This is a genomic window from Luteibacter sp. TLI7-4A (assembly GCF_056754745.1).
Genome location: NZ_JBPGWO010000001.1, coordinates 3,585,898 through 3,642,087, shown reverse-complemented (window position 1 = coordinate 3,642,087; position 56,190 = coordinate 3,585,898). Strand labels below are relative to the sequence as shown.

Annotated in this window: 53 protein-coding genes (1 of these 53 only partly in view); 25 read left to right on the top strand and 28 right to left on the bottom strand. The window is 64.5% G+C overall.

From position 1 onward, the window contains the following. The 4 genes from ACR9Y6_RS15975 to ACR9Y6_RS15960 all read left to right on the top strand — a co-directional run. A protein-coding gene (locus ACR9Y6_RS15975; protein WP_481282180.1) for a TonB-dependent receptor crosses the window boundary here: on the top strand, nt 1-2,550 show its 3' portion. It extends 447 nt beyond the left edge of the window; 2,550 of the gene's 2,997 nt are visible here — the last part of the coding sequence; its start codon lies off the left edge, out of view; the stop codon is at nt 2,548-2,550. 237 nt (nt 2,551-2,787) lie between these two features. Further along, complete coding sequence (locus ACR9Y6_RS15970; RefSeq protein ID WP_481282179.1) at nt 2,788-3,888, top strand: sensor histidine kinase; 1,101 nt, start codon at nt 2,788-2,790, stop codon at nt 3,886-3,888. Beyond that, a complete protein-coding gene (locus ACR9Y6_RS15965; protein ID WP_481282178.1) occupies nt 3,885-4,625 on the top strand; it encodes a LytR/AlgR family response regulator transcription factor in 741 nt (246 codons plus the stop codon). Before ACR9Y6_RS15970 ends, ACR9Y6_RS15965 begins: the two co-directional genes overlap by 4 nt. A 106-nt stretch (nt 4,626-4,731) precedes the next feature. Continuing rightward, the gene (locus ACR9Y6_RS15960; protein WP_481282177.1) at nt 4,732-5,889 is read left to right on the top strand and encodes an acyltransferase family protein; all 1,158 of its coding nucleotides are present in this window, start codon (nt 4,732-4,734) and stop codon (nt 5,887-5,889) included. On the opposite strand, the gene ACR9Y6_RS15955 is transcribed toward ACR9Y6_RS15960, so the two are convergent. Then, nucleotides 5,870-6,217: a YciI family protein gene (locus tag ACR9Y6_RS15955; RefSeq protein WP_481282176.1), complete on the bottom strand. Its 348-nt coding sequence runs from the start codon at nt 6,215-6,217 to the stop codon at nt 5,870-5,872. The two genes, ACR9Y6_RS15960 and ACR9Y6_RS15955, sit on opposite strands and share 20 nt — an antisense overlap. A 107-nt stretch (nt 6,218-6,324) precedes the next feature. After that, the gene (locus ACR9Y6_RS15950) at nt 6,325-6,882 is read right to left on the bottom strand and encodes a TetR/AcrR family transcriptional regulator (RefSeq protein ID WP_481282175.1); all 558 of its coding nucleotides are present in this window, start codon (nt 6,880-6,882) and stop codon (nt 6,325-6,327) included. A 112-nt stretch (nt 6,883-6,994) separates the two neighbouring features. Between ACR9Y6_RS15950 and ACR9Y6_RS15945 the strand changes: the two genes are divergently transcribed. The 3 genes from ACR9Y6_RS15945 to ACR9Y6_RS15935 all read left to right on the top strand — a co-directional run bounded on the left by ACR9Y6_RS15945 (nt 6,995) and on the right by ACR9Y6_RS15935 (nt 9,743). Beyond that, a complete protein-coding gene (locus tag ACR9Y6_RS15945; protein ID WP_481282174.1) occupies nt 6,995-8,404 on the top strand; it encodes an amidase in 1,410 nt (469 codons plus the stop codon). 78 nt (nt 8,405-8,482) lie between these two features. Continuing rightward, nucleotides 8,483-9,331 carry a tetratricopeptide repeat protein gene (locus tag ACR9Y6_RS15940; RefSeq protein ID WP_481282173.1) on the top strand — a complete coding sequence of 283 codons (849 nt, stop codon included), beginning with the start codon at nt 8,483-8,485 and terminating at the stop codon, nt 9,329-9,331. 121 nt (nt 9,332-9,452) lie between these two features. Then, nucleotides 9,453-9,743 carry a hypothetical protein gene (locus ACR9Y6_RS15935; RefSeq protein WP_481282172.1) on the top strand — a complete coding sequence of 97 codons (291 nt, stop codon included), beginning with the start codon at nt 9,453-9,455 and terminating at the stop codon, nt 9,741-9,743. A 75-nt stretch (nt 9,744-9,818) separates the two neighbouring features. Here ACR9Y6_RS15935 and ACR9Y6_RS15930 read toward each other — a convergent pair whose 3' ends face one another. Then, nucleotides 9,819-10,568, bottom strand: a complete 750-nt coding sequence (locus ACR9Y6_RS15930; RefSeq protein WP_481282171.1) for a 3-oxoacyl-ACP reductase family protein — start codon at nt 10,566-10,568, stop codon at nt 9,819-9,821. 114 nt (nt 10,569-10,682) lie between these two features. Here ACR9Y6_RS15930 and ACR9Y6_RS15925 point away from each other — a divergent pair, with 114 nt between their 5' ends. Further along, the gene (locus ACR9Y6_RS15925; protein ID WP_481282170.1) at nt 10,683-11,651 is read left to right on the top strand and encodes a LysR family transcriptional regulator; all 969 of its coding nucleotides are present in this window, start codon (nt 10,683-10,685) and stop codon (nt 11,649-11,651) included. On the opposite strand, the gene ACR9Y6_RS15920 is transcribed toward ACR9Y6_RS15925, so the two are convergent. Beyond that, nucleotides 11,620-12,360 (bottom strand): hypothetical protein, encoded by a 741-nt coding sequence (locus ACR9Y6_RS15920; RefSeq protein WP_481282169.1) that lies wholly within the window; start codon nt 12,358-12,360, stop codon nt 11,620-11,622. The genes ACR9Y6_RS15925 and ACR9Y6_RS15920 overlap by 32 nt on opposite strands. Before the next feature lie 74 nt (nt 12,361-12,434). On the opposite strand from ACR9Y6_RS15920, the gene ACR9Y6_RS15915 reads away from it, so the two are divergent. Beyond that, nucleotides 12,435-13,307 carry a LysR family transcriptional regulator gene (locus ACR9Y6_RS15915; RefSeq protein WP_481282168.1) on the top strand — a complete coding sequence of 291 codons (873 nt, stop codon included), beginning with the start codon at nt 12,435-12,437 and terminating at the stop codon, nt 13,305-13,307. Between the two features lie 36 nt (nt 13,308-13,343). Here ACR9Y6_RS15915 and ACR9Y6_RS15910 read toward each other — a convergent pair whose 3' ends face one another. Beyond that, complete coding sequence (locus ACR9Y6_RS15910) at nt 13,344-13,883, bottom strand: hypothetical protein (RefSeq protein WP_481282167.1); 540 nt, start codon at nt 13,881-13,883, stop codon at nt 13,344-13,346. Nucleotides 13,884-14,023: 140 nt separating this feature from the next. On the opposite strand from ACR9Y6_RS15910, the gene ACR9Y6_RS15905 reads away from it, so the two are divergent. Together ACR9Y6_RS15905 and arr are read left to right on the top strand one after the other, a co-directional pair. Continuing rightward, nucleotides 14,024-14,602, top strand: coding sequence for a TetR/AcrR family transcriptional regulator (locus ACR9Y6_RS15905; protein WP_481282166.1), 579 nt, complete (start codon nt 14,024-14,026; stop codon nt 14,600-14,602). A 119-nt stretch (nt 14,603-14,721) separates the two neighbouring features. After that, a complete protein-coding gene (gene arr, locus ACR9Y6_RS15900; protein WP_481282165.1) occupies nt 14,722-15,123 on the top strand; it encodes an NAD(+)--rifampin ADP-ribosyltransferase in 402 nt (133 codons plus the stop codon). 61 nt (nt 15,124-15,184) lie between these two features. Here the strand turns inward: arr and ACR9Y6_RS15895 are convergent, their stop codons facing one another. The 3 genes from ACR9Y6_RS15895 to ACR9Y6_RS15885 all read right to left on the bottom strand — a co-directional run bounded on the left by ACR9Y6_RS15895 (nt 15,185) and on the right by ACR9Y6_RS15885 (nt 19,619). Next, complete coding sequence (locus ACR9Y6_RS15895) at nt 15,185-16,114, bottom strand: hypothetical protein (protein WP_481282164.1); 930 nt, start codon at nt 16,112-16,114, stop codon at nt 15,185-15,187. Between the two features lie 24 nt (nt 16,115-16,138). Beyond that, on the bottom strand, nt 16,139-17,722 hold the full coding sequence (locus ACR9Y6_RS15890; protein WP_481282163.1) for an RHS repeat-associated core domain-containing protein: 1,584 nt from the start codon (nt 17,720-17,722) through the stop codon (nt 16,139-16,141). A gap of 556 nt (nt 17,723-18,278) precedes the next feature. Further along, complete coding sequence (locus ACR9Y6_RS15885; protein ID WP_481282162.1) at nt 18,279-19,619, bottom strand: epoxide hydrolase family protein; 1,341 nt, start codon at nt 19,617-19,619, stop codon at nt 18,279-18,281. Between the two features lie 265 nt (nt 19,620-19,884). Here ACR9Y6_RS15885 and ACR9Y6_RS15880 point away from each other — a divergent pair, with 265 nt between their 5' ends. Both ACR9Y6_RS15880 and ACR9Y6_RS15875 read left to right on the top strand, forming a co-directional pair. After that, complete coding sequence (locus ACR9Y6_RS15880; RefSeq protein WP_481282161.1) at nt 19,885-20,766, top strand: hypothetical protein; 882 nt, start codon at nt 19,885-19,887, stop codon at nt 20,764-20,766. Continuing rightward, a complete protein-coding gene (locus ACR9Y6_RS15875) occupies nt 20,763-21,533 on the top strand; it encodes an SDR family oxidoreductase (RefSeq protein WP_481282160.1) in 771 nt (256 codons plus the stop codon). Before ACR9Y6_RS15880 ends, ACR9Y6_RS15875 begins: the two co-directional genes overlap by 4 nt. Nucleotides 21,534-21,553: 20 nt before the next feature. On the opposite strand, the gene kdpC is transcribed toward ACR9Y6_RS15875, so the two are convergent. The 7 genes from kdpC to ACR9Y6_RS15840 form a co-directional block, all read right to left on the bottom strand. Then, the gene (kdpC, locus tag ACR9Y6_RS15870; RefSeq protein ID WP_481282159.1) at nt 21,554-22,129 is read right to left on the bottom strand and encodes a potassium-transporting ATPase subunit KdpC; all 576 of its coding nucleotides are present in this window, start codon (nt 22,127-22,129) and stop codon (nt 21,554-21,556) included. Nucleotides 22,130-22,141: 12 nt separating this feature from the next. Then, nucleotides 22,142-22,948 (bottom strand): TorF family putative porin, encoded by an 807-nt coding sequence (locus ACR9Y6_RS15865; protein WP_481282158.1) that lies wholly within the window; start codon nt 22,946-22,948, stop codon nt 22,142-22,144. Nucleotides 22,949-22,976: 28 nt separating this feature from the next. Beyond that, a complete protein-coding gene (locus ACR9Y6_RS15860; protein ID WP_481282157.1) occupies nt 22,977-23,162 on the bottom strand; it encodes a hypothetical protein in 186 nt (61 codons plus the stop codon). A 13-nt stretch (nt 23,163-23,175) separates the two neighbouring features. Then, complete coding sequence (kdpB, locus tag ACR9Y6_RS15855; protein ID WP_481282156.1) at nt 23,176-25,248, bottom strand: potassium-transporting ATPase subunit KdpB; 2,073 nt, start codon at nt 25,246-25,248, stop codon at nt 23,176-23,178. Between the two features lie 3 nt (nt 25,249-25,251). Beyond that, entirely contained in the window at nt 25,252-27,060 is a 1,809-nt protein-coding gene (kdpA, locus tag ACR9Y6_RS15850; protein WP_481282155.1) for a potassium-transporting ATPase subunit KdpA, read from the bottom strand. After that, nucleotides 27,057-27,149, bottom strand: a complete 93-nt coding sequence (kdpF, locus tag ACR9Y6_RS15845) for a K(+)-transporting ATPase subunit F (protein WP_481282154.1) — start codon at nt 27,147-27,149, stop codon at nt 27,057-27,059. The genes kdpA and kdpF overlap by 4 nt, the downstream gene beginning before the upstream one ends. A gap of 522 nt (nt 27,150-27,671) precedes the next feature. Then, nucleotides 27,672-29,282, bottom strand: a complete 1,611-nt coding sequence (locus tag ACR9Y6_RS15840; protein ID WP_481282153.1) for a S53 family peptidase — start codon at nt 29,280-29,282, stop codon at nt 27,672-27,674. A 319-nt stretch (nt 29,283-29,601) separates the two neighbouring features. On the opposite strand from ACR9Y6_RS15840, the gene ACR9Y6_RS15835 reads away from it, so the two are divergent. Further along, a complete protein-coding gene (locus tag ACR9Y6_RS15835) occupies nt 29,602-30,504 on the top strand; it encodes a LysR substrate-binding domain-containing protein (RefSeq protein WP_481282152.1) in 903 nt (300 codons plus the stop codon). Nucleotides 30,505-30,515: 11 nt separating this feature from the next. On the opposite strand, the gene ACR9Y6_RS15830 is transcribed toward ACR9Y6_RS15835, so the two are convergent. After that, a complete protein-coding gene (locus tag ACR9Y6_RS15830; protein WP_481282151.1) occupies nt 30,516-31,547 on the bottom strand; it encodes a L,D-transpeptidase in 1,032 nt (343 codons plus the stop codon). Between the two features lie 29 nt (nt 31,548-31,576). After that, nucleotides 31,577-32,806, bottom strand: coding sequence for an FAD-dependent oxidoreductase (locus ACR9Y6_RS15825; RefSeq protein ID WP_481282150.1), 1,230 nt, complete (start codon nt 32,804-32,806; stop codon nt 31,577-31,579). Between the two features lie 99 nt (nt 32,807-32,905). On the opposite strand from ACR9Y6_RS15825, the gene ACR9Y6_RS15820 reads away from it, so the two are divergent. From ACR9Y6_RS15820 to ACR9Y6_RS15810, 3 genes are read left to right on the top strand one after another with little or no spacing between them, the layout of a single operon-like run. Beyond that, the gene (locus tag ACR9Y6_RS15820) at nt 32,906-33,565 is read left to right on the top strand and encodes a glutathione S-transferase family protein (RefSeq protein ID WP_481282149.1); all 660 of its coding nucleotides are present in this window, start codon (nt 32,906-32,908) and stop codon (nt 33,563-33,565) included. 15 nt (nt 33,566-33,580) lie between these two features. Beyond that, a complete protein-coding gene (locus ACR9Y6_RS15815) occupies nt 33,581-34,288 on the top strand; it encodes a DUF899 family protein (protein ID WP_481282148.1) in 708 nt (235 codons plus the stop codon). A 55-nt stretch (nt 34,289-34,343) separates the two neighbouring features. Then, nucleotides 34,344-34,961: a helix-turn-helix transcriptional regulator gene (locus tag ACR9Y6_RS15810; protein WP_481282147.1), complete on the top strand. Its 618-nt coding sequence runs from the start codon at nt 34,344-34,346 to the stop codon at nt 34,959-34,961. Between the two features lie 10 nt (nt 34,962-34,971). Here ACR9Y6_RS15810 and ACR9Y6_RS15805 read toward each other — a convergent pair whose 3' ends face one another. From ACR9Y6_RS15805 to ACR9Y6_RS15795, 3 genes are all read right to left on the bottom strand, one after another. After that, entirely contained in the window at nt 34,972-35,238 is a 267-nt protein-coding gene (locus ACR9Y6_RS15805) for a DksA/TraR family C4-type zinc finger protein (protein ID WP_306848771.1), read from the bottom strand. A gap of 95 nt (nt 35,239-35,333) precedes the next feature. Continuing rightward, a complete protein-coding gene (locus tag ACR9Y6_RS15800) occupies nt 35,334-36,686 on the bottom strand; it encodes an alpha-L-fucosidase (protein ID WP_481282146.1) in 1,353 nt (450 codons plus the stop codon). 209 nt (nt 36,687-36,895) lie between these two features. Next, complete coding sequence (locus tag ACR9Y6_RS15795; protein WP_481282145.1) at nt 36,896-37,375, bottom strand: VOC family protein; 480 nt, start codon at nt 37,373-37,375, stop codon at nt 36,896-36,898. Between the two features lie 143 nt (nt 37,376-37,518). Between ACR9Y6_RS15795 and ACR9Y6_RS15790 the strand changes: the two genes are divergently transcribed. Next, nucleotides 37,519-39,096 carry a DHA2 family efflux MFS transporter permease subunit gene (locus ACR9Y6_RS15790; RefSeq protein ID WP_481282144.1) on the top strand — a complete coding sequence of 526 codons (1,578 nt, stop codon included), beginning with the start codon at nt 37,519-37,521 and terminating at the stop codon, nt 39,094-39,096. On the opposite strand, the gene ACR9Y6_RS15785 is transcribed toward ACR9Y6_RS15790, so the two are convergent. Then, entirely contained in the window at nt 39,087-40,031 is a 945-nt protein-coding gene (locus ACR9Y6_RS15785) for a fimbrial protein (protein WP_481282143.1), read from the bottom strand. The genes ACR9Y6_RS15790 and ACR9Y6_RS15785 overlap by 10 nt on opposite strands. Nucleotides 40,032-40,173: 142 nt before the next feature. Between ACR9Y6_RS15785 and ligD the strand changes: the two genes are divergently transcribed. Both ligD and ACR9Y6_RS15775 read left to right on the top strand, forming a co-directional pair. Next, nucleotides 40,174-42,720 carry a DNA ligase D gene (ligD, locus tag ACR9Y6_RS15780; RefSeq protein ID WP_481282744.1) on the top strand — a complete coding sequence of 849 codons (2,547 nt, stop codon included), beginning with the start codon at nt 40,174-40,176 and terminating at the stop codon, nt 42,718-42,720. Nucleotides 42,721-42,767: 47 nt separating this feature from the next. After that, complete coding sequence (locus tag ACR9Y6_RS15775) at nt 42,768-43,664, top strand: acyltransferase (protein ID WP_481282142.1); 897 nt, start codon at nt 42,768-42,770, stop codon at nt 43,662-43,664. A 6-nt stretch (nt 43,665-43,670) separates the two neighbouring features. Here the strand turns inward: ACR9Y6_RS15775 and bla are convergent, their stop codons facing one another. From bla to ACR9Y6_RS15755, 4 genes are all read right to left on the bottom strand, one after another. Further along, complete coding sequence (gene bla / locus ACR9Y6_RS15770) at nt 43,671-44,483, bottom strand: subclass B3 metallo-beta-lactamase (RefSeq protein ID WP_481282141.1); 813 nt, start codon at nt 44,481-44,483, stop codon at nt 43,671-43,673. A 200-nt stretch (nt 44,484-44,683) separates the two neighbouring features. Next, nucleotides 44,684-45,769: a PepSY-associated TM helix domain-containing protein gene (locus ACR9Y6_RS15765; RefSeq protein WP_481282140.1), complete on the bottom strand. Its 1,086-nt coding sequence runs from the start codon at nt 45,767-45,769 to the stop codon at nt 44,684-44,686. Between the two features lies 1 nt (nt 45,770). Then, on the bottom strand, nt 45,771-47,987 hold the full coding sequence (locus ACR9Y6_RS15760) for a TonB-dependent receptor family protein (protein WP_481282139.1): 2,217 nt from the start codon (nt 47,985-47,987) through the stop codon (nt 45,771-45,773). A 67-nt stretch (nt 47,988-48,054) separates the two neighbouring features. Next, nucleotides 48,055-48,693 (bottom strand): HD domain-containing protein, encoded by a 639-nt coding sequence (locus tag ACR9Y6_RS15755; protein ID WP_481282138.1) that lies wholly within the window; start codon nt 48,691-48,693, stop codon nt 48,055-48,057. Between the two features lie 94 nt (nt 48,694-48,787). On the opposite strand from ACR9Y6_RS15755, the gene ACR9Y6_RS15750 reads away from it, so the two are divergent. Next, complete coding sequence (locus tag ACR9Y6_RS15750) at nt 48,788-49,762, top strand: GlxA family transcriptional regulator (RefSeq protein WP_481282137.1); 975 nt, start codon at nt 48,788-48,790, stop codon at nt 49,760-49,762. A gap of 74 nt (nt 49,763-49,836) precedes the next feature. Here the strand turns inward: ACR9Y6_RS15750 and ACR9Y6_RS15745 are convergent, their stop codons facing one another. Then, nucleotides 49,837-50,457, bottom strand: coding sequence for a response regulator (locus tag ACR9Y6_RS15745; protein WP_481282136.1), 621 nt, complete (start codon nt 50,455-50,457; stop codon nt 49,837-49,839). Nucleotides 50,458-50,560: 103 nt separating this feature from the next. Between ACR9Y6_RS15745 and ACR9Y6_RS15740 the strand changes: the two genes are divergently transcribed. Beyond that, nucleotides 50,561-51,391, top strand: a complete 831-nt coding sequence (locus tag ACR9Y6_RS15740; protein ID WP_481282135.1) for a DUF72 domain-containing protein — start codon at nt 50,561-50,563, stop codon at nt 51,389-51,391. A gap of 26 nt (nt 51,392-51,417) precedes the next feature. Continuing rightward, nucleotides 51,418-52,065 (top strand): DUF6348 family protein, encoded by a 648-nt coding sequence (locus ACR9Y6_RS15735; RefSeq protein ID WP_481282134.1) that lies wholly within the window; start codon nt 51,418-51,420, stop codon nt 52,063-52,065. Here ACR9Y6_RS15735 and ACR9Y6_RS15730 read toward each other — a convergent pair. Beyond that, nucleotides 52,040-52,474, bottom strand: coding sequence for a putative toxin-antitoxin system toxin component, PIN family (locus ACR9Y6_RS15730; protein WP_481282133.1), 435 nt, complete (start codon nt 52,472-52,474; stop codon nt 52,040-52,042). The two genes, ACR9Y6_RS15735 and ACR9Y6_RS15730, sit on opposite strands and share 26 nt — an antisense overlap. A gap of 10 nt (nt 52,475-52,484) precedes the next feature. After that, nucleotides 52,485-53,492, bottom strand: a complete 1,008-nt coding sequence (locus ACR9Y6_RS15725; RefSeq protein ID WP_481282132.1) for an LLM class flavin-dependent oxidoreductase — start codon at nt 53,490-53,492, stop codon at nt 52,485-52,487. Nucleotides 53,493-53,688: 196 nt separating this feature from the next. Between ACR9Y6_RS15725 and ACR9Y6_RS15720 the strand changes: the two genes are divergently transcribed. Both ACR9Y6_RS15720 and ACR9Y6_RS15715 read left to right on the top strand, forming a co-directional pair. Beyond that, nucleotides 53,689-54,390 (top strand): pirin family protein, encoded by a 702-nt coding sequence (locus ACR9Y6_RS15720; RefSeq protein ID WP_481282131.1) that lies wholly within the window; start codon nt 53,689-53,691, stop codon nt 54,388-54,390. 25 nt (nt 54,391-54,415) lie between these two features. Beyond that, the gene (locus ACR9Y6_RS15715) at nt 54,416-55,852 is read left to right on the top strand and encodes a nicotinate phosphoribosyltransferase (protein WP_481282130.1); all 1,437 of its coding nucleotides are present in this window, start codon (nt 54,416-54,418) and stop codon (nt 55,850-55,852) included. The last annotated feature ends 338 nt before the right edge of the window (nt 55,853-56,190 follow it).

Below are 56,190 nucleotides of genomic sequence, written 5' to 3'. Positions count from 1 at the left end.
GCGGATGAAATCGCCCGGCTCGCCCCGGGCGTCGTGTCGAACAGTGGTGGATTCAAGGGCCCGACCGGGTCGTCGCTGAACAGTTTCGGCGGCTCGGCGGCCAGCGAGAACGCTTACTACATCAACGGCTACAACGTGACCGACCCACAGCGCGGCATGGGTGGTATCTCCCTGCCCTACGGTGCCATCGACCAGCAGGAAGTCTATACGGGCGGTTACAGCGCGCAGTACGGGCGCTCCGATGGCGGCGTCATCAACCAGGTCGGCAAACGCGGCAGCAACGAGTGGCACTTCGGTGGGCAGGTGCTCTGGGAGCCCGCCTTCGCGCGCGCCGGGTCGGCCAATACGTATTACACCAACGGCCTGCCCGCCTCGCCCGTCGCGGGCGACCTCTACCAGCCCAATCGCGAGGATCGCAGCTGGGTGACCACGGTGAGCAGTTACGTCGGCGGTCCACTGATCGAAGACAAGCTGTTCTTCTTCCTGGCTGGCGAGTTCGAGCGGCAGGAAGGCTCGACACACAACAACGTGGACGACACGAGTCCGGACGTGCAGTACCGGTATGGCTCGCCGCGCTGGTACGGCAAGCTGGACTGGAACATCGCGGACAACCATATCCTCGAGGTCACCAGCGCCTCCAGTAAACGCGAGACACAGGGCACGATCTACGATTACGACTACAACGCCCTGCGTCGCGGCGAGCGGATCGGTTCGGATGACGACACCAAGACCGGCGGCGACGTGTGGTCGGCCAAGTACACCGGCTACATCACGGACAACCTGACCGTGTCTGCGCTGTACGGCAAGATGAAGCTGGACCAGTACGACCAGCCGGGCTCGTATAACGGTGACCTGACCTACGTCAACGGGCTCACCAACCAGAATCCCGCACTCAACGGTGGTTCGCCGTTCGGCAACAACCAGACGGTGCAGACGTTGACCAATCCGGGCCGCAGCACGCGCAGCACCAACACGCGCTTCGACGTGACCTACGTGCTCGGCGACCACACGATCAGCGCCGGCATCGACAACCAGGTCACGCGCGCGCTCGACCAGGGCTCACAGGCCTCGGGCGATGGCTATTACTGGACCTACGGCAAGGCCGACCCGAATACGCCGATCTCCACGGGGCTAGGGGTCCCCGCCACCGGCGGCATCGTCAACGGCGAGCAGGGCTACTACGTGGTCCGGCATGTGGTCAGTTCGCTGGCCAGCGTGCGCGCGAGCCAGAAGGCCCAGTACATCGAGGACAAATGGCAGGTTGGCGATCGCTGGCTGCTCTCGCTGGGCCTGCGCAACGACCAGTTCGAGAACTACAACCGTGACGGCGATGCCTATGTCACGCAGCATCGGCCACAGTGGGCGCCGCGCCTCGGTTTCAGCTGGGACGTGAACGGTGACGCCAGCTTCAAGGTCTATGGCAACGCCGGACGCTACTATCTCGGCCTGCCGCTCAATCCCGGCCTCAACGCCGCTGGCGCGTCGCTCAGCACGTCGCAGTACTTCACCTATGGCGGCATCGACGCGCAAGGCTTGCCAACGGGCCTCACGGCTTTTTCGCAGCCGGTCTCGTCGAACAACTATTACGGCGTACTGCCCGATCCGCGCACGGTCACGGCCAGCAACCTCAAGTCGGAATACCAGGATGAGTTCATCCTCGGCTTCACCAAGACGCTGGGCCAGGATTGGGTCTACGGGGCGAAGGCTACCCAGCGCATCCTGCGCAGCGCGATCGACGACTACTGCGACACCGATCGGATCATCGCCAAGGCGGCGGCGCTCGGTTACGACGTGACCACGACCAACAGCTGCTATCTGTTCAACCCGGGCCGGGCGAACACGTTCAACGTGATCGATACCTCCGGCAACCTGGTCGCCGTGCCGCTGAGCAACAGCGAGCTGGGCTTTCAAAGCCTGAAGCGCCGCTACTACTCGCTGGAAGGATTCCTGGAACACCCGTTCGACGGCCGCTGGTACGGCAAGGTCGACTATGTGTTCTCGCGCAGCTACGGCAACACCGAAGGCCAGCTCCGTTCGGACCTCCAGCAGACCGCGGCCTCGACCAGCGAGGATTGGGACAACAGCTACATCATGGAGAACACCAATGGCCCGACCAACAACGACCACACCCATCAGCTGAAACTGTTCGGTTACTACCAGCTGACGCCGGAATGGCTGGTCTCGGCCAACCTCAGCCTGACCTCCGGTTCGCCGAAGATCTGCCTGGGCTACTACGGCCCCGATTTCTCGGACCCTGGCAAGTACGGTGGCTCGTACCACTACTGCGACGGCGTCGCGTCGCCGCCGGGCAAGCAGGGCCGGCTACCCTGGATCCGCCAGCTCGACCTGGGCACGACGTATCGCCCGGCCTTCGCCGACGGCAAGCTGTCCTTCACCGCCAGCGTCTTCAATGTGTTCAACGAACAGCGTCCGTTGAACCGGTACCCCTATTCGCAAACGGATCCCGGTGTGCCCGATCCGCAGTACGGGCAGGCGGTGGTTCGCCAGGTGCCGCGTTACGTGCGGCTTGGGGTGAGTTACGACTACTGAGTGTGGCAAGTACGAAGCCGGACAACTACTGTCCGGCTTCGTACGCTTGGAAAACCCGCACCCCCGCTGGAATGCGGGTTCGGGCGTTGGCGACCGTGCAGTGAGATTGGCATGGACATCGCCAAACCCTCAGCCCCTCTGTTTCGCCAGGGAGCCTCACGCCCGCTTCACCCCCCGAAAGTCACCGCTCGCCACATAGGCAATGCGCTTCCCGAAGGGCGCGGATAAACTCGGCCTATGAACCAGGGACCTAGCGCGGCTACGACGAGTGTCCGCACCGGAACGATTGCTCCTGCCAAGATACTGGCGGCGTTGTGGACGGGGTTCTGGTTATTGATGATTTGCGCATCCCTCCAGGACGCACTCCGCAACCCGCTGATCCGCTGGTGGGAGCCAGTGCTCTGGGAAGGAAGTTCCGGACTGATTGCGACGGGGTGGATGTTGGTCGCGGTCCGCTTTCGGGGGGCCCATGCGCTGTACCTGGACAGGCCCATAGCCTGGTTTGGCCGCTACCTGCGATGGTTGCCCGTGGTGGTTATCACGTTCATTGCAGCCGTATACGCGCTACGCCACGGGATATACGCCATCCTGGGCCACCACTACGAACATCCTGGCTGGCCTTTCATCTTTGCCTACGAGACCGTCAAGCTCACGCTGTTTGCCGGGCTGTGGCTCGGCATCCTGTTCGGAATGGATTCCTATGGTCAATGGCAGGTTCAACGTCACCGTTTGCTGAAAACTCAGGCGGCACTGGCCGAAGCACGGCTGGCACAACTTCAGGGGCAGTTGCGGCCACATTTCCTGTTCAACGCGCTTAATACCGTTTCAGCCCTGATGCATACCGACGTGCCGCGCGCAGACCGTCTGGTCGCCGCGCTCGGCGACTTGCTTCGCATCAGTCTCCGGACAAGCGAGCACGAGATGACGCCACTCGCCGAAGAACTTCGCACGCTGGAGCTGTATACGACCGTCATGCGGGAGCGATTTCGGGATCGTGTGGCGCTTAGCTGGGAGGTCGATAGGAATCTGCTTCAGGCCCCCGTTCCCGCGCTGTTGCTGCAACCACTCATCGAGAACGTCTTCAAACACGGTGTCGAGCGCACGGTAACGCCCGTATGCATCGTCATCCGTGTCCGACGCGTGCTTGAGTCACTGGAGATCGCTGTGAGCAACTCCGGCCTCTCCATGGCGCACGGCATCCGCTATGGTGTCGGCCTACGCAGCTGCCGCGAACGGCTCGGCATCATCTACGGTGGCACGGCATCCCTGGAGGTGCGGAATGAAACCGATGGCGTCGTCGCGAACATCTCGATACCCCTGACAGGGACCACTCCATGATCCGTGCCGTGATAGCCGATGACGAAGCACCGGCCCTGGAGAAGCTAGATCACTGGCTAACGGAACAGCCCGATTTCATCGTTGTGGGATCGGCCGCCGACGGGTTATCTGCCGCGCACCACATCGAGAAAAACCGTCCGGACGTTGTCTTTCTCGATGTACATATGCCGACCTTGTCCGGCCTCGAAGTCGCAGCGCAGCTCGAGCCATCCTGCGCGCCGCTGATTGTATTCGTGACAGCGTTCGATGAGCACGCAGTGAAAGCTTTCGAGTTCAATGCAATCGACTACCTTCTAAAACCATACGACCGGGATCGCCTCGCACGCACCTTGGGACGCGTCCGTGAGCGATTGAGTTCGCACGAGCCCGGTGCGACCGCGGTCGCGATCGGACGCGCAAGGACAGCGCATCGTAGACGCCTGATCGTGCCGGATGGAGAACAATTGCGATTGATCGATATCGCATCTATCGAATGGCTGGAAGCCGACGATAATTATGTGCACGTACATACGACAACACACCGCTACATGCTGCGCAGGACGCTTCAGGATCTTTTGAACCAGCTGGGCGAAGATCATTTCATCCGCATCCATAGGTCGACGGCCGTGAATATCGACTCGATCGGTTCACTCACGCCACTCTTCAAGGGCGATCACGAACTCCATCTTCGCAACGGGCGGATTCTTCGCCTCAGCCGGAGATATCGCGACGCACTGTTCGCACGTCTCGACCGCTAGCATCCGACCCACCCCGCACACGCCTCCACTCGCCACATAGTCGCCGCGCTTCGGGTGACGATGCAGGAGACTCACTCCCAGCATAGAGCCGAGAGCGGGTTTGATAATGCTTGCAGATGAGATACAGGAGCGCTACGACTTCCTGGATTGGCTACGTGTCATTGCCATCTTCGTGCTGTTCTTTTTTCATACTGGAATGATTTTCGTTGGATGGGGATGGCATATCGTCAACAACCAGACCCTGCCTATACTCCAGTGGCCCATGGATATCGCGCATCGCCTTCGGATGCCATTGCTGTTCGTTATCGCTGGTGCCGGTATGTGGTTCGCACTGAGGCGACGCAGCAAGGGTCAATTTCTACGTGAACGAACGAAGAAGCTCCTGCTGCCCCTGATCGTAGGCATGTTCTTGGTCGTGCCGCCACAAATATATTTTGAACGCCTTCTGCGTGACCAGTGGAGTGGCGGGTATGCAAGTTTCTATATGGATCGCGTGCTGGAGTTCCGCCCATATCCTTCCGGCGACTTCAGCTGGCATCACCTGTGGTTTGTTCTATATCTTTACGCGTACATTCTATTGCTACTTCCCATCGTGTTCTGGTGGAAGCGATCTTCTGCACGCATGGCGCCGGGCGCATGGATTTTCTTGCTGGGGATCCCCCTCGGCATCAATGAAATGTTTCTCAAGCCCCTATACCCGGAAACGCATAACCTTGTCAGCGATTGGTACACTTTCAATCATTACTTACTTCTGACGACTTATGGATACTTCCTCGCTTCCACGCCGGGAGTTTGGGGATGGCTGTCTGACTTTCGCAGGTGGTCCCTGATCATGGGAATCGGCGTGTTCGTCCTGTTGATTACCCTGCTCGGCACGGGCGTCGCCCGCCATGACTCCATCGTCGATAGCATGGGAGCAAATATATTTACCTGGTTGTGGGTAATGGTGTTCCTTGGATACGGCTATCGATACTTGTCATTTGCAGATCCCCTGCTTATATGGGCCAGGGAAGCAAGTTATCCCATTTACATAATGCATCAGACGGTGATCGTCGCCGTCGGCTACTACGTAGTCCGGTGTCCGTGGACGCCTTGGATGAAGTACTTCGTCATCCTGTTCAGCAGTCTAGGACTGTGCCTCGTCATCTACGAAGGATGCATCCGCAGGTTCGGGATAACACGCGTGGCATTTGGAATGACGGCCCATTGCCCCTCGCAAGTCCGGACGTATCGCCGCTCACCCACTATTCCGGAGCCGGACTGAAGAAAATCTCCCGCACCTCGACCTGCCCCCGAGTGGCCGCGGCGCCCTTGCGCGCCCATGCCAGCGCCTCGTCCATATCGGCGCATTCCAGTATCCAGAAACCGCCGATATGCTCCTTGGTTTCAAGATACGGGCCATCGGTGACGAAGACGTCGCCGCTGGCTTGCGTGCGCAGCGACTTGGCGGCGCCGAGCCCACAGGCGAATTTCCTGACGCCAGCGTCGATCATTTCCTTGTTCAGCGCGTGGATGTCACGGCCGACGGATTCATCCATCTGGGACGGATCGAAATCGTCGGGGAGGTAACCAGCAACCAGATACTGCGGCATCGTCTTCTCCTTGAGTGGCTTTCAGTCGGGCCAATGCCCGCCTTACTGATACGTCGAACGAAGGGTACGAAATTCGACAGCCTCTCCCCGAATAACGCCTGGCCTGCTTAAGCAGGCAACAGGCCGGCCTGACGATAACTCTCGATCAACGTGTCGAACAACGAGATGTCCGAACGGCTTCTCGCCATCAGTTGCGCACCGGCAACCGCGGCGAAGATGGCTCGCGCGCGCGCTTCGCTTTCTTCTGCCGTGACCACGCCGGCCGCTTTCAACATCTTGCCGATCCAGGCCACATTCACATCGGCGAAGGCCTGGACTTCCTTCTTCACCGGCGCCGGAAGATCGTCGTATTCGGCGGACATGAAACTCCCCAGGCAGAGCCGGTTCTCGTTTTCGAGAGACCGCCGGAAAATCTGCGGATACTTGCGCAGGGCGTCCCGGGGTTCTGGCGTTTCCTGGGACATCGCCTCCAGGTCGGCCGCCGTGTCTTCCCAATAGCGCTTCGCCACCGCCGCGCCGAGTTCGGCCTTGCTCGGGAAGTGGTGATAGATGCTGGCCGCCTTGATCCCGACCTCCCCGGCCAGATCGCGAATGTTCAAGCCGCCGTACCCGTGCGCCTGGGCGCTGCGCCGCGCGGCGGAAAGAATGGCTTCGTTCGTACTCATGCCCGGCTCCGGTGGTTACCGCGGCAAGCATCCTACCATGTGTTAGTTAGGCCTTGACGGGCGTCGTAGATGGCGCTCATTATTTACCTACCAAATGTTAGGTAGTCTCGATATGAACAACGATATCGTCTTTTCCGACGCGACGAAGCTGGCGGAACTGGTCCGCACCAAGGAAATCTCCCCGGTGGAAATCATGCAGGCCCACCTCGGCCGGATCGCCACCGTCGACCCCAGGATCAATGCGATCGTCACGGTGGCGGATGGCGCCCTCGATGCCGCCAAGGCCGCCGAGCAAGCCGTCATGTCGGGCGACGCGCTAGGCCCGTTGCACGGTGTCCCCTTCACGGTGAAGGACTCGATCGACACGGCGGGCGTCCTCACCCAGCGTGGCTCCCCGATCTTCCAAGGCCGCGTGCCCGACACCGATGCCACGAGCGTCGCGCGCATGAAAGCGGCCGGTGGCATCCTGCTGGCGAAGACCAACCTCCCCGAATTTTCATATTGGATCGAGAGCGACAACCTGCTCTCCGGCCGTTCGAACAACCCCTGGGACCTGACACGTACACCGGGTGGATCGAGTGGCGGTGAATCGGCGGCGATCGCCGCGGGCATGTCGCCGATCGGACTCGGCACCGACCTCGCGATCTCCGTGCGTGGCCCCGCGGCGCAAACCGGCATCACGTCGATGAAGGCCACCCACGGTCGCGTACCGATGACCGGCATCTGGCCACGTGCACCACGTCGCTTCTGGCATGTGGGACCGATGGCACGTTCGGTGCGCGACATCGCCCTCGCCTTCTCCCTGCTCGCTGGACCCGATGGCCAGGATGCTTTCGCGACCGGCACCACTCCCTTCGATGCAGGCATCGGCCGCCAGCCCTATCGACAGCTGCGCGTGGGCTGGATGGTCGGACCGGGATTCGGACCGGTCGATCCCGAGGTGGTGGCCACCGTGAAGGCGGCGGCCGATGCCTTGAAGCAATGGGGGGTGTTCGTCGAGCAGGTAGGCATTCCCGCGCTCGAACGCGATTTCGCGCTCGACGTATTCAATCGGCTGCATGTCATGGAGATGAAACCCGCCTTCCGGCAAGCCACGACGGGGCGCCGTCCCGACGAACTCTACAAGATGGCGAAAACCATGCTCTCACTGCCCGACACGTCGATGGACGACTTCATCGACGCCGAACAGGCCGTGGAACGGTTGCGCGATGGTTACGCCGATTACTTCTCGCGCTACGACGCCCTGATCACCCACGTGTTGCCGATCCCCGCCCACAAGCATGGCGTCGAGGAGTTCACCATCGATGGGCAGACCGTCGATGCCACCTACCTCCAGGGCGCGACCGTGCCACTGAACCTCACGGGTTTGCCGGGTCTGGCGATGCGGTTCGGCACGAGCAAGGAGGGCCTTCCGATCAGCGTGCAGATTGTCGGCAAATGGCAAGCCGAGTCGACCATCCTGCATGTCGCTTCCTTACTCGAAGCCGTCAGCCCCGTGCGGGGTCTGCGTCCGGTGCTTTGATCCTCCATCGGAAAGCTTGATGAAAATCGAGGGAGAGTAGGCTGCCGAAAGCCACCATCCCGGGCACTGAAGAACCTCATGCAAAAGCTGATTCTCTTTCTTGCGTTGTTGCTCCTCGCGCCACTGGCGGGCGCCGCCGACTCGCCCAAGGACGTGCAGGCTCTTATCTCTCGCGGTGATTACGCGGGGGCCGAAACGATGCTTCGCGACGCCATCGCGGAACATCCGCAAAGCGCGAAGGCCCATTACGTGCTGGCCGAGGTGCTGGCTCACGAAGGCAACATCGGCGAGGCGAAGGCCGAGGCGTCCAAGGCGGCGACGCTCGATCCGGGTACACACTTCACCGATCCCGCGAAATTCCAGGCTTTCCAGCGGAAGCTGAACGAGGCGCTGGCTCCTGAGGCCAACGTTCGGACCACGGCGACTCCTGCGCGCTACGGCGAGGCCGGACAGCTGTCCGGCCGTGAAGACGGCGGATCGTCGAACCTCCTCCGGATCCTGGCGATCGGAGCCGGTATCGCGCTGATCGCGTTCCTCTGGATGCGCCGGAAGCGCGCAGCGGATGGCCCGTCCATCGGCTACCCCGCCGCGCCGCCCCCCGGCGGAACGGCTCCTTATGGCGGCTATCCGGGTAACGGCCCCTATGCTCCGCCGCCGCCTCCGCAAGGACATTCAGGCGTGGGCACGGCGGTAGCGGCAGGACTCGGCGGCGTGGCCGCTGGCATGTTGCTCGACGAAGCGCTTCGCTCCCACGGCGGTGGCCAGGTGTTGCCGGACACAGGCTCCACTGTTCGCGACGATCGCGATCCTTCGGCACAGGCCTATGACGATCTTCGTAGCGATCCGATCGACATGGGCAACGACGATAGTTCGTGGGACGACAGTTCGTCGGGTGATAGCGGGTCTTCCGACGATGACTCCTGGTAATTCGCAAAGCTGAACGTTGGCAGCTACGGCCGCCTACCCCAGTTCATCCTGCCGCAAGGAAATCCAAGGCAGACTCGCGCTGGCAGTATCCCGGCCTCGTGCCTCGTACGGAGATAGACCCATGCGCAACTCCACCCTGCTGCTGGCCGCTTCGCTCGGCCTCGTCCTTGCCTCGCACGCCGTCGCTTCCGACCGTCCCGATCCGGGCAAGCTGACCACCCGCTGCCTCGATGCCGCCGCGGACAAATTCGACGTGAAGAACGATTACATCCAGTTGCAGCCGATCCAGGCTGCAGACGCCGGTTACACCATCGCCGGTACCGCCGACGCCGGCATGGATGGCAAGAAGAACTTCACCTGCCAGTTCGACAAGAAGGGCAAGCTTGCCAACCTCGTTCCCGAGGGCAAGTAAACAAAAGGATGGGCCGCGCGCAGGGCACGGCCCATCCCATTTCCTCACGGCCTGAAAGTACGCTGTGGACGATGCTTACGCGGCAAATCCACCATCGACCAAGAGGCCCGCGCCCGTGATGTTGGCTGCCTCGGGCCCCGCCAGGTAGGCGACAAGACTGGCGACCTCGTCAGCGCGACCATAGCGGCCAACCGCAAGCATGGGGATGAGGCCTGCGGCCATCGGACCATCCGCGGGATTCATGTCGGTATCGATGGGTCCCGGCTGCACCACGTTCACGGTGATCCCCTTCGGTCCGAGATCGCGCGCAAGGCCCTGTGTCAGGCCTTGCAGCGCCGACTTGCTCATCGCGTAAACGGCCCCGCCGGCGAATGGCATGCGCTCCGCATTGGTGCTGCCGATGTGGATGATGCGGCCGCCCTTGCCCATGACGCGTGCGGCGGCGCGGCTGGCGATGACGGCCGCGCGAATGTTCACCGCGATCGTGCGGTCGATGTCTTCCGTCGTGAACTCCTCGATCGGGGCGATGGCGAGGACGCCCGCGTTGTTCACCAGGATGTCGAAGCCACCGAAGGACTCCTTCGTCTTGTTCACCGCATCCTCGATCGCCGCATCGTTCGCGCTATCCGCCTGGATGGCGACGGCGCGTCCGCCGGCCTTGGTGATGTCGTCGACGACGGCATGGGCGGCGGAAGCGCCTTGCACATAAGTGATCGCGACGGAGGCACCGCCAGCGGCCAGCCGACGCGCTATCGCAGCACCGATGCCGCGTGAACCGCCGAGCACGAGGGCGCTCTTGCCTTGGATGGAATTGAGGTCGTTCATGGTGAGACTCCGGTAGGTGGTGTTCGATTCCCGAGCAAATCTAGGCCCCTGGGCCCTCAACCACTAGCGACCTGCTGGTAGTTTCATTCGATCCATCTGGTTTAGAGTCGCGCCATGGACACCCTCAACGGCATTGCTTGCTTCGTACGCAGCGCGGAACTGGGCAATTTTGCCGCCGCCGCACGGATACTCGGGCTCACGCCCGCCGCCGTGGGCAAGAATGTGGCACGCCTGGAAGCCGAATTGGGGGTTCGCCTTTTCCAACGAACCACACGGCGGCTCTCACTCACCGAAGCGGGCGAAGCATTCCGGCTGGAAGTCCAGGGCAGCCTGGACCAGCTCCACGGCGCCATGGCCAATGCGCGGGCGCGCACCACCGGTCCTGCCGGATCGCTGAGGGTCGCGCTTCCGTATGCGTTCGGCAGGGAATACATCGTGCCGATGCTTGCCTCGTTCCTGGAAGCGTTTCCCGCCGTGAGGCCTGACTGGCGTTTCGACAACCGCCCAGTCGATCTCATCGCCGAAGGCTTCGACGTCGCCATCGGTGGAGGCTTCGACATGCGGCCGGGCGTCGTCGCGCGTGCGCTCGCACCGGCTCACCGCATCCTGGTGGCATCACCGGAATTCCTCGCGAACGGACCCGTGATCGCCACGCCTGCGGATCTCGCGGGCCGCGAAGGCATCCTCATTCGTTCACCGCAAACCGGCCGCGTGAGGGATTGGGTGCTATCCGACCGACACGGTGCGGAAGCGGCCGTGGAGTTGGATCGCCGCATCCTGTTCGACGATCCCGACGCGGCCGGTCACGCCGCCGCACTCGGCATGGGCATCGCGCTGCTTGCGGTGCAATCCGCCCTGCCCTGGATGGAGCGCGGGCGGATCGTGCGCGTCTTGCCGGACTGGTGGGTCGAAGGTGGCCACCTGTCGCTTTACTACCCGGCGCAACGCCTGCTGCCGCAGAAGACCAGGCTGTTCATCGATCACATCGTGGAATGCTTTCGCGAACAGGACTTGCCGGCACGGTTTTCCGCGGTCGATGCGACACCCGGGATCACTCGCGGCCCTGGTGCTTCGCGTCGCTGACGAGCATCAACCGGATCTTCGGTTGCCACGTTTCGGCTTCCGTTCCGATAACTGTCTCCGCCAATGTCGCGCGCCACGCATCGCGCGCATTCCCCAACGCATCGATACGTGATTCAAGATCGATGGAAGGCAGTTCATCCGTGCCATCCTTCATCGATACCATCAACACCCGCCTGTTGAGCGCCGTGCCGCTGACCGGCGCGAACCACGCCATGGGCTGCGGCGGCGGTGCCACGCGTGCCACGTCGGCCACCAGAGCATCGAACCGCGCCGCCATTCCAGGCTTCAACGTATAGATGACGATGCGCAGTGGACGTTCGGGGTGGGTGAGCGGCGAGGCGCTTGCCGGGCTGACACGTCGCCAGGTCTCGCGCAGCGACGGCGGGCCGTGGGGAAGAAACGTGCGCTGCGCATCCGCCGCATCGCCCACCGGATCGGGCCGTTTGTCCAGGCCGTCCAGAGGAATGTCGAACGTGCCATCGATGAACAGTCCGGCACGCGGCCCGTCCGCAACGGTCCATGCATACCAGGGCAATGGATCGCGGTGGGCGCGATGCCAGCCGAGGTGTTCGAGGTAGCCGTCCTCGAAGCGCTGCGCCTGGCCCGGCGCCGGCCGGTATCCGAACAGATGGGCCATCGGCCCGTCCGAGGCGATGGCCGCCGGTGGACAGGCGAGCAACAGGGCAAGGAAGATGTGGCGGTACGTCATGATCGGCCTCCGGTCATGGTTCGCAGCCTAACCGGGTAACCGTGCCCGCCACCATTCGCTTTTTCTCGCCCTCCATGTCGAAAAGACGAACGATCGACCAGATCGACCTGCGCCGCCTGGCGGTGTTTCGCGCCGTGGTGGAAGCTGGCGGAGTTACCGCAGCCGCGGCGCTCCTGCATCGTTCGCCCTCGGCGATCAGTGACGACCTGGCCGTCCTTCAACGGCATCTCGGCACGCCGCTGTTCGAGAAAGTGGGGCGCCACCTGCAACCCACGACGAAGGGTAAGGCGCTGGCCCGTTCGGTCGAGCGTGCTTACCTGGATATTCGGGAAGCATGGGAAGCCGCCGCGACCGACGATGCCAATGAACCCCTTCGCATCGCCACGGTCACCGGCTTTGGCCGTTACCGGCTGTTGCCTGTGCTTCTCCCGGCCATGCCGGCAAGCCGGCGCCTGGAAGTGCGTTTTTGCACCGCTGACGAAACAGGCGACCTCCTCACCCGAGGCCGTGTCGACATGGGTGTTTCCTATCGGCCGCTCATGGGCCCTGGCATCGCGTCGCAAGCCGTGGCCAGTGAAGACATCGTGCTGGTCGGACCACCCGGCTCCGCCACGCCCGATGACCCGACGCTTCTGCGCTTCGTCACGTACGACGAATACGAATACGTGTTCCTTCACTGGTTCAATCATCACGGCGTCCCACTACCGCAACCGTGGTGGCGATCCGATCATTTCGAAGAACTGGAAGAAACCCTGGAAGCAGTGGCGAACGGACGTGGATGGTCCGTGGTTCCCGCCGACGTGGCACGGTCACAGGCATTCATTGGCCGCCTGGTGGAGCACCCGATCGGACGATCCGCCTGCACGAACACCATCTACCTCGCGACACACGAGCGACTTCTCGATCGTACGGATGTCGGTTGGGTGGCGTCGTTGCTTTCCGGTTGATGCTGGGCTGGCGAACGCCGTTCCTTCCGTCGACCCTCAGGGCGACAAAGGTGACGGGCGCGGTTTCCTGAAGGTCAGCCACAGGGCGGACAGAAGGAAATAAAGACCGCCGAATCCAGCATAGGGCGCGAGTTGTGCGAGGCCGGGCGCCACGCCAAACGACTGGATGATGAAGACCACACCCGCGAGTGCCGACTGGGCACCGCTGATCATCATGAACACCTGGCCGCCGAGCTTGCGGCGACGGATGCCGACGGCCAACTGGAAGAGCCCGGCCAGAAGTGCCCATGCGCCGAACACCAGCACGCCGCCTGCATTTCCTCGCAGGACGAACGCGACGGCCATGGCGACGGCCGTGATCACGCTGACGAGTGCATTGAATTTCTGGCCGGGGTTGGCCTGCAAGCCACCGCTTCGGCGGGCATCGAGGACGTTGGCGAGTGCGTCCCAGGCGGGATAGACGACGAGCAGCGCCGCCGCGAGTGGCACCGACGCGGGTGCGGACAGGAGTACCACGGCCACCCATGCGAAGGCGACGCCCGCGCGCAGGTAGTAGAAGGATCGGAGGGAATTCATAGGGAGGAGGTCCTTGGAGGTCGAAACAGCCTACTAGTAGGTAGGCTACGCGTCAACTTTGTCCTGATTAATCTTTGTTTAGCCTCGGCCTTTCCTCAATGACACTCTAATAGCTACCTACCACATGGTAGAATTCGGCCATGAGCACCCAACAGAAACTCATCGATTCCGCTCGCTACCTCATCCAGACGCGTGGCTACAACGGCTTCAGTTACGCCGATGTCGCCGAGCAGGTGCAGGTACGCAAGGCGAGCATCCACCACCACTTCCCGACCAAGGCCGATCTCGCCCGGGCGGTGGTGGAGGAATCCCGAGCGTTGATCGTCGCGCAGACGCGGACGCTCGATGGCGGCGCCTTCGATCCGGAGGAACAACTCCGCTTCTACACCGGTTATTGGGAGCGCTGCATCGCCGACGCGTCCGCTCCGTTCTGCGTCGCGGGCATGCTCGCCAGCGAACTGCCCACCCTTCCCGCCGACCTGGCCGATAACGTGCGCGCGCATTTCCGCGACTTGTCGAACTGGCTGGAAACCGTATTGACCAAAGGAGCGCAACTGGGCCTTTTCGAACTGCGCGGCTCGGCCCGCCTGGAAGCGGAATCGTTCATGTCGATGGTGTACGGCGCGATGCTTACCGCGCGCGCGTATGGCGATCCGAAGGTGTTCGCGGACATCGTCGACAGCGGCTTGAAGAAGCTCTTGCGTCGTCGCGCGGGCTGAGAAGCACGCCCTTCGCTTCCCACTGTCAATTTATACAACACAGGGGGGCTTGCCGAAAGCCCCGGGGAAAGGTCCAGCATCGCTCGCCTGTCGACGTGACAGGTGACCGGAGCAGCACGATGGCCGATTCGCAAACGCTCTACCACGGCACCAAGGCCGATCTGGATATCGGCGACCTGATCGAGCCGGGTCGCCGCTCCAACTTCGGCAAGAGAAAAGAGGCGGTCTTCGTATACCTGTCCGCCACGCTCGATGCGGCTACCTGGGGAGCCGAACTCGCGGTCGGCGAAGGGCTCGGACGCATCTACATCGTGGAACCGACAGGCTCCATCGAAGACGATCCCAACCTGACGGACAAGCGCTTCCCGGGCAACCCGACGAAGTCGTATCGCACGCGGAGCGCACTTCGCGTCGTCGGCGAGGTGATCGAATGGGAAGGGCACTCACCCGAGCGGCTCAAGGAAATGCACGATTTCCTTGAGGACTTGAATCGGCGCGGTATCGAGGCGATCGAAGAATGAAGCTGTCTCGGTCAACCGCCAGCACATGGCAAAGCCCCCACGCCGACGCGCAGGCGCATCGTTATGATTCGGCTCCTAGCCACTGCAACTCGACTCTCGGACGATCCAATGAATCGCGGAAGATTCGTATGACTTCGGGAATCAAAAATGTGTAGGCGTAGAGACTGGTCGGTAGCGCCGTCTTTAGCTGCGCGGAGGCGTAGTAGCCAAATCCTGGCGTCGAAGTATCGACAGACCTGAGTAAATCATCCCGACGGACAGAAATCTCCTTACCGGCCACTGTCATGCTCATATCGTGATCTACACACACCGATAGGCGGATGGAGAAATATGCCGAGAAGTCGGGAAAGCTGTCGATCGACAAGAAAAAAATCCCGCCACGGGACCCAGAAGCATCCCTGTACGCGGCCACGCAAGAGCGCGATAGCTCTTTCAGTTTTGGCTTCCGAAGCAGCCTCACGAATCCGCAGCGAGTAAAAATCTCGTCGAATATCGTTACCGTTCGCTCGAACGTGAGATCACCCAAGTTATGCGTATTCATGAGACCAATAGCATCGAAGACTTCGGTTTCACCGATATCGGTCAGTTCATTGTTCCGCACAGCGTGTATGGCATCGACCGCGACAGTGGCCGCAGCACGAGAAGCGCTTTCGATTGTGAAATGTGCAAGCGCAGGGTGGGACCGGACGCGTGTTTCTACCTCTGAAGTTCTGTCGAAGGAGCCAAAAACCGAGCGATCCAGACCGGCTTCCTGAAGAACGCGAGAAACCAATACGGAGCGATAGCCTATCGCTCCAATAGGGCTGCGAACTAGCGTCACCCACTCCTTCAGCAGCTCTTTCTTGAATTCGTTGGCTTCAATTGAATATCCCCAATACTCCAAGCCAAGCTTCATGCCGTGATTCGCTAACGTAATAGATAGCTTCTCGCCAAGATCAGGTAAACATGCAATGGCGGTCAGATAGCCATCTAAAGAGTCAAGAGATTTCATCGATACCCTTTACATACTTCGATGTTAGTTTGGGCGCATCGGATATGTCGCGTCACCGGTCTGGTAGTAGATCATTCCATTATTGTCCGGACTCCCATAGATGTAGCTACCATCGACGCGCACACCACCAAGCGTCACACCTGTCGGTATGTTGACTACCCGGAAATTCTGGTTCGGAAAGAAATCCTTCCACCTTCCCGGTACCGCTTTCACCCCATCATCGTTCAGCGACTGAATATAGTCGTTCAGTTGCTGAATATTGCCGGGAGACTCGCAGTCCCATTGACTAAGAGGCTTGATCTCAAAGATGCTCCATGCATCCGATCCACGCGATCGGAGCATGAGGTCCACCACGCCATAGTTCTTGTTAAAGATATTATACGTGCGTTGCTCTACCTTTACTTGCACGTCACCTTTAAGAGAAGTATCGATATCGGCCTGAATAACTCGATGGACAGCCTTGCCAAGCATCATCGATTTGAACAAGGCCACCCAACGAGAATCCGAGAGTGGTTTTCCCTCCAACCCAAAGGGATCGACGAAGCCACCCGGAATGCCGAACGCGTACAGGTAGGCGTTTGGTCCTCCCGCTATTCCCATCGGATCGCTTTGCAGATACCTTCCCGTACTTGGGTCGTAGTAACGGTGAACGTTGTAAAAAAGTCCGCTCTCACTATCGTAGTACTGGCCAGCGAAGCGAAGGTTGAGCGTGTAGCCGCTTATCGATGCAGGTGATCGTTCGCCGAAGGCATTGTCTTCTTCCGTCCATGACCAAAGAAGCCCGGAGTTCGCGTCGGTTACCGCCCGGGGCACCTCCATCTCGTCGGCGTGCACGAACGAGAGCGTCGTGCCATCCAAGACACCGATCGGCAAGGTATCGAGCCATATATAGTCTCGGCTGGTGCCCTCGGCATCATTACCAGCAGATTCACTGAGTATCTGGCCAGCGCGACTGTAGAAGAAGCGGGTCGTCGTTCCATCGACTTCCTTGCTAATTCTTTCGCCCAGACCGTTGTACGAGTAGCGGCCGACAACTTCGCTGCCTCGCCTGATGGTCGCAAGTTGGCCTCGCCCCGAGTACTCGTACGTCCACGATTCGCCAGCCATACTGGCGTCCGTCGTAGAGCCTGAAGGATTATAACTCCGGCTGTCCGTTGCGATGCTGCTTAGCCAGTGGGAACCAGGTTTGTAACCATACGCACCGGTGGACAACCCATAGCCCGTCTTGGAAAGACGGTCGCTCGCGGCGTCATAGGTATACGTCGATCGTGCGCCGCCATCGCTTCCAACGACTGCCGTCAATCTTCTTAGGGAATCGTAGGTATAGGTTTCCGATGCCGGATTGGCACCCGGAGCGTCACCTCTTGCGACGACCCTCCCATCGGCATCGCGTGCAACGTGGATCGAAAGTGCGTTACTGGTGATGTCCGTGACATCGTAATCTGCGTTGTACAACCGCGTCAGCACTTGGCCTTCCCCGAGCGTGTACTTCGATACGGGTCCAAATGGCAGATAGGTGACGTTCGACAATACCTTGCGGCTCACGCCTCCGCTGGTTATCTGCGCCGAGGTGACGTTGCCTAGGTAATTACGGCTGTACGTCAGCACGGCACCATCCGGGTAGGCAACGGATGCGAGCCGGCTTCCCGGTGTATAGGTGAACTCCGCGTGGGAGACTGACGATCCCGCAGCGTGGGTCTTGCTGACAACGTTTCCGAGAAAGTCGTAGCAATAGGTAGTTGAACCCGATGCTTCGACAACGCGTGTCAAGCGCCCGAGTGGATGGGAGTCCGTGCAACCTGTTAGCGAGTCGGGTTCGTCGTAATGCCAAGAGATGTTGGCCGTTGCGTCGACATAAGATGCGGATGTGCGTCGCCCTAGCATGTCGTATGAAAAGTCGACCCGAACACCCCTCGCGTCCGTCTGACTCGACACCCTACCCGCGACGTCCCGAGTTACCGTCGAGAGTCCACTGTCCAGACTGGACGACTCCAGCACCTCGCCGAAACCGTTGGCACTGAAAATAGTCGGAAGTCCGTTCGGATCGGATGTCGCGATCAGACCATCCAGACATGGAAAGACCGTCACCCTGTCATGAAGGCACCTCGGATATGAAAGGCGGGAGCACGCTCGCTCCCGCCCGGATCACACGATCGACCGTTCCTCAGCGAACCGACTTGAACGCGGCGCGCAGTTCTTCGGCGAAGATCTGCGGCTGTTCCCAGGCCGCGAAGTGCCCGCCCTTGCTTACCTGGTTGTAGTAATACAGGCTCGGATACGCCTTCTCGCTCCAGCTCTTCGGCGCTCGATAGATCTCGTGCGGGAAGACCGTGATGGCGACGGGAACCTTGATCTCGGTGGTCCGCTGGGTCACGGAACTGAAGTTGTTGTTGTTGTTTTCCCAGTAGAAGCGCGAGGACGACGCACCCGTGTTCGTGAGCCAGTACAAGGTGATGTCGTTGAGCATCTCGTCCCTGCTCAGCACGCGCTCGGGCACGCCGTCGCTATCGCTCCACTGCGCGAACTTTTCGTACATCCACGCGGCCAACCCGGCCGGCGAATCGGAGAGCGAATAGCCGATGGTCTGTGGACGCGTGACCATCATGGCGCCGTAGGCGGCGTTGCGGCCGAAGAACGTGCTCAGCGACTGATAGGCCGCCTTCTCGTCGGGGGCCAGGCCCGCCGGGGCCGGGTCGCCGCTGTTGATGGCCTTGGCAAGGTCCCCCGGAACGGTCGCGGGCATGTTCAGGTGGATGGCGAGCAATCCCTTCGGCGCCTGCCGGGCCAGCGCGTCGGAGATCACCGAGCCATGGTCACCGCCCTGCGACACGTAATGCGTGTAGCCCAGCCGCTTCATCAGCACGTCCCAGGCACGGGCGGTGCGATCGGGGCCCCAGCCCAGGGCCGTCGGCTTGCCGGAGAAGCCGTAGCCGGGAATGGCCGGGATGACCACGTCGAAGGCATCTTCCGCACGGCCGCCATAGGCGGTGGGGTCGGTCAACGGACCGATGGTCTTGATGAATTCAAAGGGCGAGCCCGGCCAGCCGTGGGTCAGTATGACGGGAAGCGCATGGGGATGGCGGGAACGGACGTGGATGAACTGGATGTCGACGCCGTCGATCGTGGTGACGAACTGCGGCAGGGCGTTGAGCTGGGCCTCGGCCTTGCGCCAGTCGTAACCCGTGCCCCAATAGCGGACCAGTTCCTGGACGCGAGCCAGCTGTATGCCCTGCGAATCGTCCTTCACGAGCTCCTTGTCCGGCCAGCGCGTTTCAGCGATGCGGCGGCGCAGATCGTCGAGTTGCTCCTGTGGAACATGGACATGGAATGGACGGATGCTCTCGTCGACCTTGGTTGTCTTGGACGTGACATCCGCCGCTTGATCGAAAGCGACGGCAGGCTGCGCGTAGAGTGTCGGCGCGAGCATGGCGAAACCGAGGGCGACAGCGAGCGCGCGCTGGGTGAATGAAGGTTTCCGGAACATGTGTGCGTGTGCGGCTGACATCGTCGTTCTCCTGTGGGCTTCACGATTTTTATGGTGACGCCTGGCTTGCTTGCCTCGACGTGTCCACAGTCTATGAAGCGGTTTCCGCTTCGATGGTGTCTAGGAAGGGCCGATTTGAAACGGCATGTATCTCAAGGCTGACGGATACAAACGGATACAAACTTCCCCGGTAAGCTGTTCGTTCCACGCCACACCATGTTTCGCTCGAAACACCAATACGATCCCGGCGAGAGCGCTAGGATCGGATTCACAGGAAGAGACCGCCATGCAGAACCTACTGTTGCAGACCACCATCGAAGGGGATCCCGACGACTGGAACATCTCGCGTTTCAGTCACCTGAAGGCATACCTGGAGGGTCTTCGTGACGACGATGGGCAACCGGCCTTCCGCGTCACCGCCCGCAATCGTGACCCGCTCGGAAAGGCCGACGCGGTCCTTTCGCGACTCCACGAGTCGGACTTCCATCAGTTATGGCTCTTCGCCGTCGATACCGGTGACGGTCTTACCGACGAGGATTGCGACGGGATAAGCCGGTTCCGCCGGCGCGGTGGTGGCATGATGGTGACGCGGGACCACATGGACCTCGGCAGTTCGATATGCACGCTCGCCGGGGTAGGTGCGGCGCACCACTTCCACACACGCAATCCCGATCCGGACCCGAGCCGGTGCTGCGTCGACGACCGCGCCACCACGTATATCTCGTGGCCCAACTATCACTCCGGGGCGAATGGCGACTACCAGCATGTGCAACCCGTCGGCGATGTGCATCCTGTCCTGCGCGATCCGCAATCGGAGGACGGTTTCATCCGTTACCTGCCCTCCCACCCTCACGAGGGCGCGGTCGGGGCTCCAGCAGGGGACAAGACCAGTCGGGTGATCCTGCGAGGACGCAGCCAGGCGACGGAAAGGGAATTCAATCTGGCGGTCGCGTTCGAACGGTCCGACCAGGGTGGCCGGGCCATCGCGCAGTCGACGTTCCATCATTTCGCGGACTACAACTGGGACACCTCCGCCGGTTGTCCTTCGTTCGTGTCGGAAGCACCCGGTGACGGAATGATCCGTTTCCCGGAAGCGTTGCGCTCCACCCACCAGTACGTCCGGAACGTCGCCTTCTGGCTTGGCGGTGCCGATGAGAGGCCTGTATGAACATCGTCGTCATCGGTGGGCGAGGCCTCGTCGGCCGGAACATCGTGGACCGGTTGCGCGCGCGGGGCCATGACGTGACGGCCGCCTCGCGTGCCACGGGCGTGGACGTGACCACCGGAGCCGGTCTCGATCGGTGCCTCGCCGATGCCGAGGTCGTGATCGACGTCAGCAACTCGCCCACCTTCGACGACATCGCCGCGTTCGAGTTCTTCAAGGCGGCTGCCGTCAACCTGCTCGAAGCCGAAGCCCGGGCCGGAGTAAAACATCATCTTTCGCTATCGATCGTCGGCACGCACCGGCTGGCTGCCCTCGGCAGCGATTACCTGCGCGGGAAGGCGCTGCAGGATCGCCTTATCAGGGAATCCGGCATTCCCTTCACGATCGTGCACGCGACCCAGTTCTATGAGTTCCTGGTCGCTATCGTCACCTCGGCCGTACGCGACCAGACGGTCTACCTGCCGCCCGCCTATATCCAGCCAGTCGCATCCGACGAGGTCGCGGCGTTGATGGCTGGCCTCGCGGTCGGCACGCCGCTCGATGGTTCGATCGAGATCGCGGGGCCCGAACGCGAACGCATGTCGCAACTCATCCAGCGCTTCGTCGTGGACATCGAGGCGCCATGCGATGTGGTCGCCAACGTGCAGGCGCCTTACTTCGGCGCCACCCTCGATGAGTTCACCTTGGTGCCACGGGACGACGCGCATATCGGCGGGGTCGGGTTCCAGGCGTGGTGGCAACAGTCGGAGTTCGCACGCGTCAGCTGGTGACTGGCGGGAGCCGACCGACATCAGGGCGCCATGCGGTCCAGGGCCAGGTTCAACGCCAGCACGTTGACGCGCGGTTCCCCGAGCACGCCGAATTGGCGACCCTGGGTGTTGGCGGCCACCAGTTCACGAACCTTCGCAGGGTCCACGTTCCGCGTGCGGGCTACGCGGGCGACTTGATACTCGGCGGCGGCAGGGCTGATCTCGGGATCGAGGCCGCTGCCCGATGCGGTCACCAGATCGACGGGAACGGAGGCGTCGTTCGATGGATCGACCTGCTTCAGCGCGTCGATCCGCTGCTGCACCGCATCGGTGAGTGCGGGGTTGGTCGGGCCCTGGTTCGATCCTGACGACGAGGCGCCGTTGTTCGGATTGGGGGCCGTGGCCGAGGGACGGCCCCAGAAGTACCTGGGCTCGGAGAACGCCTGGCCGATCAGTGTCGAACCGATCGTCTTGCCGTCTTTCTCGACCAGGCTCCCGTTGGCCTTGCCGTGGAACATCGCCTGGGCCAGGCCGGTGGCCGCCAGCGGATACAGGATGCCGGTAAACACCGTCATGGCGATGAAGAGTACGACGCACTGCCTGATGAGCTTTTTCATGACCCTGCCCTCTTAGAACGTGCCCTGGAACATGACGAAGCCACGTGTCCCGCCGACGTTGCGTGTGTCGCTGGCGTCCGCGAAGTCGGACACACGGTGATAGAACGCATCGTCCGTGGCGTGCGTCACGCCACCGCTCACCGACCAATGCGCGGCGAACTGGTACTTGATCGTCGCCGAGTAGTCGCTATAGCTCGCGTCACGCGCTCCATTGGAGAGGGGCGTGGCCAGCTTCGCGGTGTAGTGGGTATGTCCCGCGTGCAGCGCCAACGACCATGTATCGGACAGCGGAAACGTGCCGTCCAACTGGAGATACCCTGTCCCCCGTGTATCGCCGTCGTAGCCCTGCTCCTTGTCGGCGGCGAAATAGTCCGTCAGCGACCGGTTGTACTTCAGGGTGAACTGGCGCCACGTCAGCGCGGCGTTGGCTTCGACCGTGTTGAAGGAACGCGAGCGGAGGCCGGCTTCGTCGAGATCCGCACCGGGGTAGACGTAGCCGTACAGGCCGACTCGCCAGGACCAGTCGACGTCGATGGGGCGGCCGAAACTGGCGTAGAGATCTAGCTCCATCGAACCGCCTGGATAGCTCTTGTCACTGATGCTCGACGCCCAGGTACCCGCGGAGAACCCGTTCGGGTTCGTGTAGTCGGCGCCGCCCTGGATCGCGGGGTGGCCCCAGGTCTGGGTCAAGCCGCGGAACATGTAATCCGAAACCATCGCCACGTTGCCGGTCACCGGCGAGGCGTCCTGGGCCTGTGCGATCGAACCCAGGCAGAGGAAGGAGACAACCGCCGAGGCGGTCGAGGAGACGATCTTCATGGGAATGCTCTAGCTCGAAAGTGATGAATCAGATGCCGGCGTAGCCGCCGAGGACGTAGTCGTCCTCGATGGGCGGGCGTGCGGCGGCGACCGCGCGCGGCGGTAGCGGCGTGACATTGCTTGCGACGTGCTCGGCGTGGGGCACCACGACCCGGACTTCCATGTCCAGGTCGTCGGTGTCTTCGATGAGTACGGTGAGCTTTACGGAATGCATGGGTGACCTCGGGTCAGGCCAGTCCGAACAGGACCAGCAGCATGTCGATCAACTTGATGCCGATGAACGGAACCACGATGCCGCCCAGGCCATAGACCAGGAGGTTGCGGCGCAGCAACGCGCCGGCACCCAGCGCGCGATAGGCGACACCTTTCAGGGCAAGGGGAATGAGAAAGATGATGATCAGCGCGTTGAAGATGACGGCCGACAGGATGGCGCTCTGCGGCGTGGCTAGGTGCATCACGTTGAGCGCGTTCAGGGCCGGATAGGTCGTGGCGAACGCGGCCGGGATGATCGCGAAGTACTTGGCGATATCGTTCGCGATGGAGAACGTCGTCAACGAACCGCGCGTGATCAGCATCTGCTTGCCGATGCCTACGATCTCGATCAGCTTGGTCGGGTTCGAATCCAGGTCGACCATGTTGCCGGCCTCCTTGGCCGCCTGCGTGCCGCTGTTCATCGCCACGGCGACGTCCGCCTGGGCCAGGGCCGGCGCATCGTTGGTGCCGTCGCCGCACATCGCCACCAGACGATTCTCCGCCTGCATGTCGCGGATGTACTTGAGCTTCGCCTCGGGCGTGGCTTCGGCCAGGAAGTCGTCGACGCCCGCTTCCGCCGCGATCGCCGCGGCGGTGAGCGGATTGTCGCCGGTGATCATCACCGTCCGGATGCCCATCTTGCGCATCTCGGCGAAACGCTCCTTGATGCCTTCCTTGACGATGTCCTTCAGTTCGAGGACACCGAGGGTGAGCGATCCGTCGACGACGACGAGCGGAGTCGCGCCGCGGCGTGCGACATCCTCGGCCATCCGCTTGACCAGTGGCGGCAAGTGGCTGTCCTGCGATTCCAGGTAGCGCTCGACCGCATCCATCGCGCCCTTGCGGATGTGCCGGGTGCCGACGTCGACGCCGCTCATCCTGGTTTGCGCCGTGAAGGGCACGAACTCGGCGCGCGCATCGATCGCGCGACGATCCGACCCACCGAAGCGCTTCGCGGCCAGCGTGACGATGCTGCGGCCTTCCGGTGTCTCGTCGGCGCGCGAGGCGAGTTCGGCGGCCTCGGCCAGTTCACGCTCCTCGACTCCCGGGGCCGCGTGGAAGGCGACGGCCTGGCGGTTGCCGAGCGTGATCGTGCCCGTCTTGTCGAGCAGGAGGACGTCCACGTCACCTGCCGCTTCCACCGCGCGGCCGGAGGTCGCGATGACGTTGGCACGGATCATCCGATCCATGCCGGCGATGCCGATCGCCGAGAGCAACGCGCCGATAGTGGTCGGGATCAGGCATACCAGCAGGGCGATCAGCACGGTCAGCGTGATGGGATTGCCGACGCCGGCCGCCTGCACGCTGTAGATGGAGTACGGCAACAGGGTGGCGCAGGCGAGCAGGAAGATCAGCGTGAACTTGGCCAGCAGGATCGTCAGCGCGATCTCGTTCGGTGTCTTGCGCCGCGATGCGCCTTCCACCATCGAGATCATGCGATCGAGGAAGCTCTCGCCGGGGTTGCTGGTGATCCGCATGACGACCCAGTCGGACAGCACCCGGGTGCCCCCGGTCACGGCGCTGCGGTCGCCGCCGGATTCGCGAATCACCGGCGCGGACTCACCGGTGATGGCGCTTTCGTCGACGCTTGCCGCGCCCACGACGATCTCGCCGTCGCCGGGCACGATGTCGCCTGCTTCCACGAGGACGAAATGACCCGCGCGGAGTTCGCTCGATGGCGTGAAGACGATCGGCGCGTCACGTTCGGCCCGGGCCAGTTTCTTCGCGGCCACGTCGCGGCGTGATCCACGCAATGCGTCGGCTTGCGCCTTACCGCGCCCTTCGGCCAAGGCCTCGGCGAAATTCGCGAAGAGCAGCGTGAACCAGAGCCACAGGCTCACCCAGAAGATGAACCCCGTGGGTGCCTCGCCGTGTCCCGCCAACGCCTGCACCCAGAGGAGCGTGGTCAGGACGCTGCAGACGAAGACGACGAACATCACCGGGTTGCGGAACTGGAGGCGCGGCGAGAGCTTGATGAAGGCGTCGCCCAGGGCGCGCGCCACCAGGGCGCGATCGAGACCGCGCCGGGTCGTGGTTGGATGATTCATGGATCAGTGCCCCGTGGCGGACATCAATTGCTCGGCGATCGGCCCGAGGGCGAGCGCCGGAAGGAAGGTGAGTGCACCGACGACGATGACGACGCTTGCGAGCAGCACCACGAACAGCGGTGTATGCGTCGGCAGCGTGCCTGCGGACTCGGGCACGTGACGTTTCGCCGCCAGCGATCCGGCCATCGCCAGCATCGCGATCGCCAGTGGGTAGCGTGCGAAGTACATGCAGATGGCCAGCAGTACGTTCCAGAACGGCGTGTTCGCCGAAAGGCCACCGAAGGCACTGCCGTTGTTGTTCGACGCGGAACTCACCGCATAGAGGATCTCGCTGAATCCGTGGGCGCCCGGGTTGGCGATGCCAGCAACACCGGCGGGCGCCATCACGGCGATGGCGGTGCAGATCACCACCAGGGCGCAAGGCAGGAGGACGGCCAGGCTGGCCATCTTCATCTCGTGCGCCTCGATCTTCTTGCCCAGGTACTCCGGTGTCCGGCCGACCATCAGGCCGGCGATGAAGACCGCGACGACGGCGAAGGCGAGCATCCCGTACAAGCCGGAGCCCACGCCGCCGAAGATGACCTCGCCCAGTTGCATCAGCCACATCGGCACGAGGCCGCCCAAGGGGGTCAGCGAGTCGTGCATGGCATTGACCGCGCCGCACGATGCGGCCGTGGTGATCGCGGCGAACAACCCGGACGATGCGATACCGAAGCGGGTCTCCTTGCCTTCCATGTTGCCGCCGCTCTGCAGCGCCGAGGCGTGCGCATCGATGGCCAGCCCGTGCAGCGCCGGATTGCCTGCCTGCTCGGCAGCCACCAGGCCGAAGGTCAAGGGCACGAAGATCACCAGCATCGTCGCGAGGATGGCCCAGCCCTGGCGGCGGTCGCCTACCATCGCGCCGAAGGTGTAGCAGAGCCCGGCCGGGATCAGGAAGATCGCCAGCATCTCGATGAAGTTGGAGAAGGGCGTCGGGTTCTCGTAGGGGTGCGCCGAGTTGGCGTTGAAGAAGCCGCCACCGTTGGTCCCCAGCATCTTGATGGCGACCTGCGAGGCGGCCGGTCCCATCGGGAGCACCTGCTCCTGCGTGGAAACGTGCCTGACCACCGGCTTGCCCGCCGCATCGACCACCGGGTTGCCGTCGGCGTCCTTCACCGGCTCGTCGTACGACGTTGTTTGCAACGTCGTCGCATGCTCGTAGGGACGCACGTTTTGGACGACGCCCTGCGAGACGAGCAGCAGGCTGATGACCAGCGACAGCGGAAGCAGGATATACAGGGTGGTCCGCGTCAGGTCGACCCAGAAGTTGCCGAGTACCTTCACGCCCCGACGCGAGAATCCCCGGATGACGGCAACGAGCACGGCGATGCCGGTGGCGGCCGAGAGGAAGTTCTGCACCGACAGGCCCACTGCCTGGGTGAGGTAACTCATGGTCGACTCGCCGCCGTATCCCTGCCAGTTGGTGTTGCTGGCGAAACTGACGGCGGTATTCATCGCGGAATCCGGTGTCACCGCCGCGAAGTGCTCCGGGTTCAGCGGCAACCATTGCTGCACCCGCTGAAGCACGTAGACGGCAATCATGCCCAGCACGTTGAACAGCAACATCGCCAGCGCGTACTTCTTCCAGCCCATCTCCTCGCCCGGCTCGACGCCGGCCACGCGATAGACGAGCCGCTCGATGCGTGCACCGAAACGCGTCACCTTGTTGGGGCTTTCCGCGAAAACAAGGGCCATGTACGAACCGACCGGCTTGACCAGCAGCAGCAACACGGCGAGATAGACGACGATCTGGATCCAGTCGTTCGCGCTCATTCGAACCACTCCGGCTTGAGCAACGCGACGATCAGGTAGCCCGCGAGGGCGACGGCCAGCACGCCGGCAATGAGGTAGGAGGCGTTCATGTCGGCACCCTCACCGACGACCGAGCCGGTCGCAGATCATGAGGAAGCCGATCGTCGCCGCGGTGAGCACGACGATCAGGAGGACGTAGAGGATTTCCACAGGTTCACCCAAGTGAGGAGAGCTGCGGAATTATCGAAACGTGCGGATATCTTCGGTGTAAGGCGCGGCGAGGCCCGCGTAAATTCGGCGTAAATTCCTGCGCACCGAAATCGCGCGGGAAGGGAACCCTGGCGAGAGCCCCGGTGTGGGAAGCCCTGGTGGGAGCCGACTTGTCGGCGATCCCGCGGCAGCGGGCCAGCTTGAGGCAAGCTCCCATCGCCGCTGAAGCGGCTCCCACAAGAAAGCGGGACTCGTCCTGTCAAGGATAACCAACCCTGGTGGGAGCCGACTTGTCGGCGATCCCGCGGCAGCGGGCCAGGTTGACGCAAGCACCCATCGCCGACAGGGTCGGCTCCCACCACAAAAAAACGGGGCGCCGCTTGCGCGTGCGCCCCGTCGTTACCGCCGGTTCCTGCTGGCGGTCAGAGGTTGCCGTAGAGGTTGCTCACGATCGCGCTGCCGAAGCCGCTCGCGTAATCCCAGCCGGCCGTGGCCGTCTCGCCACCGTTACTGCCGGAGGTGACGTCGTGGTAGACACTGGAAGGCACCTGGTACAGGTGCGGGCCGGCGAAACCGAGCGTGGAATGGCCGGCGAGCATGCGCGCCCAGACGGCGGCGAACAACGGTGCGGAAAGGCTCGTGCCGCCGTACTGCGCGTTGCTGCCGTTGACGATGATGATCGAACCGGAATTCGGGTCCGCATCGAACGCCACGTCGGCGACGTCGCGCGTCGTCCCGCCTCCCTGCGTCTGCCAGCTCGGCTTGGGCTCTACCGTGCTCGGGCTGCCGCCGGCCTTGGACCACAGGGTCTCGCCAGCCCAGCTGTTGCCGGTGCCGGTGCTCAACGTCGTGCCGCTGACGGCCACCACATACGGTGAACTCGCCGGATAGCTGGGCGTCGTGCCACGCGGAGCCTTGGTGCACTCGTTGGAACCGGAGTCGCCCGTGGAGATCGAGAAGGTCTGCCCCTGCGATACGCCCAGCGCGAAGATCTGGTCGTCCGCCGCCATCGAGCCATCGTTGTAGGCGCTGGTTTCGCATTCGCCCAGGGAGACGTTGATGACCTTGGCCTGGTTGTCGCTCACCGCGCGGTTGAACGCGGCCGTCAGTGCGCTGTTACTGAGCGAATTCGCCGCATAGAAGATCAGCTTGCTCACGCCGCCCGACATGCCGACGATGTTCTGGCTGTCCAGGTCCCATTCGGGCGTGCCGCTGGTGTCGGTTCCCGCCGCCCCGACCACGACCACCTGCGTATTCACGGCGGGCAGGCCATTGGCGGTGGTGAAGCTGGCCAGGTCCTTCAACGGCTGGGTCATGTCACCGTCGCTGATGATACCCACCGTGACCGTCGCCGCCGTCGGCGTGCCGCCCACGTTGTAGATGGTCGGGAACGTGGTGGGATTGTGGCCGGTCACGCCGGTCGTTGCCTTGGTGCCGATACGGTCGGCGGGCTTGATCATGGTGTGCGCGTGGTTGACCGTCTGCAAACCCACCACGGCGAGTACCGCGTCGCCGAGTGCGGCAGGCACCTTGACGTCGTCGATGTTGGCGTAGGCGGCACGGCCTTCGGCGTCCTGAGCCTTGACCAGACGCGTCGCGAAGGCCGACTGCGCGGCACCCGCGTTGCCATCCGCCGAGACGAGCAGCTTGTTCGAAGAAACGCTGATGTTGGTGAAGCCGGCCTTGCCGAGGTAGGCGACCACGGCCTGCACCTGGTCGTCGCTCGGCGAGAACATGGCGACCGCATCCGCGGGTTGCAGCGTCGCGTGGAACATCGGGCTGGACGGGTTATGCGCCGATGCGATGAAGTCGTCGAGCGTGGAGCGGTTCTGCACCTTCAACACCACTTCGATATGGACCGGCGTAGCAGCGTCCGCCAGGTCGGCGGCTGTCGCCGTCGCCGCGAGTTCGTGCGCGCGCGTGGCCGTGGCCGCCCATGTCGTCGCCGCTCCCGCGGCCATGGTGGGCGCACACACGAACGCACCCAGCACCGCACCCATCGCCACACATAGCGAGGTTTTCTTCATCTGCATGAAACGTCTCTCCCGTAAGCTGAGCCGAATCCCGATTCGGGATATGTGGTCCCGGTGACGTCGTCGTCACCGGACGCTGGCAGCCCGGCTCCTTGTCATTCCGTTTTCTTCCCCCCGGGCGAACTCCGTTTCAAATGACAAAGCACCGCTCCCCGCAACGACGCTAGCACAGGGAATCGGCGGGCCGGCATCAGGAAAATTCCTGTCTCGCAGCGAGGTGGTTCATTCGCATTTTCTTGCGCATGGTGTCCCATTGACGCGCTTTGGTTTTTTCTCCGAAAGCGATGTATAAGCGTAGCTATTTGCGACAGACGCAACGATGAACATCACCCTCGACGAGATCCAGAACTTCATCGCGGTGGTCGACACCGGCTCCATAACGGCCGCCGCGCAGCAGCTGGAGCAGACCGTCTCCGCCGCCAGCCGATCGCTGGGAAGACTGGAGCAGAAGCTCAAGACCACGTTGCTTCGCCGGACCACGCGGCGCCTCGAACTTACGGACGAAGGCGAGGTTTTCCTCGAACGAGCGCGTGACATCGTCGCGGCGGTGGAGAACGCGGAAGAACAGATGGCGGCACGGCGCGGCCGCCCGGCCGGGCGTCTCCGCATCGATGCGGCATCGCCCTTCATGTTGCACGTGGTGGTGCCGCTGGTCGCGGGTTATCGCGAACGTTTTCCCGACGTGGAGCTGGAACTGCACAGCAGCGAAGGCTACATCGACTTGCTGGAACGCCGTACCGACGTGGCCTTGCGCATCGGACGGCTGAAGGATTCCACGCTACACGCCCGGCCGATCGGCACGAGCCAGGTGCGTTGTCTCGCCAGTCCTGCTTACCTCGCCAAGCACGGCCGGCCGCGCAAGGTATCGGACTTGCGCAAGCATGCGTTGCTCGGGTTCACGGAACCCGAGTCGCTCAACGAGTGGCCCCTGCTGGACGAGAGCGGACAGCGCGTGCACATCAAGCCCACCATCGGCACGTCCAGTGGTGAAACGCTGCGCCAGCTCGCGCTCGAAGGCAACGGCATCGTCTGCCTTTCCGACTTCATGACGCGCGGCGATCGTGAAGCGGGCACGCTGGTGCCCGTGTTGTCCAGGCACATCGCCGAACTCCGCCAGCCGATCAATGCGGTGTACTACCGCAACACCGCCATCTCTGCGCGCATCGCCTCGTTCGTCACCTATCTTGTCGAGGCGATCGGGGAGCATGGCTTCGACCGCTGAGGACGCCGCGCTCAGGCGCCGGGAGGGTTCGAGTCGATCACCTGCACCTTCGACCCCGTGCTCGCGGGCTGGATGCTTTCATCGGTCGCGAGAAGCACCGAACCCGGCGACAGCAAGGGCAGCACTTTCTCCATGAACTCACGTGGCACGGCCACGCGATCCACGAGCGCCTCGTCCACCACCTTGCCCGCTTCGTCGCCATGCCCGGGGATGCCGATGGTGATCCAGTTCGGCATCCGCAGGCCCGATCGCTGCGGCGCGTCGGGCATGTAGCCGGAAGCGACGATGAAGGCATGCGTGCCGGCCAGGGGATCGCGCACCTGCACCTGGCTGCGGCCGATCTCGATGCCGTTGCGGAACACGATGACCCGGCCATCGGCCACGCTCAGCACCATGGAGATCGGTCCGGTCGGCGAGGCTTCCGGCGTCCATCGGTAGAGCTGCCCATCGGCCAGCGGTTCGAGGTTCAGGTCGGCGCCATTGCGGGGGTCGATGGGAATCACGGCGGTGGGATGCACCACCGTCACCGGCGCCGTGCCTTCCTCGGCCACCACCACGGTCATGCCCATGTTCGTCGCGTCGAACAGCAGCTTCGCGAACTCGGTCGGCAGGTGCACGCAACCGTGCGATTCCGGATAGCCGGGAAGGCCGCCCGCATGCAGGGCCACGCCATCCCAGGTCAGCCGCTGCTGGTACGGCATGGGCGCGTTGTCGTACTTCTTGGAGTGGTGGTCCTTGTCCTTCTGCAGGATCGTGAACACCCCCGTCGGCGTTTCATAGCCCTTCTTGCCCGTGCTGACCGTGGTCACGCCGATGAGGATACCGTTGCGGTACGCATAGGCCTTCTGCTCGGTGAGGCTCACGATCACCGCCATGGGCCCGGGGGAGGCGCCGCGCCCACCCCATATCCACTCACCGGGCTTCAAGGCCGAGGGAGGGGTATCGGCCGGACTCGACTGCTTCGCGCCCCAGATGGGCACGCTGGCGATGGCCGACGATGCGAGCGAGAGGGACAGCGCGAGGCCGACGAGCAAGCGTTTCATGGGCGGCTCCTGATCCGGATGGCACGAGGTTAATCGGAGCCGGTGTACCCAGGCGAGTATGGATCGTTCGCGATTTGGCCGACGCCATCCTGCGCCGGATGACGCAGTTCTCCCGTGAGGATGCGAAGCATCGGCCCGCGCGCACCCGGGGCACGCCCGATGGGTCCGAACAGCGCGTCGCGGCACCACCCCAGGGCGGTGCGGTCGGACTGGAACAATGGAGTCAGCCAACGACTCATGCGCTGGTACGCGCGAACATGAGCGTGGCGCTCGCGGCGATAGGCATCCAGCGCCACCGCCAGGTCGCTGTGCGAAGCCAGTGCATCCGCAAGCGCGGCGGCGTCGAGCAGCGCCATGTTCACACCCTGGCCGAGCTGCGGGCTCATCGCGTGGGCGGCATCACCGATGACCACGAGCCGGCCATGGTGCGGGCGTGCCAGGACGACATCGCGATAACGTGCCCTCTGTAATTGCCCGGCATGGCCGAAATGCGCCACGTGCGGAGAAAGCTCCGGCCAGATCTCGGCGACCCTGGCCTTCATCGCCGTTACGCCGGCGTCGTCGAAGCGTTCGACGGCTTCGCCGGGCAAGCTGTAGTAGAACGTGATCCAGCGACCCGCGTGCCCCGGGCGCGTTCCCACCGGCAACATGCCGATCATGGAGCGCGTGCCCGCGTAACGCTGGAGCAACCGGTCGGGCTCCGGCCAGTCGTCGATGCGAAGCAGGCTCCAGAGGGCTCCCCAGGGATACAACGCCTGGCGGCGCACGTGCCGCCCGCATCCCCCTCGCAGCACGGAATGCGCGCCGTCGGCGGCAATGACGAGGTCGTAAGGGCCATGGACCTCGCCGTCCGCATCGGCAAGGGTGTGCGCCGTGGCGTCGTATCCCACGATGCGCGTGCCGGTACGGACCCGGGAGGCGCCAGCGTGCGCATCGCGCAGCAGTTCGAAGAGCGCACCCCGCGTCATGCCCAATCCAAAGCAACCTTCGCGTCGGTCGCGATATCGCATGGCCATCACGGCGCGACCCCGCGGCGTGGTGCCGTGCAGTTCCTCTATTCGCTGGCCGAGGGCCAACGCCCGTCCCGCCAAGCCCATGCGCTCCAGGACGGCCAGGCCGGTCGGCTGTAGCAGGAACCCCGCGCCCACCGGGCCGGGCTCCGGGCTTTGCTCGAAAACGGTGATGTCGTGGCCCTGCCCCGACAGCAGGATAGCGCTGGCCTGCCCCGCCGTTCCGTAGCCCGCGATCGCGATCCTCATCCCTGCTCCCTCGGCTTTGCGACAGGATACCAAGTCATGTCGAAACCGCCTCCCGTCGTTCGACGAAAGGGAAAGCCTCCCTCGACCCCAGGTGCACCGATGACCCTGAAGCTCTACGCCCACCCGTTCTCGTCCTACTGCCAGAAAGCCCTGGTGGCCCTCTACGAGAACGGCACGCCGTTCGAATGGAAGCTCCTGTCACCGGAGAATCCCGAGGTTTATGCGGAGTTCGCCGATCTTTGGCCACTGAAGCGGTTCCCGGTCCTGGTCGATGGCCGACGCACCGTCACCGAGGCCAGCACCATCATCGAATACCTGGACCTCCATCACCCCGGCCCGGCGCCGATGCTCCCCGAGGATCGCAAGGCGGCGCTCGAGGTTCGCAACATGGACCGCTTCTTCGACAACTACGTGTCGACGCCGCAGCAACGGATCGTCTTCGACGCATTGCGCCCCGAGGGCAAGCACGACGCGCATGGCGTGGCCGAGGCGCGCGCGATGCTCGACACCGCCTACGCCTGGCTCGACCATCACATGGCCGGCCGCGAATGGGCCACCGGGGACCGCTTCAGCCTGGCCGACTGCGGGGCCGCTCCGTTCCTTTTCTATGCGGACTGGACCCACGCGATCGACGCGCGATTCGCCCACGTGCACGCGTACCGCCGACGCCTGCTCGCCCGCCCCTCGTTTGCCCGCGCCGTCGACGAGGCCCGCGTCTATCGTCCGTTCTTTCCGCTGGGCGCACCCGACCGCGATTGACCGAAGGAGACCGACATGACCGCCCCGACCCTCGTGCCCGCCACCGAACTGGCCGCGCGCAACACGTTCCGCATGCCGAACGAAAGCGCCGAGTATCGCGCGGCGCGCAATGCCCTGCTCGCCGAGGAAATCGAACTGCGCCGGCATATCGAACGCGTGGCCGTGCAGCGCCGCGCCCTCCCGCCCGGCGGCGAGGTGCGCGGCAACTACCGCTTCATCGGCCAACACGGCCCGGTCGATTTCGCCGCGCTGTTCGGCGACAAGTCGACCCTGGTGACGTACAGCTGGATGTTCGGGCCGCAACGCGAGCGCCCCTGCCCGATGTGCACCTCCTTGCTCAGCGCCTGGGACGGCGAAGCCCGCGACATGGAGCAGAACGTCGCCCTGGCGGTCATCGCGCGGTCGCCATACGAACGCATGCAGGCCTTCGCACGTGAGCGCGGCTGGCGGCACCTGAAGCTCTATTCGGACGCCAACGGCGAGTTCAGCCGCGACTACCACGCGATCGGCAAGGAAGGCGGCGACGAGCCCGCCCTCAACGTCTATACCCGGCGCGACGGGGTGATCCGCCACTTCTGGGCTGGCGAGATGGGCTTCGAGACAGCCGACCCCGGCGAAGACCCGCGTGGCGCGCCCGACCTCATGCCCTTGTGGACGGTGATCGACTGCACGCCGGAAGGACGCAAGCCCACCTGGTACCCCAGCCTGGACTATCCGGGCTGACGACACAAAACGTCCAGGCTGGACTTGGTGTATCGACGCGGGGATCATGCCGTGCATGGCCGATCACCTTTCCACCTTCGTCCCGGTCGCCGATGCGATCGCCGCCCTGCTCCGTCCGCATGCGGAGGTGGTGATCCACGACCTGGCGACCGGCACCATCCGTCACATCGCCAATCGCCTGTCCCGCCGCGAACCGGGCGACGCGTCGTTGACCGATGCCGATGGCGTCATGTCGCTGGATACGCCGGTCATCGGTCCCTATGCGAAGACCAACGGGGACGGGCGCTCGCTCAAGTCGGTAACGGCCGTCGTGCGCGATGGCCGGCGCAAGCCCGTGGGGCTGCTCTGCATCAATCTGGACGTGAGCATGTTCGAAACCCTGCAATCGGTCTCGAGGGAATTCCTTCGCTTCGCCGACACCAGCGAGAGGCCGTCGGCGCTTTTTCGCGGCGATTGGCGCGAAGAGATCAACGATGTCGTCGGCCAGTTCCTGGTCGACCGCGGCACCACGCTCGCGGCGATGAGCCTCGCCGATCGCGAAGCGGTCGTCGGGGCGCTGGAATCCCGCGGCCTTTTCGACGTGCGCAATGCCGTGGCGTACATCACCCAACTCCTGGGCCTGTCCCGCGCCACCTTGTACAAGACGCTCAAGGCGGTGCGGGAGGCCTCGTGAGTCCGCGCCGTCAACGCAGCTGGCTGTCCTTGCTCCCGCGGCGGTTGTAGCCGGCGAACGCCGCTTCCTCGCGATCGGCCGCTTCCTGGCACACCACGCACAACCGCACGCCGGGTACCGCCTTACGGCGTGCCTCGGGTATCGGCTTGTCGCACTCCTCGCAGCGCTCCAGGCTCGGCCCTTTCGCAAGGCGGCTACGGGCGCGCTTCACCGCGTCGTCCACGGTGGCATCGATCTGGTCCTGCACGGCGGTATCGCCCGCCCATCCGGTTGCCATGGGTCACCTCCCGGCGCGTTGGCTCAGGCGCAAGAACATGGTGGCAAGTCTTTGGTTTTAAAGGCGTGAAGCGCCGCTCCTACGGCGCTTCGGCGTCAGCCGGCCACCCTCGGTTCATCGTACAAACCGAACTCCGTGATACCCGGCTGCCTTCCGGCAACGCTGAGCCTGACGCGTTTCGCCGTCGTACGCGCCACCTCGTGGAACTGGTAGTGCGCGGGCTTCGTGCCGGAGACCACCTCCACCCACGCACCGTCGCGTTCGACTTCCACCTTGTACGACGCGATGCGGCTCGTATCGCCATAGTCCTCGTCGTGCAGCGGTTCCACGATGGACAAGGTATTGAACGACACCGGCGCATCGAAGCGCACCTCGATCCAACCCTCGTTCTTGCCGCGATCGGCAAGCCAGTAGGTGCGGAAGTTATCGTCGAACGCCTGGTCCGGGCCCACGGCTTCATCGCTCGCACTGGCCCATGCCGGCTTGCCGGCGGCGAGGTCGGGCGTGGTGATCGTCACCGAGCGGCCGATCTTCGCCGCGGGCCCTTCGTTCTTCCATAGCGTGCCGATCTCGGCCAGCCGCGCCACGGCGTTGTCGTCGAAACGGCCGTCACGGTTCGGCGCCACGTTGAGGATGAGGTTGCAGTGGTTGTCGTTGAACGGCTTCAGCCATTCCTCGACGATGGTCTTCGCCGACGCAAGTTCCGAGGTGGGATAGGCCTTCTTCCAGAACCAGTCGCTCTGCAAGGTCGTGCCCGATTGCGAAGGCACGGGACTGTCCGGCGGGATCTTCTGCCCTGCGTGTTGCTCGTACTGCTTGATGTCGGTGTAGTAGAGCGCCGTGCCGGGATAGCTGCCCGCGTTGTGGTCGGTGAGCAGGCAGTCCGGCTGCAGCGACTTCACCAGGTCGTAGATCTCGCGATACGGCAACTCGGCGTACGAGATGCGCGACCAGGATGCGTTCCAGCCATCGAGGATCAACGCGGTGAGCGGGCCGTAGTTCGTCAGCAATTCGGTGATCTGCGCCTTGATCAGCGCGATCTTCTCCGGCGTGACCGTGCGCGCGCGGATGTCCTGGCGCAGGTCGAGGATGGAGAAGTACAAGCAGACCTTGAGTCCCGCCTTGCGGAACGAATCGACGTAGCGGCGCACGACATCGTGCGGGTACGAGGATTGCATGATGTTGGCGCTGCCGGTCCGCGTCGGCCACAGGCAGAAGCCGTCATGATGCTTGGTGGTGAGGCAGGCGTAGCCCATGTGGGCGGACTTCGCGGCACGCGCCCACTGGTCGGTGTCGAGGTGCTTCGGATCGAACAGCTTCGGCGACAGCGCGGGATCGCCCCACTCCCGTTCCTCGAAAGTGGCGAGGTTCAAGTGGATGAACATGCCGAAGCGGAGATCGAGAAAGGCCTGCTGCAGGGCCAGGAGGCGATCCGGATCCACTGCCACGCGATCCCTCGCCAAGGGTGAAGGCGTCGCCGCCATCGTCCTTACCGCAGGCCAGAGGCCACTGCTGAAGGCGCCCGCCGCGGCCAACGCCTTCGCGAACTCTCGTCGATTCAATGGACCCACTCCCCGGTTGGCGTGACGTTCGACTCTCGCCGCGTGGGCAGTTCATGTCAACGCGACCGCGTCACACCACCGGGCATGCGCGACGATCAGGTCGCCGCCGCCTTCATCGCGGCGATGTCGAGCTTGGTCATGTGCATCAGGGCGGCGACGGAGCCGGGGTTTTGCACCAACTCCTCGATATTCTCCGGGATCACCTGCCACGACAGGCCGTACTTGTCCTTCAGCCAACCGCAGGCCTGGGCGCGCGGATCGCCCCCCGCCGATAGCTTCTCCCAGAAATGGTCGATCTCGGCCTGATCGTGGCAGTGGACGACGAGGGAAACCGCCTCGGTGAACTTGAACGTCGGCCCGCCGTTGAGCGCGGTGATGGGTTGGCCGTCCAGTTCGAAGGCGACCGTCATCACCGAGCCCTCCGGCCGGCCCGAAACCGCCGATACTTCCTTGGAATAACGTGTCGTGCCGACCACCCGCGAATGGGGGAAGATCGAGACATAGTGATTGGCGGCTTCCTCGGCCTCGGTGTCGAACCAGAGGAATGGCGTGATGCGCTGGAAACGATGGGACATGGGGAGTCTCCTGAGTCCGGTGGGCTCGAGCGGGCCGGGGAGCGGCCTTTCACCCATTCGTCGAACGGGGACACGCCAGATCGACAATGCCCGGGTGGGGCCATGCAAGGCGTCACCCCCGTCGACGCGCTAGGCTGCCCGCCATGACCCTTCCGAACCCCTACCCCGACGAGCGCGCGGCCGGCGAGGATGCCGTCGATTGCGGCGACGCCGCACGCCGCTGGACCCTCGTCGCCGCCATCGTCGGCTCGGGCATGGCCTTCGTCGACGGCACGATCGTCAATGTCGCCTTGCCGGCCATCCAGAAAGCCCTGGACGCCACGACGGCGGACGCGCAATGGGTGATGGAAGCCTATGCCCTGCTTCTATCCGCCTTGCTGTTGGTCGGTGGCGTGCTCGGTGACCGCTTCGGACGCCGTCGCGTGTTCATGATCGGCACGGCGGTATTCACACTGGCTTCGCTGGTTTGCGCGGGAGCACCGGGCATAGCCGCCCTTATCGGCGGGCGCGCCATACAAGGGTTCGGTGCCGCCCTCCTCGTACCCGGCAGCCTCGCGCTCATCAGCAGTGCGTTTCCCAAGGAGCGGCGGGGCGCCGCCATCGGCACCTGGTCCGCCTTCAGCGGTATCACGGCGGCGGCCGGGCCGGTGCTCGGCGGATACCTGGTCGAGCATGTGTCCTGGCACTGGGCCTTCCTGATCAACCTGCCGCTCGGCGTGGCACTCGTGGCGATATGCTGGTGGCGGGTACCCGAGAGCCGTGGCGGTCTCGCCAGTGGCCAACTCGACATCGGCGGCGCCGTCCTGGCGACATCGGGGCTGGCAGGCGTCGTCTTCGCACTGATCGAAGGACCGCTGCGCGGATGGTCCGCCCCGTCGGTCGCCGGCGCCGCCTGCGTGGGCGTGGCGGCACTTGTCGCCTTCATCCTGGTGGAACGCCGCACGAGCACGCCGATGTTGCCGCTGCGCCTGTTCCGCAACCGCGATTTCTCGGCGGCCAACGCACTCACGCTGCTGCTGTACGCGGCGCTCGGCGGGAGCCTGTTCTTCATCCCACTGAACCTGATCCAGGTGCAAGGCTACGGCGCGACCGGCGCGGGCGCCTCCTTGCTGCCCGTGATCGTGATCATGTTCGCCCTGTCGCGCTGGACCGGCCAACTGGTCGACCACGTCGGCGCCCGGCTGCCGTTGATGGTGGGGCCGCTCGTGGCCGCCGCCGGCTTTGGCCTGTACGCGCTGCCCGGCGTCGGTGCAAGCTATTGGACGACGTTCTTTCCGGCCAGCTGCGTGCTCGGCTTGGGCATGAGCATCGTCGTCGCTCCTCTCACCACCACGGTGATGAATGCCCTCGATCCCTCGTTGGCCGGCACCGCTTCGGGCATCAACAACGCGATATCGCGCACCGCGGGGTTACTCGCCATCGCGGTGTTCGGCGTGGTGTTGACCGAAGTGTTCAATGCCACGCTGGATACCCGGTTGGCGACGTTGAACCTGGATGGCGACACCGTGCACGGCATCGTGACGCAACGCGCCAAGCTGGCCGGCATTCAAGTCGCGAACGCCGACGCGCGCCGTGTGATCGGGGAATCCTTCGTAGCGGGTTTCCGTGCGGTCATGCTTTTTTCGGCGGGCCTGTCGGTACTCTCGGCCCTGGTGGCGGCGCTCGGCCTGAGCCGCAGGCAGCCGGTCAGCGCCTCTGCCGACGGCGAGCTTCAACGATAGGCGACATTCACGGTGACACTCGCATTCGCGGAGCCTGGGGCGATGGGCTTTCCGGTCGTGCGATAGCGGGCCCGGAAGCCATAATTCCGGCCTTCCTGCACCGCGCCCAGGATGAGCGGAGCGGCGCTGTTGGGAATGGCCTGGGCATCGGGATCGTCGCTGCGAAGTTCCACGGCGACACCCGTCGCGGCACCGTTGCCGGTGAGCTTGAACAGGGTGGCATCGGCCTCGTCCGCCGCGCCGGCGAAGGTCAGGAGTATCTGGGTGGCGTTCGTGCATCCCGTGGCGACCAGTTGCTGCGTGGCCCAATGACTGCTTCCGGCCACGGCGAGGGTGCCGCCTTCGACGTTGCCGATCGGGAAGACCAGTCGGCGCGAGGCGAAAGCACAGGTGGGCCGCTGCGGCTCTACGCGCGCGTCGAGCAAGTCGGTCCATACCTGGGCTTGGCCGTCGTAACCGGCCCGGGCCAGGGTGCCCCGCGTCAGGGACCCTCCTTCGAGGATCGGCCCCGTCTTGACGAGTTGCACGGTGAACCGCGCGTTGCTCAGCTTGCCGTCGAAAATCCAAGGAATGTGCGAGCTATACGGCACGACCAGGTCACCCTGGCCGCTATGGTGGAACTGGATACGAATACCGACGCCGGGCACATTGGTGTCGTAGATTCCGTCTCCCAGGGCGCTGGGAGTCGTGAAAACACCCAGGCTGGCGGTACGTGTCGGCTTGACGCATTTGAAGCCGGGGGAATCCCAACCGGTGGTGACGCGTTCCGCGAGCACGGTTCGCGGTGCCGCATCCACCGCCGCCTCGACGGTACCGAAGGAAAGCGGTTGCGGCGTGCCCTGCGACGGATGGCCCAGGCATCCCGCCTGCGATGGGCCCACCGCGAGCAGGAGGGCGGTGGCAACGAAGAACCGGTACGTGGACGGCGAGGGCATGGGGCGGGTTCCCTGGGGGACAGATGTCCTGGAAGTCTGCCCACCGGCCAACACGCATCCCATACGACGAATCTGAAAATGCGATGACAACGCGCGGCCGCATTGCACGGTGCGTTCACCCGGCCTCGCCAACCATCGGCGCATGACCCTGCAGGACTACCGCCGCAAGCGAAACTTCGCGAAGACCCGCGAACCCGCGCCGGACGATTCCGCCCTCGGCGGCGGCCGCGCCATCTTCGTGGTGCAGCTGCACCACGCCTCACGCCGGCACTTCGATTTTCGCCTCCAGGTGGGCGACGTGCTGCGTAGCTGGGCGGTGCCCAAGGGGCCAAGCTACGACCCCAGGGTGAAACGGCTGGCGGTGGAAGTGGAAGACCATCCCGTGTCCTATGCCAGCTTCGAAGGCGACATCGAGGAAGGATACGGGAAGGGACACGTCGACCTGTTCGATCGTGGCGTATGGGCTACGCGAGGCGACGCCGAGGCACAGATCCGCAAGGGCCATCTCACCTTCGAACTGTTCGGCAAGCGGCTCAAGGGCGAGTGGCACCTCGTGCGTGGCGCGAAGAAGGAGCGGCAGCCCGCGTGGTTCCTGATCAAGGCGGACGATGCCTACGCGGGCGACGTGGAAGCGGACGACCTGCTGGACGCGAAGATGCGCGAAAGCACACGCCGCGCGGCGACGACACCCGGGCTGCGCGCGGCGGCGAAGAAATCCACGTCGCGCAGGAAAGCGCCACCGAAGGCACGCAAGGTGTCGGCCGCCACGCTTGCCAAGGCGGCGGCCGCGCTGGATGGCGCCCGCAAGGCACGAGCCAGCGCCGACTTCTTCGCGCCGCAGCTCGCCCGTCTTCGCGAGTCACCGCCACAGGGCGACGGCTGGTTGCACGAGGTGAAGTGGGATGGTTACCGCATCCTCACGGGCGTGGCCAAGGGCAAGGCGATGCTCTGGTCGCGCAACGCCCTGCCCTGGAACGATCGCCTTCCGGAAATCGTCGCGGCCATCGAAAGCCTCGGCCTGGACAGCCTGCGGCTGGACGGCGAACTGATCGCGATCGATGCGCGGGGGCGCAGCGATTTCAACGCCCTGCAACGCACCTTGTCGGGCGAAGCGCAGGCACCGCTGGTGTACATGCTGTTCGACCTGCCCTACCTGGAGGGTTACGACCTCACCCGCGTGCCGTTGTCCCAACGCAAGGCACTGCTCGAACGCCTGCTCGCGCACGCACCCGCGCACCTCGCCTATAGCGGACACCAGGTCGGCCACGGCGACGACGTGTTCGCCATGGCGATGGAACAGAAGCTGGAGGGCATCATCTCCAAGCGCGCGGATGGCGGTTATCACGCCGGGCGCAGTGACGACTGGCAGAAGATCAAGCGGCTCGAAAGCGATGAATTCGCCGTGGTCGGTTACACGCCGGCGAAAGGTTCCCGCCTGGTCTTCGGGTCGCTGCTGCTGGCCCGCCCGGATGCCGAAGGCGGCTGGACCTATGTCGGCCGTGTCGGCACCGGCTTCACGGACGAAATGCTGCGCGCGCTCGGCGAAACGCTGGCGAAGGGTGGAACGAAGGAGCCGACGGTGAAGATCGTGCAGGTCGATCCTACCCTGCGCGGTGCGCTCTGGGTGCCACCGACGGCGGTCGCGGAGGTCTATTACCGTGGCATCGGCAACCAGAACCTGCTGCGCCAGCCTAGCCTGAAGGCGTTGCGCGTCGACAAGTCGCCGGCGGACCTGCGCGATTCCGACCGCACCGCGCCGGCGCCCGCGAAGAAGAAGGCGAAGGCCAGGGGAGCTCCGGCCAGGGCGAGCGCCGATGCGATCGTCATCACCCATCCCGATCGCGTGGTCTTCCCAGACGATGGAATCACCAAGCAGGACGTGGTGGATTACTACCGGACCGTCATGCCCTGGATGCTTCCGGCGATCGCCGACCGGCCCACCTCGACCATCCGTTGCCCGCGCGGCATCGGTTCGCCCTGTTTCTTCCAGAAGCACGTGATGGCCGGCCTGGAGCACGTGGGTACGGCGAAACTGAAAGAGGAAACGGGTGCGCAGGCGGTGTACCTGTATCCGCGTGACGAGGCGGGCATGATCGAACTCGTCCAGTTCGGCGCGGTGGAATTCCACCCATGGGGCTCCCACGTGGACTCGCCCGACCTGGCCGACCGCGTGGTGTTCGACCTCGATCCCGGCGACGACGTGGACTGGCGGCGAGTGGTCGCGGCGGCGCGCATGGTACGGGGATTCCTCGATGAACTCGGGCTGGTCTCCTTCTTGCGCACCACCGGCGGCAAGGGACTCCATGTGGTCGTTCCGCTCAATCCCGGCGCCGATTGGGACACCGTGAAGACGTTCGCCCGTGGCTTCGCGGAAGCGATGGCGGCGCTGCATCCGCTGGAATTCGTGGCGACCGCGACCAAGCGCTTCCGGCGCGGGAAGATCTACGTGGACTACCTGCGCAACGGGCGCGGCGCCACGGCGGTGGCCTCGTATTCCCTGCGATCACGCCCGGGGGCGCCGGTGGCGGTTCCCTTGCGCTGGGAGGAATTGGGCCGAGTCAGATCCGGCAACGCGTTCGACCTTCGCAACGTACCGAAGCGCCTGGCGCGGTTGAAGAAGGATCCCTGGGACGGGATGGACAAGGTCCGCCAGGACCTGGCCTCGGTGAACGAGAAGCTGGGTGCCTGACCCTCCGCGCGCTGTAGACTCGGCATCCCACCCCCACCTGCCCGTCCATGTTCGCAAAACTCCCCGTCTTCCTGCGCGTCCCCCTTGCCTGCATCTTGCTGTTCGTCAGCACGGTATGCCACGTGCTGCCGCTGTTCGTCGTGACGGGGTTGCGCCTGATCGTCCCGCTGGCCTCGCTGCGCCGCTCCATCGGTGCCGTGCTGGTGTGGATCGCGGAAAGCTGGCTGGGATTCAACGGCTGGCTGTTCGGCGCGTTCACGCGTACGCGCTGGCAGGTGGAAGGCATCGAGAACCTCGGCCGGCGTGAGAATTATCTGGTGGTGTGCAACCACCAAAGCTGGGTCGACATCCCCGCGTTGCAGAAGATCTTCAACCGCCGGATTCCGTTCATGCGCTTTTTCCTGAAGAGCGAACTCATCTGGGTGCCCTTGCTCGGGCCGGCATGGTGGGCCCTCGATTTCCCGTTCATGAAGCGCCATTCGCGGCAGCAACTCGAAGCGCGGCCGGAACTGCGCGGCAAGGACCGCGAAGCCACCCGCCGCGCCTGCGAGAAATTCCGGCACCTGCCGGTATCGATCATGAACTTCACTGAAGGCACCCGGTTCACCCCGGCCAAGCACGACGCGCAGAAATCGCCGTACACCCACCTCCTTCGTCCGAAGGCCGGTGGCGTGGCCTTCGTGATCGACGCCATGGGCGACGCGATCCGCCAGGTGCTCGATGTCACCATCGTGTACCCCGGCGGCCCGAGCACCATGATGGACATGATCGCCGGCCGGATCCGCGAGATCCGCATCCATGTTCGCCGCCTGCCGATCCTGCCGTCGCTGCGTGGCGACTATGAAAACGACGACGCGTTCCGCGAACGCTTCCAGGCCTGGGTGAACCAGCTATGGGCCGAGAAAGACGCGCGCATCGCGGCCATGCTGGCAAAGCCCCTGTAAACAGGCTTACCGCTTGGCTTCCTGGGCGAGTTTCTCGTCCAGCCGTTGACGACCGGCTTCCGCGTACGCCGCGCACGTCTTCCCCTCGCCCTGCGAAGGATGCGGCGTGATCAGCATGTCGCAAGGCAACGCAGCGACGCGATCGAAGGTCTTGCGATACTCCGCCACATACGAAGGATGGTCGCTGTAGCGATAGCCATCGGCGGAGAAGGCGAACAGGCTGTCGACATAGGCGATGGTCTTGCAGGCCGTGCCCTCGCACGATGTCCATGTCCACGCCGTACCGCCGGGTGTGTGCCCGGGCGTGATGTGTGCGGTCAACGCAAGCTTGCCCATGCGTACCACCGTGCCATCGTCGACATCACCGATGGCATCCACCTTCGCGTACAACGGCGCTTCGCCGTGCTGCGGATCGGTCGCGTCGTCACCGCCGAGCCCCATCTCTTTCGCGCCGGCGGCCGTGGCGCGTACCGTCGCCCCGCTGTCCTTCGCGAACTGCGCGATACCGCCGGCGTGGTCGAAGTGCGCATGCGAGTTGAGGACGAGCTTGACGTCCTCCACGCGAAAACCGAGCTTGCGGATGTTCGCCTCGATGAGCGGCACGTTGTCGGCCATCGGCACGTCAATCAGCACGTGACCCTGGGGCGATGTGACGAGGATGGACGAGAGGCCCTTGGTGCCGACGTAATAGGTGTTGCCGTAGATCTTGTGCGGCGCCACGGGTGTGGTCCAGTCCCCGTTGTCCGCCGCGACGGCGGGCAAGGCGGCGAGGGTGGTGAGGGTGGTGAGGGTGGTGAGGGCGAGCAGGGTGCGACGCATGTGGAGTTCCCCTTGAAAGACGGGAGGCAGGATAAATGCGGGCACGGGGCGACAGCGAGTCGATATCGGGGCGAAGTGCGGGCGTGTGGCGGAGCTTTCACCGCTGAAGCGGCTCCCACAGGGGACTGATGGCCTCAGGGACTGATGGCCTCAGGGACTGATGGCCTCGGGGGACTGATGGCCTCGGGGGACTGATGGTCTCAGGGGGAAGAGGGCCTCCGGCGCGTGCGCGCGCGCCAGAAGAGGAATCCGGTCACCAGCAGGAACATCGGAAGCAGGCCGGTGAAGCAGGCGACCACGCGCCAAGTCGTGCCGCCCACGGCCGCCGAGTGAATCGGGAACAACGCGTCGGCGAGACGGCCGCCCGGGCCGAGCTTCGTCGCATCCACGCCCCCGATCACGGCCGCCGTGCCAGGGTCCATCCATAACGAACTGCGTCCGGCCAGGTTCCACTCGCCGGGACGGCGGATGCGCAGCACCACGCTGCCGTTGTCTTTCGATGGCAGGGTCAGGCGGGTGAGTTGCGCTTCCGGCGCCGCGGCCTGCGCGGCCTGGAGCACGGCCACCCAATCGATCGGTGTCCGCGTGGGCAGCAGTTTGGGTGGCTTCGCCGGTGCGGGCTCGCCGAATGCCGCGGTGAGTCCGCTACGCACGGCGCCCCGATAGGCCATGGTCGTCCCCGTGCCGATCATCACGATCAGCAAGGGCAACGCGGCGACGCCGACCAAACGGTGGAAGCTCGCCCAGCGCAACACCGGCGGATTCGCATGGGGCTTCAGGTGCTTCAGCGCACGCCGGCGCCCAGGCCAGTAAAGCCACACGCCGGAAAACAGCATGAACAATCCCGTGCAGGCGACGACGCCGAGCACGGTCTCGCCCACTTCGCCGGTCAACAGGTGCGTATGCCAGTCGAGCAGGAGAAGCAGACCGTCTCCGGACTTGCTCCGGCGCAACAGCAGCTCGCCCGTGCTCGCGTCGAAATAGCTGCGATTGCCGCCGCGTTCCTGTGCTTCCCACACCGGCAGTTCCGCATCGGGCAGCGATAGCCCGCGCAACCCCTTCCCCTCGGGCGACGAGAGGATCGCCTGCAACGACCTGCCTTGTGTCGCGAGATCCGGCAAGGGGCGCGACGCCAGCTCGGGATGTCCCGCGGCGAACAGCGGCTGCTCGAACAACAGTACGCTTCCCGAGAGCGTCACCAGCGCCAGCAGCACCCCGAGGCTGAGCCCGAGCCACAAGTGCAGGGTCTTCAACGTGGAGCGAAAGCGGCGCGGCGAGGGCGTCATGTCAGAAGTCCACCGAGGCCTGCACGAAGTACGTGCGCGGCAGGCCGACGTAGATACCGTCGTTGTTATCGGTCGAGCGCGTGAAGTAGCGCTTGTCCGTGAGGTTCTTCACACCCACGCCCAGGCGGAGGTTCGATGCCGACGGGCCGAAGGCGTACTCGGCGCGGGCGTTCCAGGTCGTCCAGCCGGGGATGTCGCCGAGGTCGCCTTCGGGCGAAGGCTCGGTGATGTATTCCGTGGGATTCGCGGGATCGAAGCTCGGCGAACCCGGCGAATGCTGTTTCGACTGCGCGAACGCGTCGAGGTTGAACGTCCACTGCGCGATGCCGTAGCGCAAGCCGAGATTGGCCGTGCGCCGCGAGTAGAACGGCAAGTCGCGGCCTTCGAACGAGCCGTGCTTGTAGAACGCATGGGTGTACGTGGCCGTACCCCATAACGTGAGGCCGTCCAGTGCGTCGCTGAAGGCGCCCAGGTCGACGTGCGTCGCGGATTCGACGCCCTTGTGCGTCGTCGCGCCGAGGCTGGTCCAGCCTTCGTACGAGTCCGGCACGTTCGGCAGCTTGCCGACCAGTTGCAGCTCGTGGTCGAAGTTGATCCGGAACAGCGAGATCTCTCCGCCCCACGCCTTCGTGTCGTAGCGCGTGCCGATCTCGTACGTGCGCGCCGTCTCGGGTTTCAGTCCGGCGGCGAACTGGTTGTTCGAATCCTTCTGCCCGATCTGGAAGTACTGCAACGAACCGAACGAGGTTTCCGCGTTCGCGTAGAGCTTCAACGCGTCACTCAGGTGGTAGATGACGTTGAGCGATGGCAACGGCTTTGAATAGTCTTTCGTCCGCTCCGTCGGCCCCCTGACAATCACCGTCGCGCTCGGATGTGCCTGCCATTCGCTGTCGATGCGTTCGTAGCGGATACCCGGCGTGATCGTCCAGTTTCCCGCGTTGATGGTGTCGTCGACGTACAGCGCATGCGCTTCGTTGCTGCCGGTGTTGTTGCCGGATAGCACATAAGGGCCGCCATAGGGGAAGCTATCGTACGGGGTGTAGGAGAGGTTGGAGATGTAGCGGTTGTTGCGCAGGGTGCGCTCGTGCATCGCCTCGCTGGTGTAGCGGTAGCCGACGCCGATCTCATGGGTGACCTGGCCCCAGTCGAACAGCTGCGAATAGCGCGGCTCGATGGAGAACACGTGGTAGTTGCGCGGATAGGCGATGAGCTGGTGCGTATAGCTGCCGTTCGCGTTCCGCGTGATCGTCTCGATGTGGCTGCCGCGGAAGCTGTCCGAGTAGTACGTCTGCACTTCGAAGCTACGGCGGTCGTCGACGTGGCTGTACTTCAGCACGTAGTCCGTGCGGCGGCCGTGGAAATCGTCGAACGGGCGGCGGGACTGGAACGGGTCCGCGTCGTAGTCGGCCTGGTTCAGGCCACCGGGCATGCCGGCCTGGCCGTCGTAGTGATGGATGCTGCCGGTGAGCGTGTCCTCGGGGGAGAAGGCGTACTTCGCCTTGAGCATCACGTCGTCGATGCTCTCGTTGTCCTCGTGCTCGCGGAACCCCGGGCCATGCAGGCCGTTGTAGAGCAGGGCGAGCCCGAGCCCGTTGTCCATCGTGCCGCCCACGAAGGCGTTGGTGTTGGTGCGGATGCCCCCGTGTTCGCCGCCCTGCATCTGCACGCCGGCGCTTCCGCCGAAGGCCTGCGGGATGTCGCGTGTCACGAAGTTGATGATGCCGCCCACGTTCTGCGGCCCGTAGCGCACCGACCCGCCACCGCGGACCACATCGACCGCCTGCAGGTTGCCGAGGCCGACCGGCGCCATGGACACCTGGGGCTGGCCGTACGGCGCCACGGCGATGGGCACGCCGTCGAGCAGGATGGTGGAGCGTGGCGAAAGGCGCGAGGTGAGTCCCCGCACGCCCACGTTGAGCGATACGTCGCTGCCGCCCGTGCCGTTGCTTTCCTGCACCTGCACGCCGGGAATACGGCGCAGGGCGTCACGCAGGTTCACCGCGCCGGCTTCGCGCAATTCCTCGCGGCGCACCACCGTGCGGGCGCCGGGGTGGTTCGCCACCGTGTTGCTGGCCGCTTCTCCCAACCAGTTGCCGACCACCTTGACGCCTTCCAGATCGGTGGACGGCGCGGGTGGCGGGGCTTCCTGGCCTGCCGCGGCATGCGCGGCAAAGGCGCTCGCGAGCGCCAGGGCGAGGGTGGTGGGACGGAAATGCATGAGGCGGCCTTGCTAAGAGCGAAAGGCCGCCATCGTAAGTGCGAATGATTATCAGAGCAATCAACGCTCAGCTTGGCCAGCGGTTGTGCAGGATGCACTGGACGAAATCGGTGCGCTTGAACCCGGGCTCCTTGTACGCCATGACGTCGGCCTTGACGTTGCCGAACGTGGTCTCCGGCTTGGCGCGGACGCCGTTGTAGAAGGCGTCGACGATGCCCGTCTTGAAGGACGGCCCCCGAGGATGGACTTCGGCGACCTTCTCGCGATCGGCGCTCCGGACGGTTTCGAAGCCCAGCCCGAGCACGTCCATTTCCACGCCGGCCGTCAGCAGGGCGATCTCGGGCCTCATGTGCTGCGGGATACCGGGGGTGGTGTGCAGGGCGATCGAGGCCCAGACCACGTCGATATCGTCCTGCGCGATGCCCTTGCTGGCCAGGAACGCCCGCGCGGCGTTGGCACCGTCCACCTCGAAGCGTTCCGTCTTGCTCGCATGGGCGGGCATGAGGCCCATGTCGTGGAACATCGCGGCGGCGTAGAGCAGTTCCGGGTCGTAGGCGAGTCCCTTGGCCTTGCCGGTCAAGGCACCGAACAGGAACACGCGGCGCGAGTGGTGATAGAGCAGGTCGGTCTCGGTGTCGCGGACCCGGTCGGTGATCTCGCGTGCCAGGGCGCTGTCGGGAACGGCGATGCCGGCGATGGTGGTCATGGCGGGAAGCCTCGTGGGGTGGGAGACCATTGCACCGTGCGCCGGACCCGTCATGATTTGACGTGATGTATCAAATACGGACATATTGCATGCCATGCGGCCGTCACCCCTGACCATCGTCATCCTTGCCCCCGCCGGCGTGCAGATGCTGGACGTCGCGGGCCCGGCGGACGTCTTCGCGGAGGCCAACCGCCAGACGGGCCGCGAGGTATACCGGGTGATCACCGTCGGCATGGCGCCGCTGGCCGTTGCCGCCTCGTCCGGACTGCGCTTCCTGCCCGACCGCAGCGTGCTCGACGAGATCGACGACCTCGACACCTTGCTCGTCGCCGGCTCGCCCGACCTGCCGCGCGCCGCCGTCGACCTGACGGCGGTGGCATGGATGCGGCGCCACAGCGAAAGGGCCCGCCGCTATGGCTCGATCTGCAGCGGTGCGCTGCTGTTCGCCCGTACCGGCCTGCTCGACGGGCGCCGCGTGACCACGCACTGGCGCGTGGCGGCCATGCTCGCCGGGCGACATCCATCGCTGGAGGTCGAGGCGGATGCCTTCGTCGTTCGCGACGGCCCGGTATGCACGGCGGCCGGTGTAACGGCCGGCATGGATCTCGCGGTGGCCCTGGTCGAGGAAGATCTCGGGCGGGACATCGCCATGGCGGTGGCGGCCGAACTGGTCGTGTTCTACCGGCGGCCCGGCGGGCAGATGCAATTCAGCCGACATGGCGACGCGGCGCCTGCGGGACGCGGCGCCTTGCAGGAACTGCAACGCTACGTGGTGGCCCATCCCGCCGAAGACCATTCGGTGGCGTCCATGGCGGCGCGCGTCGGCATGAGCGCCCGGCATTTCGCGCGCATCTTCCAGCATGAAGTGGGCATGACGCCGGCCACCTTCGTCGAGGCGATGCGGGTGGAGGCGGCACGCCGCCTGCTGGAGCATGGCCATGAAAGCCCGAAGCGAGTGGCTGCGCGCTGCGGCTATGCCGACGTCAACGGCTTGCGCCGCGCCTTCATGCGCCGGGTCGGGGTCACCCCGGCCGAATACCGCAAGCGCCACGCGCACGTACGGGCTTGACCCCTCCCGGCGAAACTCATGTCAGGAGCCAACCGACGAGGACCTCTCGTCGATCGCTCGCTCGGACACCTGGCTCAGAGCTCGATGATGCCCCTGCGCAGGGCGATGGCGACGGCGTGCGTGCGATCGTTCGCCTGCAATTTGGCCAGGATGCTCTTCATGTGCGCCTTCACCGTTTCCTCGGCGATGCCGAGGGCCGTGGCGACGTCGCGATTGGCCTCGCCACGGGCGACGTGCGTGAGCACCTGGGTTTCGCGCGGGGTGAGTTCGTCGTCATCCGCGTGGCCCGCCATTTCCTGCGCGATTTCCTCCGGAACGCGGCGCTTGCCTTCCATGATCTGGCGGATGGTGACCAGCATGTCCTTGCGCAGTTCGCTCTTCAGCAGGTAGCCCTGCGCGCCAGCGCGGAATGCGCGCAGCGCCTGGACATCGCCCCGGTAGGTCGTGAGCACGAGGATGCGGGCGTCGGGGAATTCGGCGCGGATCGCCTCGATGGCGGCGATCCCGCCGATGCCGGGCATCTGCAGGTCCATCAGGGTAAGGTCCGGGCGATGCGTGCGATAGCGTTCGATGGCTTCCTCGCCCGAACTCGCCTCGGCCACCAGTTCCAGCCCCTCCTGCCCCTCGATCACGGCGGCGATGCCTTCGCGCAGCAGGGGATGGTCGTCGACTGTCAGGATGCGGATGGACGGCATGGTCGGCTCGCGGGAAACTCGGAAACGGCGAGTATCGCGCAATGTCACGGCGCGCCGCATGTAAAGACGAACCCTCCACCTCATCCTTGCGAGCATCGTTCCCATGGCGACCCAACGCGCTCGAAGCAAGACCCCCACGCGGGGCGATGTCCGCACCGGCATGGGTGGCTGGACCTTTCCACCCTGGCGCGGCGTGTTCTATCCCGAGGGACTCGTTCAGAAGCGCGAACTGGAATACGCGAGCCGCCAGGTGCGGGCCATCGAGATCAATGGCACCTACTACCGCTCGCCCGACGCCTCCACCTACGAGAAATGGGCGGCCGAAACCCCGGAAGGCTTCGTGTTCTCGGTGAAGGCGCCACGGCATATCGTGCAGACCAAGGCGCTCGCGTCCACCGGCGAGCGGATCGGCCGCTTTCTCGACGGTGCGGTCGCCCTGGGCGACCGGCTCGGCCCCTTGCTCTGGCAGTTCCTGCCCACGCGAAAGTTCGATGCCGACGATATCGCCGGCTTCCTCGACCTGCTGCCCGGGAAGCATGCCGGCGTGGCCCTTCGCCACGCCGTGGAAGTGCGTCACGACAGCTTCATGGACGAGCGCTGGCTGGAACTCGCGCGCGAACGTGGCGTGGCGACGGTGTTCACCGACTCTCCGAAATATCCGTCCTTCGCCGACCTGACCGGCCCCTTCGTCTATGCACGATTGATGCGCAGCGTATCGAGCGAAACGAACGGCTATCGGGCGAAGGATCTGACGGCCTGGGCAGAGCGCGCGGCGACCTGGGCAGCGGGAGGTGACCCGGCCGACCTGCCGCATGTGGGGCCGGCCGCTTCCAGGGCAACCGCGCGGGATGTCTTCATCTATTTCATCTCGGCCGCCAAGGAACGGAACCCCGCGGCCGCGGTCGCACTCGGTAAGCTGACCGACAGCGCATAATCGCCCATCCCCAGACCGGACGAACCATGGACCGTCTCATCCAGAACCACCTGATCGACCTTTTTGCCGAGCATGGCGTCGAACTCGAAGCCGACGAAGATTGGCTGCTTACCGAAGGCGAGGATTTCCCCGCCATTCGCGGCATCTGGCACGAGGGCGCCGACGGTGGGATGGGCCGCCTCGACATCGATATCGTGCTCGACGAGGAGCGCACCATCGAGGAAAGCTTCGGCGGCATCGGCGCCGGCAAGGCGGGATGCCGCGACGCCCTGGACGGTTTCGCACGTAACGATTTCCATGTCGTGCTGGCGGCCTGCTGGCACAAGGTGAACGCGAAGAAGCTCGCTGTCCGCGAGCTGGTCGCCGGCCTGCACCGGTTCACCCTCTACATCGGCGACTTCACGCTGCGCGGCGAGAAAGACGCGCCGATGGAGATCCCGGAAGATGGTCTTTCGGCGCTGGAAGCGGCTATCGCCACGGCACCGCTCACGGCGGACGTGCATTGGATACGCGTGTTCTACGGCAACGTCGGCGACGGCAAGACCCAGGTCGAGGTGCTGCTCGACAACGAACCCTGGGCCGCGGGCCACAAGGCCATCGCATCGGTGGACTGGCCGCAGCACGAGCGCTACTACAGCCTGCGCAACTTCATCGCGCTGGTGCCGATGGATTGAGGGTCCAGTCCTCGGGTTTCATGATCGCGAAAAGGCCGTCGCGCATCGTGCGACGGCCGAGGCGCAACACCTCGGCATCGCGCGAGAACACCACCGCAGCACCCACGGCGGCGGCCAGTTCGAGGAACTTCTGGTCGTCGGGATCGCGGCAGCGTGGCAAGGGCATCGCCACCAGCGGTGGCGAAAGCAAGGTCACCGTGGCGTCGAACCGGGCGATGGCTGCCGCGATGCCCGCCTCGTCCAGTTTCAACACCGGGTAGCGCAGCACCGCGAGCCACTCGTCGCGGCAGTCGGCACGCGTCACCGCTTCGACGTCGCCAGACGCCATCGCGGCGACAAGCCGATCCGCGCGCGGATCGGCGAAGACGAAGGCGTCCAGGCACACATTGGTATCGAGGACGACCCTCACGAAGACCGGCTCAGGCCGCCGTACGGCGGGCCAGCTCCGCGTGCTGCTCCGCGACGATCGCGTAGGAACGCTTGCGCGCCTCGTGATCGAAGATCTGCGCGGTGATGATCAACTCGTCGGCACCGGTGCGTTCGATGAACGCGGCAAGGCCTTCGCGCACCGTTCCGGGAGAGCCGACCACGGCACACGACAAGGCGTGGTCCACCTGAGCCTTCTCCATCGGCGTCCACACGCCCTCCATCGAATTCACCGGCGGCGGCAACTGGCCCGGCGCGCCACGGCGCAGGTTCCAGAAGGCCTGCTGTTGTGACGTGAACAGGCGGCGCGCTTCCTCGTCGGTGTCGGCCGCGACCACGTTGATGCCGAGCATGGCGTAGGGCTTGTCCAGCACGTCGGACGGCTTGAACATCGTGCGATACACCTCCAGCGCCTTCATCATCAGGTCCGGCGCGAAGTGCGAGGCGAAGGCGAACGGCAGGCCCAGTTCGGCGGCAAGGCGTGCGCTGAACAAGCTGGAGCCGAGCAGCCAGATCGGCACGTTGGTGTCCATGCCAGGCACCGCGCGCACCGTCTGGCCCGGCTGTTGTGGCCCGAGGAAGAATTGCAGTTCCTGCACGTCGTCCGGGAAGCGGTCGTCGCTGGGGCCGAGCGAACGGCGCAGCGCGCGGGCCGTGCCCTGGTCGGTGCCCGGCGCCCGTCCCAGGCCCAGGTCGATGCGGCCCGGATACAGCGAGGCCAGGGTGCCGAACTGCTCGGCGATCACCAGGGGCGCATGGTTCGGCAGCATGATGCCGCCTGAGCCGACACGGATCGTGCTGGTCCCCTCGGCGATGTACCCGATGACCACCGACGTCGCCGCGCTGGCGATACCCGTCATGTTGTGGTGCTCGGCGAGCCAGTAGCGGTGGAAGCCGAGAGCCTCCGCGTGGCGGGCCAGGTCGCGCGAGTTGCGCAACGATTCGCCGGGCGTCGATCCACGGGGAACGGGGGAAAGGTCGAGCACCGAGAACGGGATCATTCGGGAATACCTCGCAAGGGGGAGGCGGCATGGCACCGCCGATCCGTCCCACATGGGCGCAGGGGTTGGGTTTGCAACCCTGCAAGGCGCCTCCGCGGAAACAATCCGTTCCGGAAAGCGATGCTCCATGGCGGATGCGTCGGAGGAAAATACACCCATCCACTCATCCAGTCCGGTATTCCCGGGGGAGCACGACATGATCGACGTCCGCCGCTTCACCAGTCTTGGCGGTGCCAACCACGGCTGGCTCGACGCCAAGCACCACTTCTCGTTCGCCTCGTACCACGATCCCAAGCGCATGGGCTGGGGCGCGCTGCGGGTCTGGAACGACGACACCATCGCCGCCGGCACGGGCTTCCCGCCGCATCCGCATTCGGACATGGAAATCATCACCTATGTTCGCGAGGGCGCCATCACCCATGAGGACAGCCTGGGCAACAAGGGCCGTACCGAAGCGGGCGACGTGCAGGTGATGAGCGCAGGGACCGGCATTCGCCACGCCGAGTACAACGCCGAGCCCGACGCCACCCGGATCTTCCAGATCTGGATCATTCCGGACGGCGAGCGCGAAGCACCGGCATGGGGTACCCGTCCGTTCCCGAAGGGCGAACGCTCGGGCCGTTTCGTGACCCTGGCCAGCGGCATCGCCGGCGATGAAGACGCGTTGCCGATCCGTACCGACGCCCGCGTGCTGGGCGCCAGCGTGAAAGCGGGCGAGACCGTGGAATACGCGCTCGCTCCCGGCCGCTACGCCTATATGGTTCCGGCGGCCGGCTCGGTCGAGATCAACGGCATCGCGCTGGACAAGGGCGATGGCGCCGCGATCCGCGATGAAACGGCGCTGCGCATCACCGCCACCAGCGATGCGGAACTGGTGCTCGTCGACACCGCCGCGTGATGAAGCGAGGGGTATGCTGTGGGTCATGACGACCCACGGCACACCCTATCTCGACAATCCCATCCTCGACACCGACAGCTACAAGGCCAGCCACTGGCTGCAATATCCGCCAGGCACCGATGCCACGTTCTTCTATGTGGAATCGCGCGGCGGCACCTATGAAAGCACGGTGTTCTTCGGTCTCCAGGCCGTCCTGAAGGCGCGCCTCGGCCGTCCCGTCACGCACGCCGACGTCGACGAGGCGCGCGACTTCTTCGCCGCTCACGGCGAACCCTTCAACGAGGAAGGCTGGCGCTACATCGTCGACACGCACGGCGGCCGCCTTCCGGTGCGCGTGCGCGCCGTTTCCGAAGGCAGCGTGGTGCCGACGCACCAGGCGCTGGTCACGATCGAATCCACGGACCCGAAGGCGTTCTGGCTGCCTTCGTACCTGGAAACGCTGCTGCTGCGCCTCTGGTACCCCGTGACGGTCGCGACGATCAGCTGGCAGGCCCGGCGGACGATCCTGCACTACCTGGAACGCACCTCCGACGATCCGACCGGCCAGATTCCCTTCAAGCTGCACGACTTCGGCGCCCGCGGCGTATCGAGCGCGGAATCCGCCGGCCTCGGCGGCATGGCCCATCTGGTCAACTTCCTCGGTACCGATACCGTCTCGGGCGTGCTCGCCGCGCGCACGTACTACGGCGAGGCGATGGCCGGCTATTCGATTCCCGCCGCCGAGCACAGCACGATCACCAGTTGGGGCAAGGAGCACGAGGTCGACGCCTATCGCAACATGCTTCGCCGCTTCGCGCGTCCCGGATCGCTCGTGGCGGTGGTGTCGGATAGTTATGACATTTACCACGCCATCGTCGAGCACTGGGGCAAGACGCTGCGCGACGAAGTCATCGCCTCGGGCGCCACCGTCGTCGTGCGGCCGGATTCAGGCGACCCGGTGGAAGTGGTGCACCGTTGCGTGAGCCTGTTGAACGAAGCTTTCGGCAGCACCTCGAACGGCAAGGGCTACCGCGTGCTCAACCATGTCCGCGTGATCCAGGGCGATGGCGTGAACCCGGAGAGCATCCGCGCCATCCTCGAGCGCATCACCGCCGCCGGTTACGCCGCCGACAACCTCGCCTTCGGCATGGGTGGCGCGCTCTTGCAGAAGCTCACCCGCGACACCCAGAAGTTCGCGCTGAAATGCTCGGCCGCGCGCATCGACGGCACGTGGCGCGACGTATGGAAGGACCCGGTCACCGACCAGGGCAAGCTGTCCAAGCGCGGACGGATGACCCTCCTGCGCCATCGCGAATACGGCAGCTACCGCACCGTGCCGCTACCCGATGACGCCATATCGCTCCCGGCCGATGCGATCGAACCCGGTTGGGAAGAAGTCATGCAGACGGTGTGGGAAAACGGCGAGCTGAAACGCGAATGGTCGTTCGCCGAAGTGCGGGAAAGGGCTGCCGCGGGCCGCTGACGGAACCGCCTTTGCCTTTGTGGGAGCCGCTTCAGCGGCGATGGGGCTTGCCTCACCCTGGCCCGCTGCCGCGGGATCGCCGACAAGGTCGGCTCCCACAGGTCGGCTCCCACAAAGGTTGGCTTTCACCAGGGGGGGTTTCACCAGGCCGGGGCTGCACCGGGATCGGCTTTCATCAGATCCGGAAAAAACATGGCCCTCACGCTCACGCGGAGGGCCATGGCGACCGTCCCTTGGTCTGGTGGCCGTGGCCACCCGAACGCGGCCCGGCGAAGCCGGCGCGGCGTTACCGCCGATGAAGGGGGGATCGATCCTGGCGCTAGGGACGGACGGCATCC

Bases quoted from the DNA above. Each gene is read 5' to 3' on its own strand.
- ACR9Y6_RS15970 (WP_481282179.1), top strand. From the start codon at position 2,788: ATGAACCAGGGACCTAGCGCGGCTACGACGAGTGTCCGCACCGGAACG.
- ACR9Y6_RS15965 (WP_481282178.1), top strand. From the start codon at position 3,885: ATGATCCGTGCCGTGATAGCCGATGACGAAGCACCGGCCCTGGAGAAG.
- ACR9Y6_RS15960 (WP_481282177.1), top strand. From the start codon at position 4,732: ATGCTTGCAGATGAGATACAGGAGCGCTACGACTTCCTGGATTGGCTA.
- ACR9Y6_RS15955 (WP_481282176.1), bottom strand. From the start codon at position 6,217: ATGCCGCAGTATCTGGTTGCTGGTTACCTCCCCGACGATTTCGATCCG.
- ACR9Y6_RS15950 (WP_481282175.1), bottom strand. From the start codon at position 6,882: ATGAGTACGAACGAAGCCATTCTTTCCGCCGCGCGGCGCAGCGCCCAG.
- ACR9Y6_RS15945 (WP_481282174.1), top strand. From the start codon at position 6,995: ATGAACAACGATATCGTCTTTTCCGACGCGACGAAGCTGGCGGAACTG.
- ACR9Y6_RS15940 (WP_481282173.1), top strand. From the start codon at position 8,483: ATGCAAAAGCTGATTCTCTTTCTTGCGTTGTTGCTCCTCGCGCCACTG.
- ACR9Y6_RS15935 (WP_481282172.1), top strand. From the start codon at position 9,453: ATGCGCAACTCCACCCTGCTGCTGGCCGCTTCGCTCGGCCTCGTCCTT.
- ACR9Y6_RS15930 (WP_481282171.1), bottom strand. From the start codon at position 10,568: ATGAACGACCTCAATTCCATCCAAGGCAAGAGCGCCCTCGTGCTCGGC.
- ACR9Y6_RS15925 (WP_481282170.1), top strand. From the start codon at position 10,683: ATGGACACCCTCAACGGCATTGCTTGCTTCGTACGCAGCGCGGAACTG.
- ACR9Y6_RS15920 (WP_481282169.1), bottom strand. From the start codon at position 12,360: ATGACGTACCGCCACATCTTCCTTGCCCTGTTGCTCGCCTGTCCACCG.
- ACR9Y6_RS15915 (WP_481282168.1), top strand. From the start codon at position 12,435: ATGTCGAAAAGACGAACGATCGACCAGATCGACCTGCGCCGCCTGGCG.
- ACR9Y6_RS15910 (WP_481282167.1), bottom strand. From the start codon at position 13,883: ATGAATTCCCTCCGATCCTTCTACTACCTGCGCGCGGGCGTCGCCTTC.
- ACR9Y6_RS15905 (WP_481282166.1), top strand. From the start codon at position 14,024: ATGAGCACCCAACAGAAACTCATCGATTCCGCTCGCTACCTCATCCAG.
- arr (WP_481282165.1), top strand. From the start codon at position 14,722: ATGGCCGATTCGCAAACGCTCTACCACGGCACCAAGGCCGATCTGGAT.
- ACR9Y6_RS15895 (WP_481282164.1), bottom strand. From the start codon at position 16,114: ATGAAATCTCTTGACTCTTTAGATGGCTATCTGACCGCCATTGCATGT.
- ACR9Y6_RS15885 (WP_481282162.1), bottom strand. From the start codon at position 19,619: ATGTCAGCCGCACACGCACACATGTTCCGGAAACCTTCATTCACCCAG.
- ACR9Y6_RS15880 (WP_481282161.1), top strand. From the start codon at position 19,885: ATGCAGAACCTACTGTTGCAGACCACCATCGAAGGGGATCCCGACGAC.
- ACR9Y6_RS15875 (WP_481282160.1), top strand. From the start codon at position 20,763: ATGAACATCGTCGTCATCGGTGGGCGAGGCCTCGTCGGCCGGAACATC.
- kdpC (WP_481282159.1), bottom strand. From the start codon at position 22,129: ATGAAAAAGCTCATCAGGCAGTGCGTCGTACTCTTCATCGCCATGACG.
- ACR9Y6_RS15865 (WP_481282158.1), bottom strand. From the start codon at position 22,948: ATGAAGATCGTCTCCTCGACCGCCTCGGCGGTTGTCTCCTTCCTCTGC.
- ACR9Y6_RS15860 (WP_481282157.1), bottom strand. From the start codon at position 23,162: ATGCATTCCGTAAAGCTCACCGTACTCATCGAAGACACCGACGACCTG.
- kdpB (WP_481282156.1), bottom strand. From the start codon at position 25,248: ATGAATCATCCAACCACGACCCGGCGCGGTCTCGATCGCGCCCTGGTG.
- kdpA (WP_481282155.1), bottom strand. From the start codon at position 27,060: ATGAGCGCGAACGACTGGATCCAGATCGTCGTCTATCTCGCCGTGTTG.
- kdpF (WP_481282154.1), bottom strand. From the start codon at position 27,149: ATGAACGCCTCCTACCTCATTGCCGGCGTGCTGGCCGTCGCCCTCGCG.
- ACR9Y6_RS15840 (WP_481282153.1), bottom strand. From the start codon at position 29,282: ATGCAGATGAAGAAAACCTCGCTATGTGTGGCGATGGGTGCGGTGCTG.
- ACR9Y6_RS15835 (WP_481282152.1), top strand. From the start codon at position 29,602: ATGAACATCACCCTCGACGAGATCCAGAACTTCATCGCGGTGGTCGAC.
- ACR9Y6_RS15830 (WP_481282151.1), bottom strand. From the start codon at position 31,547: ATGAAACGCTTGCTCGTCGGCCTCGCGCTGTCCCTCTCGCTCGCATCG.
- ACR9Y6_RS15825 (WP_481282150.1), bottom strand. From the start codon at position 32,806: ATGAGGATCGCGATCGCGGGCTACGGAACGGCGGGGCAGGCCAGCGCT.
- ACR9Y6_RS15820 (WP_481282149.1), top strand. From the start codon at position 32,906: ATGACCCTGAAGCTCTACGCCCACCCGTTCTCGTCCTACTGCCAGAAA.
- ACR9Y6_RS15815 (WP_481282148.1), top strand. From the start codon at position 33,581: ATGACCGCCCCGACCCTCGTGCCCGCCACCGAACTGGCCGCGCGCAAC.
- ACR9Y6_RS15810 (WP_481282147.1), top strand. From the start codon at position 34,344: ATGGCCGATCACCTTTCCACCTTCGTCCCGGTCGCCGATGCGATCGCC.
- ACR9Y6_RS15805 (WP_306848771.1), bottom strand. From the start codon at position 35,238: ATGGCAACCGGATGGGCGGGCGATACCGCCGTGCAGGACCAGATCGAT.
- ACR9Y6_RS15795 (WP_481282145.1), bottom strand. From the start codon at position 37,375: ATGTCCCATCGTTTCCAGCGCATCACGCCATTCCTCTGGTTCGACACC.
- ACR9Y6_RS15790 (WP_481282144.1), top strand. From the start codon at position 37,519: ATGACCCTTCCGAACCCCTACCCCGACGAGCGCGCGGCCGGCGAGGAT.
- ACR9Y6_RS15785 (WP_481282143.1), bottom strand. From the start codon at position 40,031: ATGCCCTCGCCGTCCACGTACCGGTTCTTCGTTGCCACCGCCCTCCTG.
- ligD (WP_481282744.1), top strand. From the start codon at position 40,174: ATGACCCTGCAGGACTACCGCCGCAAGCGAAACTTCGCGAAGACCCGC.
- ACR9Y6_RS15775 (WP_481282142.1), top strand. From the start codon at position 42,768: ATGTTCGCAAAACTCCCCGTCTTCCTGCGCGTCCCCCTTGCCTGCATC.
- bla (WP_481282141.1), bottom strand. From the start codon at position 44,483: ATGCGTCGCACCCTGCTCGCCCTCACCACCCTCACCACCCTCACCACC.
- ACR9Y6_RS15765 (WP_481282140.1), bottom strand. From the start codon at position 45,769: ATGACGCCCTCGCCGCGCCGCTTTCGCTCCACGTTGAAGACCCTGCAC.
- ACR9Y6_RS15760 (WP_481282139.1), bottom strand. From the start codon at position 47,987: ATGCATTTCCGTCCCACCACCCTCGCCCTGGCGCTCGCGAGCGCCTTT.
- ACR9Y6_RS15755 (WP_481282138.1), bottom strand. From the start codon at position 48,693: ATGACCACCATCGCCGGCATCGCCGTTCCCGACAGCGCCCTGGCACGC.
- ACR9Y6_RS15750 (WP_481282137.1), top strand. From the start codon at position 48,788: ATGCGGCCGTCACCCCTGACCATCGTCATCCTTGCCCCCGCCGGCGTG.
- ACR9Y6_RS15745 (WP_481282136.1), bottom strand. From the start codon at position 50,457: ATGCCGTCCATCCGCATCCTGACAGTCGACGACCATCCCCTGCTGCGC.
- ACR9Y6_RS15740 (WP_481282135.1), top strand. From the start codon at position 50,561: ATGGCGACCCAACGCGCTCGAAGCAAGACCCCCACGCGGGGCGATGTC.
- ACR9Y6_RS15735 (WP_481282134.1), top strand. From the start codon at position 51,418: ATGGACCGTCTCATCCAGAACCACCTGATCGACCTTTTTGCCGAGCAT.
- ACR9Y6_RS15725 (WP_481282132.1), bottom strand. From the start codon at position 53,492: ATGATCCCGTTCTCGGTGCTCGACCTTTCCCCCGTTCCCCGTGGATCG.
- ACR9Y6_RS15720 (WP_481282131.1), top strand. From the start codon at position 53,689: ATGATCGACGTCCGCCGCTTCACCAGTCTTGGCGGTGCCAACCACGGC.
- ACR9Y6_RS15715 (WP_481282130.1), top strand. From the start codon at position 54,416: ATGACGACCCACGGCACACCCTATCTCGACAATCCCATCCTCGACACC.